The following is a 55,266-nucleotide window of genomic DNA, read 5'->3' as shown; positions in this document are numbered from 1 at the left end:
GTGTCGGCCGTACCGGAGATCTTGACGATGTTCCCGTCGGCGACCGTGGCGCTCACCCGGTCCTGCAGGTCGGTGCCGCTGACCCCGGCCCAGCCGAGCGCGGCGGCCGCCCGGTCGACCACCACCGAACTGGTCGCGATCTCCGCCTGGGTCATCAGCTCGCGCTCCTGCCACGCCCCCGGCAGCAGGACCGAGGCCGAGGTCGTGTAGCGCGGCGGGAACAGGAAGGAGGCGCCGTAGCCGACGAGCGCACCCACCACGGCGAGGACGGCGAGCAGCCGCCATCGCCGGCGCAGGATCCGACCGACCGTGACCAGGCGAATGGTGTCGTCGTTCAACGGCGCGGCCTTCTCCCCGCCCGGCCCGCCCGGCCCGCCGACACCGGAGCGCGGCCGGCGCAGGCGGCGGCGTAGGCGGCGAGCAGCGAGCGCTGGGAGTTGCGCCAGGAGAGCGGCCCGTTGATCCGCTCCTGGCCGATCTTGCCCATCAGGGCCCGCCGCTCCGGGTCGTCCAGCAGCTGCGCGATGAGCCGGGCGAACTCCGTCTCGTCGTCGGTGGACGCGTAGACGGCGGCGTCACCGGCGGAGACCCGTGCCTCCCGGAGGTCGAAGGAGACGATCGGGCGGCCCATCACCATGTACTCCAGGACCTTGTTCATCGTCGACACGTCGTTGAGCGGATTGCACGGGTCGGGGGAGAGGCACACGTCGGCGGTGGACAGGTAGCGCACCAGATCGGCGTCCGGGACGCGCCCGGTGAACTGCACCTGCTCGGAGAGTCCGAGCCGCCGGGACAGCTCCACCATCGCGTCGAAGGTGTCGCCGCCGCCGACGAACACCGCGTGCCAGTCGGTCCGTCCGAGCTCGTCGCGCAGCTTCGCGAGCGCCCGCAAGGCGTAGTCGACGCCGTCCTGCGGGCCCATGACGCCCAGGTAGCACAGCAGATGGGGCTTGCCGCGCTTCAACTCCGGCTCGGGCGGCACCGGTCGGAACCGGTCGGTGTCGGGTGCGCTGCGCACCACGAAGACGTCCTCGGGCCGCCGGCCGCCGCGGCGCAGCGCGACGTCCCGGTAGCTCTCGTTGGTGGCGAGCACGACGTCCGCGGCCCGGTAGGTGAAACGTTCCAGCGCGCACACGGCGCGGTAGAGCAGGTCCTTTCCGCGGTCGAACCGGGAGAGGTACAGCTCGGGCACCAGGTCGTGCTGGTCGAAGACGAACCGGGCGCCGCGCCGCTTCATCAGCAGGGCGGGCAGGAAGAGCAGGTCGGGCGGGTTGCAGGCGTGGACCACGTCCACCGGGCCGACCCTGCGGGCCAGCCGGGCGGTGTGCCACAGCGCCGATCCGTACTCCCGCAGGTAGCCGGCCGGTCCTCCGGTGGCCGCGCGCAAGGGGTAGCGGTGGATCCGCACCCCGTCGACCTCCGCTTCCGCCTCGGTGTCCCGCTTGCTCCCCTGCGGGCAGATGACGTGCACCTCCCAGCCCGCGTCGCGCAGCGTCGTGCACTCCTGCCACACCCGCCGGTCGAAGGGCACCGACAGGTTCTCCACCAGGACGAGCGCGCGACGGGCCGGCCTGCCGCCGACCGGGTCACCGAACGATGTGTCACCAAGCAAGGCCCACGTACCCCGGTTCGGCCCGGCGCGCCTCGGCGTCGGGAAGGCGGATGAGGTCGACGATCACCGGGCCGTCGCCCTTGGGCAGCGCCGACAGCACGGCCGGATCGCTGGTCCCGACCAGGCACACCTCGGCGTGTTCCAGCACCTCGCCCACGGACTCCGCGAGCAGCTGCGCGAGGTGTGGCAGCCGGGTCTCGATGTACTCGCGGTTCGCGCCGAGCAGCCGGGACAGGTTCACGTTGGGGTCGTAGATCCGCAGGTCGTAGCCCTTGCCGAAGAGCCGCTCCGCGAGCTCGACGAGCGGGCTCTCGCGCAGGTCGTCGGTGCCGGGCTTGAAGGACAGGCCGAACAGGCCCACCCGGCGCTTGCCGGTGTGCTCGACGAGGTCCACCGCGCGCTGCAGATGCGCGGAATTGGAGGGCAGCACGTGGGAGAGGATCGGCACCGAGACGTCGGCCCGCTGCGCCGCGTGGACCAGGCTGCGCAGGTCCTTGGGCAGGCAGGAGCCGCCGAAGGCGAAGCCGGGCCGCAGGTAGGCGGGGCTGATGTTCAGCTTGCGGTCGGCCAGGAACACGTCGATCACCTGGTGCGAGTCCACCCCGAGCGCCCGGCACACCGCGCCCAGCTCGTTCGCGAAGCCGATCTTGAGGCCGTGGAAGGCGTTGTCCGCGTACTTGATCGCCTCGGCGGTCGGGACGGGCACCCGGAACACCTCGCCGGGCAGTCCGTCGTACAGCGCCGCGACCACGTCGCCGCTCGCCCGGTCCAGCTCGCCGATGACGGTCTTCGGCGGGTCGAAGAAGTCCCGCACGCTCGTGCCCTCGCGCAGGAACTCCGGGTTGACCGCGACCCCGAAGTCCACTCCGGCCGTGCCGCCGGCGTACTTCTCCAGGATCGGCACCAGCAGGTTCAGGCAGGTGCCCGGGAGCATGGTGCTGCGGAACACGACGGTCTGCCGCCCGCCCCGCTCGGCCACCGCGGCACCGATCTGCTCGGTGACCCGCTCCAGGTACGTGGTGCACAGGCTGCCGTTGGGCTCCGAGGGCGTGCCCACGCAGACCAGCGACACCTCGCTGCCCGTGATCGCCTCGCGGACGTCGGCGGTGGCGCGCAACGCCCCGGTCCGCACGACCTCGGCGACGAGCTCGCCGATCCGCTCCTCGACCACCGGAGCCTTGCCGTCGTTGACCAGGTCGACCTTCACCTGGTTGACGTCCACCCCGATGACCTCGTGACCGAGGCTGGCCAGGCAGGCGGCCGACACGCAGCCCACGTAGCCGAGCCCCAGGACGCTGACCCTCATGACCCGTTCCTCCCCTCGGGCAGGCCCCTGCGGCCTGCCGTCCACGCGCCGACCGGGCGACGCCCCCCGCGCATCAGTACGCCCCCTGCCCGTGCAGCACCGCCCGCAGCGTCTTCCAGAGGATCACCGCGTCCAGGGCGAGCGACCAGTCCTCCACGTACCGCAGGTCCAGTCGGACCGCCTCCTCCCACGGCAGGTCGCTGCGCCCGCTGATCTGCCACAGGCCGGTCAGCCCGGGCTTGACGAGCAGCCGCCGCCGGATGTCCGGGCCGTACGCGGCGGACTCCTCCGGCAGCGGGGGCCGCGGACCGACGAGCGACATCGAGCCGGTGAGCACGTTGAGCAGCTGCGGGAGCTCGTCGAGCGAGTACCGGCGCAGTACCCCTCCGACCCGGGTCACCCGCGGATCCCGGCGGAGCTTGAACAGCAGGCCGGCGCCCTCGTTGCGGTCGGCCAGCTCGGCCCGCGCCCGGTCGGCCCCGACGACCATGGTGCGGAACTTGACGATCGTGAACTCGCGGCCGTCCTTGCCGACCCGGTGCTGGCGGTAGAACGCCCCGCCCCGGCTGTCCGCCAGCACGAGCAGCCCGACGAGCAGCATCAGCGGAGCGAACAGGACCAGCAGGACCGCGGCGCCCAGCCGGTCGACGACCTCCTTGACCGCCCGGGGGCCCCCGGTGAAGGTCGGCATGCTGACCCGCAGCAGCGGGATCCCGAGCACCGCGTCCACGTGCAGCCGCGGGCCGGCCACCTCCATCAGCACGGGGGCGACGACCATCTCGGCATCGCTGCCCTCCAGGTTCCAGGCCAGCCGCTGCAGCCGATCCGGCGACCAGTGCGGGTCCGGGGTGATCGCGACGACCCGGTAGCCGTCGCGGCGGACGTGGTTGGCGACGTCCGTCAGGCGGCCGACGACCGGTACGCCGTCCACCCGATCACCGTCCGGCCCGCGGCCGTCCGGCGTGCACACCGCCTCCACCCGCCAGCCGAGGTGCGGGAACTTGCGGGTCCGGGCGATCAGGTCGCGCACGGTGGCCACGCTCCCGGCGGCGAGCACCGGGCGCAGGCACCGTCCTTCGTAACGCCGTCTGTGCAGCCACAGACGCAGCAGGTACCGCTCGGTCATGGTGACGAGCGTGATCGCCGGAATCGCGACGAAGATCCAGAGCTTGATGTTGTGCGAGGTCAGGGCGATTCCGCCGAGCGCCAGCAGAACGGCCGCCGTGAACAGCGAGCGTCCGAGCCTGCGGAATTCCTCGGCGCCCTGACCGAGTACGGCCGAAGCCCACGCACGGGTCACCGCAAGCGCGCCCAGCACGAGCAGTTCGGTGCCGAAAGCGAGAATTCCCCATTTCTCGTGCCAGTTGGCCGCGTCCCGAACCCCGAAGAAGCCGCCGATTGCCGCTACCACGAAGCCGGTCGCCACGGTGTCGCTGATGATCACAGTACGGCGGTACTGCTGCTCCCAGTCGATCTCGGACCGGCTGATTCTCCCGTTCCCCGCACGCCCGTGCGCCGCCAGAAACGGGCTGACTAATTCTCCTTCCTCCTGTTCCACAGCTCCCGCCAGGTCACCGGTGGGTTCGACGTGCTCGCTCCACACGATTCCTCCCCCCGGGAGGCTCGCGCCTCCCGCACCTGTTCCTCCCTCGGGAGGCCCTGCCCCCCCGCGCCGCGCTGTTCGTCCCTCGGAGGTCCCCGCCCCCCCGCGCATGCCGAATCGGATGGTGCAGTGGTGCTCGAACAACCAGCCCCGGCGGCAAAGGGCTCCACGCCCTGCCGGAGTTTTCCGGGCAGGCGGGAAACCCGCCGGTGTTTGCTTCCCCCATGCCCGAAGCCCACGCTCGGGCCCCGAGAATTGATCTCCCCCACGCCTGACGCCCTGGACGCGAATGTCGGCAGTCGACAGCGACGGACCTGTGGATCACTTCCGTCGCCCGATGTCCGAACGGGCGGGGCTAAATCAATGTAGAGCATCGGAGCCGTCGGAAGAGGGGGATGTGTGAAACACGTGCTCGAGATTTGAAGCCGGATCCACCGGCGTGCACTGTGACCTGTGATGACAGCTCCGTGATGGCGGCGGTTTGACCAACTTCGGTCACCCGCAGGTCAGTTGCCGCCGAGGTCCTCGCGGCGGACGTGCTCGCCCGGTGTCGCCAGCTCGTCGACCGCCTCGGCGACGACGACCGCCCCGGTGGAGCGCTTGCCGCGCCGGAGCCGGCCCTCCAGCCAGCCCGCGAAGGACGTGAGCGCGAAGTTCAGCACGACGAAGACCACCGCGACGACGGTGAAGCTGGCGATCGTGTTCGCGCCGAAGTTCGCGCTCATCGGCCGCACCGACGCCAGCAGTTCGGAGAAGCCGAGCAGAGCGCCGCCCAGTGCGGTGTCCTTGACGATGACCACCAGCTGGCTGACGATCGCGGGCAGCATCGCCGTGACCGACTGCGGCAGCAGCACGTACCGCATCACCTGGTTCTTCCGCATGCCGATCGCCTTCGCCGCGTCGCTCTGGCCCCGGGGGAGGGCGAGGATCCCGGCCCGTACGATCTCGGCGAGCACGGAGGCGTTGTAGAGGACGAGGCCGGTGACGACGGCGTACAGCGGCCGGACATCGGGACCGACGTCCGTGTACTCGGAGTACGCCGCGTTGGCGAAGAGCATCAGGATGAGCACCGGGATGGCGCGGAAGAACTCCACCACCGTGCCGGAGGCCACCCGCACCCACCGGTGCTCGGAGAGCCGAGCGATGCCGAACAGCGCTCCGAGCGGCAGTGCGATGACCATGGCGAGCGCGGCGGCGATCAGGGTGTTCCGGAGCCCGGGCAGGAGGAAGGTGTCCCAGGCGCCCGAGTCCGTGAAGAACGGCTTCCACTTGGCCCATTCGAGCTGGTTCTTGTCGGCGAGGCTCTGCACCACCCACCAGACCACGCCGGCCAGGGCGACCAGGAACAGCGCCGTGAACAGCAGGTTGCGCCGTTTCGCCCGCGGCCCGGGCGGGTCGTACAGCACGGCCCGCGAGCTCATCGCTTCACCGACACCTTCCGGCTCACCCAGCCGAGGAACAGTCCGGTCGGAAGGGTGAGGCAGATGAAGCCGAACGCGAAGACGGCTGAGATCAGCAGGAGTTGGGCCTCGTTCTCGATCATGACCCGCATCAGCGCGGCGGCCTCGGCGACCCCGATCGCCGAGGCCACGGTGGTGTTCTTGGTCAGCGCGATCAGCACGTTCGCCAGCGGACCCACCACGGAGCGGAAGGCCTGGGGGAGCACGACGAGCCGCAGGACCTGGGAGAACCTCAGGCCGATGGCCCGGGCCGCCTCGGTCTGCCCGACGGGCACCGTGTTGATGCCGGAGCGCAGCGCCTCGCAGACGAACGCCGAGGTGTAGGCGATCAGACCGAACACGGCGAGCCGGAAGTTGATCACCTTGAAGGTGTCGGCGCCGAACGTGACGCCGAGCGTCTGGAACATGCCCAGCGAGGTGAAGACGATGATCACGGTGAGCGGGATGTTCCGGACCACGTTGACGTAGGCGGTGCCGAAGCCGCGCATCAGGGGCACCGGGCTGACCCGCATGGCGGCCAGCAGGGTGCCCCAGAGCAGTGAGCCGATGGCGGAGTAGAAGGTGAGCTGCACCGTCACCCAGAAGGCCCCCAGCAGGTCGTAACCCTGGAGAAAGTCGAACACGGTGTCTCTCCCGCCGCCTCAGGTGACGATGACGCCGATCGTCGGAGCGGGCTCGTTGTGGTAGTTCGCCGGGCCGAAGTTCTTCTTGACGGCCGCGTCCCAGGAGCCGTCGCTGACCATCTTCTGCAGCGCGGTGTTGATCTGCTCCTTGAGCGCGCTGCCCTTCTGGACGCCGATGCCGTAGTTCTCGTTGCTCATCTTGAAGCCGCCGAGCTTGAACTTGCCCTTGAACTGGGGCTGCGCGGCGTAGCCGGCGAGGATCGAGTCGTCGGTGGTCAGGGCGTCGATCACCTTGTTCTCCAGGCCGGTCAGGCACTCGGAGTAGCCGCCGTACTCCTGCAGTTGGGCGTTGGGCGCGATCTTCGTCTTGACGTTCTGCGCGGAGGTGGAACCGGTGACCGAGCAGAGCTTCTTGTTGTTGAGGTCCTGGGGCGTCTTGATGGAGTCGTCGTCGGCCCGGATCAGGACGTCCTGGTGCGCCAGCAGGTACGGGCCGGCGAAGTCGACCTTCTCCGAGCGCGCGGGAGTGATCGAGTACGAGGCGGCGATGAAGTCGACGTCCCCGCGCTGCAGCAGCGTCTCGCGGTCGGCGCTCTTGGCCTCCTTGAACTCGATGTCGCCGGGAGCGTGGCCGAGCTGCTTGGCGACGTACGTGGCCACGTCCACGTCGAAGCCGGTGTACTTGCCCTCCGGGGTCTTCAGGCCGATGCCGGGCTGGTCGAACTTGATGCCCACGACGATCTTCTTGCCGGAGGCGCTCGCGCTCCCGCTGGCACCGCCACCGCCGCCGCCGCTGGATCCGCATCCGGCGGCGATCGGCGACAGCACGAGCACGGCGGCGGCCGCGACGGTGGCCTTGCGAAGCTTCATGGTGATCATTCCTCGTCCTCGGAGGTCTGGGATACCGGCCTGGTCCGGCCCGACCAGGCCCGGTCAGTGGTGCAGGATCTTCGCGAGGAAGTCCTTGGCCCGCTCGCTGCTCGGGTTGCTGAAGAACCGATCGGGCGTCGTCTCCTCCACGATCCGGCCATCGGCCATGAACACCACCCGGTTCGCGGCCGAACGGGCGAATCCCATCTCGTGGGTGACGACGACCATGGTCATTCCGTCCCGGGCGAGCTGGCGCATCACCTCCAGCACCTCGTTGATCATCTCGGGGTCGAGCGCGGAGGTCGGCTCGTCGAAGAGCATGATCTTCGGGTCCATCGCCAGCGCCCTGGCGATCGCGACCCGCTGCTGCTGGCCCCCGGAGAGCTGCGCGGGGTACTTGTCGGCCTGCTCCGCAACCCCCACCCGCTCCAGCAGGCTGCGTGCCCGCTCGTCGGCCGCCTTCCTGTCCTTCCCGCGGACCTTGACCTGCCCGAGCGTCACGTTCTGCAGCACCGTCTTGTGCGCGAAGAGGTTGAAGGACTGGAAGACCATGCCCACATCGGCCCGCAGCGCGGCCAGCTCGCGGCCCTCGGCGGGCAACGGCCTGCCGTCGATGGCGATCTCGCCGGAGTCGATGGTCTCCAGCCGGTTGATGGCGCGGCACAGCGTGGACTTGCCGCCGCCGGACGGCCCGATCACGACGACCACCTCGCCGCGGGCGATCGTCAGGTCGATGTCCCGCAGGACGTGGAGCGCGCCGAAGTGCTTGTTGACGCCGCTCAGCACCACCAGATCACCCGCGGCCGGGGCGGGACCCTCTTCCTTCGCCACTGCGCCTCCGCTCGTCTGCTACATGCTCCGCCGACCGGAACGAAGCCGCATGCCGACAGCGGCGGCGCGAAGCCCCCATGGCTCGACGCGTCAGGGGATCCGGGCCTCGACCTGGGCGAGGTGGGCGGCGAGGATCTCCTCGAACGCGGCGCGGCGCTCCGCCCCGAGGGGGCGGATGTCGCGGGCGAAGTGGGCCAGGGCGGGGAAGCGTTCGGGGTCGGCGCCGAGCACCGCGACGCGGAACTGCTCCATGCCCTGCTCGTACTCCTCGGGGGCGATGGTGCTGATGCCGGCCTCGGAGGTGATCAGCGAGGCGAGGAGGATCACGAGGCGGTGGTACCGCACCGGGACCTCCTCGTCGGGCAGGCCGGACGCGCGCAGGGCCTGCAGCACCTCCTCCATGACCGACCGGGATCCGGTGCCGCCGGAGCCGTAGCGTCCCCACACCGCGGCGAGTTGGGGCTGCTCGCCGAAGGCGTCGCGCAGGTGCAGGGCCAGCGCGGTGATGCGCTGCTTCCAGTCGCACTCGGCGTGGTCGCCCACGGGGTAGTCGTCCATGGCGGCCAGCAGGACCCGGTCGGCGACCGCGCGCAGCAGCTCGGTCTTGTTGCGGAAGTGCCGGTAGAGGCTGGAGGAGTCGGTCCCGAGCGCCGCGGCGAGTCTGCGCACGCTGAACGACTCGGCGTCGCCCGTGCGCAGCAGTTCCGCCGCCGTGTCCAGGATCTCCTCGGTCGACCACCGCCGTCGGCCCGTCATCTCGCCCCTCTCCTCTCGCCCCTCCCGTCCGGGCTCAGCCTAACCTATGCACTTGCTGATGCACGCACTGCGTGCATAATAAGGGCAACGCACTGTCCGGTCACGACGACACCCGGCACCCGGCCGGGAGGGGGAGTAGGACACATGAGCGAGACCACCGGCGCCACCCGGCCGCCGGAGCCGGACTTCTCGGCCATCACGACCGCCGAACTGCTCGCCTACCGCGAGGCGGAGAACCGCTTCCGGGCCTCCGACGCGGCGCGCGCGTTCCTCGGAGAGCCGGACGCCGGCGCCGCGATCGACTGGCAGGAGATCGCACTGCCCGGCCGCGACCTGCCCGTCCGGGTCTACCGTCCGGCCCCGACGGGACACGGGGACGCCGTGGCCCGGACCGACCTGCCGCTCGTGGTCCACGTCCACGGAGGCGGCTTCGTGGGCACGGCGGTGCAGTGCGACTGGACCAGCAGCCACCTCGCCGCCCGGCTGCCCGCCGTCGTCGTCTCGGTCGAGCACCGCCTCCTCGCCCCCGACAGCCCACTCACCAACGCCGCCGACGACGGCTGGGACGTCCTGCGGCACGTGCTGCGCCACGCGGCGCAGTGGGGCGTCGACCCGGCGCGCGCGGCCGTCTTCGGTGAGAGCTGCGGCGCGCTGATCAGCGCGCTGACGGCCGTCCGGGCCAGGGAGGCCGGCCTGGAGCTCAAGGCACAGGTCCTGGTCAACCCCGCCGTCGACGTCACCGGGACGATGTTCGACCACCCCTCGATCACCGAGTACGCCCACACCCCGACCCGGGCCCTGCCGGTCCTGCAGCTCGTCCGGCGGCTCGCCGTCGAGCCGGGCGGCGACCCCCGCGCGGTCTCGCCGCTGCACGCGGACGACCTGGGCGGACTCGCCCCGGCGCTCGTGATCGTGCCCACCCGGGACGCGCTCGCCGACCACGGCCGCCGCTACGCCGAGCGACTGCACGCGGCCGGGACCCCGGTGCGGCTCACCGAGTACCCGGGCGCGCCCCACGCGTTCCTCACCCTGCCCGGCCTGGAACCCCAGGCCGAGGCCGCCCGGGCGGAGATCCTCGCCTTCCTCCGCACGGCCCTGGCGAACTGACGGAGCGACGACGCGCCCCGCCCCGGTCGGGCCGCTTCCTTAGCGGAACGTTAGATCCGGGCCGAGGTCCTTGCCGCCGGGCGGGACGCGGCTGCACGCTCTGGGGCACCCCACCCGCCGGAGAATCCGTGGAGCCGCCATGTCCCCGTCGCCGCTCGAGTCGCCCGAGCCGCCCCCTTCGCCCGAGGCCGAGTCGCAGTCGCCCGGCGCCCGTCCACAGCCGCCCGGCGGCCGTTCGCAGCCGCCCCGTCAGGAGCGGGCCCGGAGGCGGCTCGCGCTCGTCGGCGGGTCGCTCGGGAACCTGGTCGAGTGGTACGACTGGTTCGTCTACGCCAGCTTCGCGGTGTACTTCGCCGACGAGTTCTTCCCCGGGTCGAACTCCACGGCCAAGCTGATGAACACCGCCGGGATCTTCGCCGTCGGCTTCCTGATGCGGCCGGTCGGCGGGTGGGTCCTCGGGCGGGCCGCCGACCGGAACGGGCGCAAGAGCGCGCTGACGCTGACGGTCACGATGATGTCGGTGGCAGCCGTGCTCATCGCGATCGCGCCGACGTACGGGCAGGCCGGGTACCTCGGTGCCGTCGTCCTGCTGCTGGCGCGGCTGCTGCAGGGGATGAGCATCGGCGGGGAGTACGCCGCCAGCGCCACCTACCTGACCGAGGCGTCCGCGCCCGACCGGCGCGGGCTCGGGTCCTCCTTCCAGTACGTGTCGATGACCTGCGGCCAGCTGCTCGGCCTGGGCATCCTCATCGTCATGCAACACACGCTCAGCACCGAGCAGTTGCACTCCTGGGGGTGGCGCGTTCCGTTCCTGCTCGGTGCCGTGTTCGCGATCGTCGTGCTGTGGCTGCGCCGCCGCCTTCCGGAGACGGACGCGTTCACCTCGGAGAGCGGCAGCGGCACCGGTGCCCGGGGCACGCTGCGGACCCTGTGGGAACACCGCCGCCAGGCGGGCCTGGTGATGGCGCTCACCCTCGGCGGCACCGTCGCCTACTACACGTACACCACCTACCTGACCAAGTACCTGATCGGCAGCGCCGGGCTCCCCAAGAACACCGCGACGCTGGTCAGCTTCACCGCCCTCGCCGTGTTCGCCGGCGTCCAGCCGCTCGCCGGGCTGCTCTCCGACCGCATCGGACGGCGCCCGCTGCTCATCGCCTTCGCCGTCGGCTGCACGATCGGCACCTACCCGCTGATGTCCGCCCTCGGCTCGGCGTCCTCGTACTGGTCCGCCCTCGGCCTCTCCCTGGTGGCCCTGCTGATCGTCACCGGCTACACCTCGATCAACGCCGCCGTGAAGGCCGAGCTGTTCCCCACCCGCATCCGCGCCCTCGGCGTCGCCCTCCCGTACGCCCTCGCCAACGCGCTGTTCGGCGGGACGGCCGAGTACATCGCGCTCTGGTTCAAGAACAGCGGGCACGAGTCCGGGTTCTTCTGGTACGTCTCCGGCTGCGCCCTGGTGTCACTGGTCACGTACGTCCTCATGCCGGACACCCGCAAGGCCGTGCTCACCCCCGGCGAGGAAGCGGCTGCGCCCGCCGTGCCGGAGGCCGTACGGTAGGCACCCCGACGCTCGGAGGTCCGCATGCACATGCTGCTCGTCGAGGACGACGACCGCATGGCCCAGGCCCTCGGCACCGCCCTCACGCGGCGCGGGCACACCGTACGGCGGGTGGTCCGCGCCGCCGAGGCGCTCCGGCACGCCCGGGAGGCCGAGTTCGTCCTGCTCGACCTCGGCCTCCCCGACCTGGACGGCCTCGAACTGTTGCGCAGGCTGCGCACCGTGTGCGACCTGCCGCTGATCGTCGTCACCGCCCGCAGCGAGGAGCGCGACATCGTCCAGGGGCTGCGGGCGGGCGCCGACGACTACGTGGTCAAGCCGTTCCGGCTGGCCGAGCTCATCGCCCGCATCGACACCGTGCGCAGCCGTTCCGGGCGACAGCCCTCGGAGAGCGCCGAACCGCGGGTGCGCACCGGGGACGTCGGGATCGACCTCGCCGGGCGGAGCGTCACCGTCGACGGCGTCCCGGTCCGGCTCACCCGGCGCGAGTTCGACGTCCTCGCACTGCTCGCCGCCCGACCCGGGGAGGTCCGCTCGCGCGAGGAGATCCTCGACCGGATCTGGGGCGACGCGTTCCTCGCCTCCTCGCGCTCCCTCGACGTGCACATCGCCGGCATCCGGGCCAAGACCGGGCGCGCCGGGCTCGTGCGCACCATCCGCGGATACGGCTACCAGCTCGGCGACCTGGGCGCAGAACCGTGAGGCGCCGCCTGCTCGCCGTCCTCACCGCCCTGATCGGCGCGGCCGTGCTGCTCCTGTCCCTCCCCCTCGCCGAGTCCTACGCCCGCGGCCGCACCGAACACCTCCTGCTCCAACGCCGCGCCGACGGCGTCCGCTTCGCCGACCTCGCCAACCGGATCCGCACCGACGCCGACCGCCGCGAACTCGACGCCGAACTCACCCGCTACGCCCAGCTCTACGGCGCCGCCGTCACCGTCGTCGACGCGGCCGGACACACCGTCGGCCAGGCCGGGCGGGCCCCGAACGGCCCGGCGGCGGCCGATGCCCGAAGCCGCGCCCTCACCGGCCGCTCCACCGAGGCCCTGCCCACCATCCGCCCCTGGGGACCGGACACCGTCGTGCTCGCCGAACCCGTCGGACAGGACGAACGGGTCAGCGGCGCCGTCCTGCTCGCCGTCCCCGCCGACCCCGCGCGCCACGACGTCCTCGTCCGCTGGACGCTCATCGCCGCCGGCGCCGTCACGGCCTTCGCCGCCGCCGCCCTCGTCGCGGTCGGCATCGCCCGCTGGCTGCTGCGCCCGCTCGACGACCTGGACCGGGCGGTGGCGACCGTGGCGGGCGGCCGACCGGAGGTCCGGGTCGCCGCGGACACCGGACCGCCCGAACTGCGCCGACTGCGGCGGCACTTCGACAGCATGGCGCAGGCCGTCGCCGACTCGCTGCGCCGCCAGCGGGACTTCGTCGCCGACGCGTCCCACCAGCTGCGCAACCCGCTGGCGACCCTGGTGCTGCAACTGGAGAACGCCGAGCCGCACCTGCCGCCGGGCCCGGGGCGGGAGTCGCACGCGGCGGCCCTGGACGAGGCGGACCGGCTGGAGGAACTGCTCGACGGCCTGCTGGCACTGGCCCGGATGGAGTCGGCCACGGTGCCGCTGGGGGAGCACGACGTGTCCTCGGCCGTGACGGACCGGGTGGCGGCCTGGATGCCCGTGTTCGGCGCCGACGGGCAGGAGCTGACGGCGCGGGTCGCGCCCGGCCTGCGGGCGGTGGCGCTGCCGGACGCGGCGGGGCGGATCCTGGACGCGCTGCTCGACAACGCCAACAAGTTCGTGCCGGCGGGGGAGTGCGTGCGGGTGGTGGCGGAGGCCGCGCAGGACGGCAGTGCCGTGGTCCGGGTGGCCGACACCGGTCCGGGGGTGTCCGGCGAGCAACTCCCGCTGCTGTCGGGGAGGTTCGCGCGCGCTCCGGAGCACCAGAACCTGCCGGGAACGGGACTGGGCCTGGCCATCGCCGACGAACTCGCGCGGGCGTGCGGCGGCTCGTTGAGCGTCCGCCCGACGAGCCCGCACGGGCTGACCGTCGAGTTCCGGCTCCCGGGGGCCGCTCAGCCGTAGACGGACCGGTAGTAGGCCGCGGCTCCCGGGTGGAGGGGCACCGAGCCGGTGGAGACGGCGAAGCGGGGCTCCAGCCGGGCTCCGGCGGTCACGGCGCGCAGCACGGTGGCCCACTCGTCGAAGAGGATCCCGAGCAGCTCGCGCACCGCGTCGTCGGGGACGTCCGGTCGGGCGGTGAGGTAGTTGCCGACGCCGAGGGTGCCGATCGGGCTCCGCAGTCCGTAGGCGCCGGCGGGGAGCGTGACGGACGTGTAGACGGGGCCGTACCGGGCGCGCAGGGTCTCGGCGACGGCGTCCAGGGGCACGAAGCGGACCGGCAGCTCCTGCGAGAGGTCGGTGACGGCGGGGGTCGGCACGCCGCCGGACCAGAACGCGGCGTCCACGCTGCCCGCGCGCAGGGCGGCCAGCGAGTCGGCGAGCCCGAGCGTCTCCTGCTGGACCGGCGGTTGCCCGGACGCGGGGCCGCCGGTGAGCGCCGCCTGCCGGAGCAGCCGCTTCGCCGTCACCTGGAGTCCCGAGCCGACCGCGCCGGTGGCGACGCGTCGTCCGGCGAGGTCGGCGAGTTCGCGCACCGGGCCGTCGGCGGGGGCGATCAGGTGGATGTAGTTGACGTACACGCGGGCGAGCGCCGACACACCGAGCGGGCGGGCGAAGGTGTCGCGGCCCAGCACCGCGTCCTCGGCGACGTCCGCCGTGGTCAGGGCGAGGTCGACCGAACCGTCGTCGAGCCGCCGGAGGTTGTCGACGCTGGCCGCCGTGCCCACCGGGGTCAGCGTCAGCCGCCGGTGCCCGGCCGTCACGGTGTCGGCCAACGTCCGCCCGAAGGCGTTGTACGGCCCGCCCGCGGGCCCGGTCGCCAACCGCAGCGCCCGCTCCGGCCCGCCGCCCCCGGAGCACCCCGCCAGCACGGCGGCAGCGCCCGCGGCCAGCACCGTCCGACGGCGCGGCCGGGCCGGGGGCGTACGGGTCATGGCGGGAAGGGTAGCCGGTCCCGGCCGGGCGGGGGATCGCCCCCCGGCCGCCCGGTGCGCCGATCGGCTGGACCGCCCGGTGCGTCGGAGCGCCCGGGCGTCTCGGAGCGACGGCCGCCCCGTAGAACCGTCGGTGGGTGACAGACCGTCACCAGGATGCCGTTCTCAGGAGTCGCATGATGCGTCGCTTCACCACCACCAGCCTCGTCACGGCCGCCGCCCTGGCCGCCCTGCTCGGCCTCGCGCCCGCCGCTGTCGGTACCGCACCCGCCGCTGTCGGTACCGCACCCGCCGGTCACCACGGCGGCGAGCAGGTGCTCCAGCTCCACGAGACGACCACGGCCGAGACCTTCGTCGACGTGGACAAGGACGGCGGGCCCAGCGTCGGTGACGAGTTCATCTTCACCAGCGACCTGTTCCGGGACGGGACCAAGGCCGGCACCGATCAGGGCGTGTGCACCTTCACCTCGGTCACCGGCGGCGGCACCGCCCAGTGCGTGGTCACGCTGTCGCTGGCCGACGGTGACATCACCATCCAGGCCGCGCTCACCGACGCGCTGACCAACGGGCCCGCCGAGTTCCAGGCGGCCGTCACCGGCGGCACCGGCGCCTTCAGCACCGTCCGCGGCTCGGTCCACATCCACAACATCAGCGAGACCGAGGCCGACCTCACCCTGCACCTCGTTCGCTGATCCGACTCACACGACCGAGACCGCCGAGCCCGCCCGGCCCGAGGACGTCGGGCCGGGCGGGTTCGCGGTGTCAGTGTGACCAGTAGGGGTCGTCGACCGTCGCGCAGGTGGCGGCGTAGTTCCGGCCTGCCGGGCCGAACCTGTCGATCCAGGCAGGATCGCCGATGTCGGCGACCTTGAACACGGAGGCTTGCACCTCGGCGCAACCGTTCACACCCACGGCGAACCAGAGGCTGAACCCCGAGCCCTTCACCTCCACCGAGCCCTTGTTGCGAGTGACTGAGTAGCCCTTTCCGGTCCAGAGCGTCTGGACGACGTCGAGCGGCTCCTGGTCCCGCGTGGAGGTGATCCGCACCCGGGCCGCCTGGTGGGCGGACATCTTCGTCCGGCCCGTCTTCTTGCACCCGGACGTACCGCAGAATCCGGTCAGCTCGGGGTCGGTTTCGTACCTCGGCGTGGCCCACTGGAGCCCCGGGTGGAAGGCCCCGGCGACCTCGGCGAACCCGGCCTCGATCCGCTGCTGCGCCTGCTCGACCGGCACGGTGGGCTCCGCGGGCTCCGGCCAGGCGTACCAGCCGACCAGGAGCGCCAGCAGTACCCCTGGCACGGCCGTGCGCCATACCGCGGCCCTCACCTCGGATCCTCCCTGGTGATCGTGTTCCCGTGGCCGCTCACGATCCTCCCGATGTTGGAGAGCGAGTCGCCGCCCTTGTCGTCCTTGCCGAAGTAGTTGTCGTGGGAGTCGGTCATGGTCCCGTCGGCCACCGAGAAGCGCTGCCCGCCGAAGGTCTCGCTCGCCGGGTCCGTGCCGTGCCACGACCCGTCGGGATTCGTGATCGCCTCGACCGCGGCCCAACCGGGAACGAGCATCCCGGGAGCCGGCGCGGCCGCGACGGGGTCGTTCTTGGCCGTGCCGACGTACACGTGGTCCGCGCCGATCCCGAGCTGTGTCGCCTTGTCCACCCCGACACCCGGGCTGCCGACCAGGACGATGTCGTGTATGGACGCCGCCACCGTGGCCCAGTGGTCGGAGGCGGTGCCGGTCCAGTGCGAGTTGGTGAGCCGGTCGGCGACCTCGTGCTGCCAGGACTCGATGTGCCGGCCGAAGGCCGAGTAGAGCGTGTCGAAGGCGTTCTTCGCGATCGTGATGTTGTTGATGTTGGCGCCGTAGAGGGTCTTGATGTCCATCGGGCTACTCGGCCGCCTTCGCGCTCGAAGGCTTCACGGGGCCCGGGACGACCGCCGTGCCGAAGGGGTCCGGCTCGGCCGGCGCCGGGGCGGCCGGGTTCCGCATGCTCGTGTGGATGTCCTTCTCGACCTGGCGGTAGTAGGCGGCCGTCGTGGCGAGCTTGGAGCCGACGTCGCCCATGTCGCCGGCGAGCTTGTCCAGCAGCGTCTTCCAGTTGGCGCCGCAGTCGCGCACCGCGGCGGCCGTCAGCCAGCCCTGCAAGGTACCGGCGGCCTGGTTGCACGGCTCCGCGAGCTTCGACGTCTCACCCGGTATCAGGCCCCCGATGTGCTGCGCGCTCTGTCCGCAGCCGTCCAGTTCGGCCGGATTGACCTTGAATGCCAAGCCGGCGTCAGGATCTGCCATGCATGCCCCCCCGTGCGTCCGGGCCGCATACCGACCGGCTCGTATGTTCGAAAACCAAATGCGCATGCTAACGGATTCGATACGGAGGCAGCGTTGTCATGATCCCCGCTGCTCGGCTGCGGACGGTTCGCATCGCCGAACCGTGCGGTCGTCGAGCAGCCCGGTGCGTCAGTGGGTGGTGCCCTCCGGGGTGTGCAGGTCGGTGGGGAGGGTCGAGACGGTGAGCAGGGTGCGGAGGGCGTGGGCGGTCGTGGCGGCGGGGAGGGAGGGCTGGGCCCGGTCCAGGACCTGTTCGGGCAGGGCGGGCAGGTGGACGAAGCCGCCGCGGGTGGCGGGGCGTTCGGTGGCGAGCAGGTGCATCAGGGCGTAGAAGACGTGGTTGCAGACGAAGGTCCCGGCGCTGTGGGACAGGGAGGACGGCAGCCCGGCCTCCCGGACGGCGGCCACGCACGCCTTGACCGGCAGGGTGGCGAAGTAGGCGGCCGGGCCGCCGGGGACGACGGGCCGGTCCACCGGCTGCCGGCCCGAGTTGTCCGGGATGCGTGCGTCGTCGATGTTGACGGCGATGCGCTCGACGCTGATGTCGGGTCGGCCGGTCGCCTGGCCGAGGCAGACCACCACGTCCGGGTCGCTGCCGCGCACCGCCGCGCGCAGTTCTTCGGCTGCCCGCCCGAAGACGCAGCTCAGTCGGACGGGGGTGACCTCCAGCCCCTCGGGCGGCTGGTCGGCGACGAGGCGGGCGACCTCCCAGGACGGGTTGAGGACGGCACCGTCGAACGGTTCGAAGCCGGTGAGCAGGACCCGGGTCACGGGGGGAAGGGCCTTTCTGGTGAGGTGGTTCCGGGGGGCGTGGTCAGAACGCGAACAGCGACATGATGGCCATGTTGCACACCAACAGAAGTCCGGCGGTGGGCAGTTGGGCCTTGATCGGCCCGTACTGGTCCTTGAGTTCGAGCAGGGTGGCCGGGACCAGGTTGAAGTTGGCGGCCATCGGGGTGGCGAGGGTGCCGCAGAAGCCGGCCAGCATGCCCACCGCCAGGACGACCGCCGGGTTGCCGTGCAGCTGGGTGATCAGGACGGGCCAGCCGATGGCGGCGGTCATGACGGGGAAGGCGGCGAAGGCGTTGCCCATGACGACGGTGAACAGGGCCATGCCGAGGCAGTAGAGCGCCACCGCCGCGTACGGGCTGCCGTCGGGCAGGAAGTGGGTGGTGATCTTGCCGACCTGGGTGCCGACACCGGCGGCCTGGAAGATCGAGCCGAGCACGGCGAGGAGTTGGGGCAGCAGCAGCGTCCAGCCCATGGCCTCCACCAGCGTGCGGCCGGCGTGCAGAGCGGCGACGGGGTTGCGCTCGCGGGTGAGGACGAGGCCGACGGCCAGGGCGACGAGCGTGCCGATGCCGAGCCCGAGCAGGGCCTCGCTGCCGGACTGCAGCAGCAGCCCGCCGCCGAGGTGCACGTCCTTGAGGAGGGTGGCGCAGGTCAGCGCGACCAGCGGCAGGGTGAGCGCGGGTATGAACAGCCGGCTGCCGAGCCGGGCGGCGGAGGCGGCCCGCTGCTCGGGGGTGGTGGTCCTGGGCGTGCCGCGCCCGGTGAGGCCGAGTCCGCCCAGGCAGATCATGGCGAGGACGGCCGCCCCCAGGGGCGCGGCGGGCGCGCTCTTGTCGGCGACCCACGTGCCGTAGACGAAGCTCGCGCCGAACAGACCCCAGAAGGCGGCACTGCCGAACCGCTTGGGGTTGCTGCGGTCGGCCGCCATCTGCACGGCCATGGCGATGAAGACGGCACCGACGAGCCAGTACAGCCACTCGACCTTGATCACTTGCTGTCCTCCGTGGTGAGGGTGCCGGTGGTGCGGGAGCCGGTCGGGCGGGAGTCGGTGGGGGCGACAGCGGGTCGGCCGGACCCGGCGGGCAGGTCCCGGGCGAGGGTGGTGTCCAGCCGCAGCAGGCGCGCGCCGTGGATGAGGGTGGCGCAGACCGCCGTCGGGATGGCCCACAGGGCGAGCTGAACGGGCTCCAGGCTGGTGTGGTAGGTCGCGTTGACGAAACCGGTGATCAGGAGGATCGAGCCGATGGCGAGGAAGCAGTCCTCGCCGAAGAACAGCCCGACGGTGTCGGCGCTGGCGGCGAAGGAGCGCAGGCGTTCGCGGGTCCGCTCGGTCAGGGTGCCGTGGCGGCGCTCGGCGGCGGCCTCCGCCATCGGTACGATCATCGGCCGCACGGCCTGGGCCTGGCCGCCGAGCGCGGTGACCCCGAGCGCGGCGGCGAGCTGACGGATCACCAGGTAGCACGCGAGCAGGCGGCCGGCGCTGACCTTCGCGAGCCGGTTCATCAGGGTGCGGGCCTGGTCCTGCAGGCCGTGGCGCTCCAGGAGGCCGATGACCGGCAGGGTGACCGCGAAGAGGGTCACCGAGCGGCTGGAGGCGAAGCCCGTCCCGAACGACTCCAGGACCTTCACCGGGCTCAGTCCGCCCAGCAGTCCGGTGGCGACACCGGCGACGCCGACGACGAGGAGCGGATTTCGCCGGGTGGCGAATCCGGCCACCACGATGAGGATGCCGACAAGAACGATCATGTTCCTGGCCGCCTTTCGGACGGATCCGCGCCGTGTGCGCGGTCGTCTGTGACGCCGCACGGCGCGGGAGGTCCCGACCGGGTGGGCCGGGCCTCGCAGCGGGGTTGCCGAGAGGTTAGGGGATTGTGGAACAATCCGACAAGAGTCAGGGCAGCGTTCCGTACTGACGGGACGTAGGGCGGCAGGAGGCAGGACTTGACCGGGGTTTTCGACGCACTCGCGGCCGACCGGGGCCGCCTCGAACGCGCCAGCGCCGCCCAGCGGGTGGCCGAGGTGCTGCGCGAGCACATCACCGAGGGCCGGCTCGCCCCCGGAACCCGCCTGTCGGAGGAGGCGCTGGGCGAGGCGCTCGCGGTGTCGCGCAACACGCTCCGCGAGGCGTTCCGGCAGCTGGTCGACCAGCGCCTGGTCGTCCACGAGCTGAACCGCGGGGTGTTCGTCCGGATCCTCGAACCGGTGGACGTCGCCGACATCTACACCCTGCGCCTGGCCCTGGAGATGGCCGGCGTACGCGCGCTGCGCAGCGCCTCGCCGGAGCGCCTGGCCGCGGTGCGGGCCGCGCTCGTACGGGCGGAGGCCGCCGAACTGCTGGATGACTGGGCCGCGGTCGGCACCGCGGACCTGCACTTCCACCAGGCCGTCGCCGGGCTGGCCGGCAGCGCGCGGATCGACGAGTGCATGGCGCGGCTTATGGCGGAACTGCGCCTGGCCTTCGCCGCCGTCCCCTCCGCGCACGCGCTGCACGAGCCGTTCCTGCGCCGCAACCAGACGCTCGCCGGGCTGCTGGAATCCGGCGCGATCGACGACGCCGAGGTCGAGTTGACCGGGTACCTGGACGACGCGCGCGCGGTGATCGTCCGCGCCATGACGGAGCGCGGGCAGGCCCCGGGCGTCGAGGACGTCCTGGGGGACGGGCGGTGACCGCGGACGCACCCGAGCCGGTGATCGACCTGAACGCCGATCTCGGCGAGGGCTTCGGCCGCTGGACGCTCACCGACGACGCGGCCCTGCTGTCGGTGGTCACCAGCGCCAACGTGGCCTGCGGCTTCCACGCCGGAGACCCGTCCACCATGTGGCGGGTGTGCTCCCTCGCCGCCGAGCGCGGGGTGCGGATCGGCGCGCAGGTCTCGTACCGGGACCTGGCCGGCTTCGGGCGGCGGGCGATGGACGTCCCACCGGACGAGCTGGCCGACGAAATCGCCTACCAGACAGGGGTGTTGCAGGTGTTCGCGCAGGCAGCCGGCGCCGCGGTCGGCTACGTCAAACCGCACGGCGCGCTCTACAACCGCACCGTGCACGACGAGGAACAGGCCGCGGCTGTGGTCCGCGGCATCCGCCTGGCCCTGCCCGGAACGCCGGCGCCGCCGGTGCTGGGGCTGCCCGGATCGCGACTGTTCGAGGCGGCCCGCCGCGTCCGGACGGCGCGGAGAGCGGCCGGGGTGCGCGTCGAGGCCTTCGCATGAGAGTGCTGCGGGTCGGCCCGCACGCCCTGCTGGTCGAACTCGCCGACGCCGACCGGACCGCCGCCCTCCACGCCGAACTCCTGCGCAGGCGTACGGAATCCGGGCTGGCGCCGGTGGACGAGATCGTCCCGGCCGAACGGACCGTGCTGCTCGACGGGGTGGCGGACCCGGGCGCCCTGGCCGCCGAAATGGCCACCTGGCGGGTGCCGCCCGCCCCCGAGCGGGCCGGCCCGGTGGTGACCGTTCCGGTCCGCTACGACGGCGCGGACCTTGCGGAGGTCGCCGAGCTCTGGGGCGTCGCGCAGGACGCCGTCGCGCGCATCCACTCCGCGACCGAATTCCGCGTCGCCTTCAGCGGGTTCGCCCCCGGCTTCGGCTACCTCACCGGCCTCGCCGACCGGTACCACGTCCCGCGACGGGCGGTGCCCCGCAGCGCCGTGCCGGCCGGCTCGGTCGCCCTGGCCGGACCGTACACCGGCGTCTACCCGCGCTCGTCCCCGGGCGGCTGGCAGCTGATCGGCCGCACCGGGGCCGCGCTCTGGGACGCCGCGCGCGAGCCCGCGGCCCTGTTCGCTCCGGGGACGCGGGTGCGGTTCGTTATCGAGGAAGCATGATCAGGACGTGTGGACGAGGAAGTGCGAGCGAAGAAGCATGAACGAGCAAGCATGAACGGGCAAGCATGAACGAGCAAGCATGAACGGGCAAGCGTGAACGGGGGAGCCGTGACAGGAGAGGACGTGCCCGAGAGAGCCGCGACCGTCACCGTCGTCAGCACGGGCCTGCTGACGACCGTCCAGGACCTCGGCCGTCCGGGCCACGCCCACCTTGGCGTGCCGCGCTCCGGAGCGCTCGACCGGCCCGCCCACCGGCTGGCCAACCGGCTGGTCGGCAACCCCGCCGGGGCGGCCGCCCTGGAGACCACGGTGCTGGGCTGCGCAGTCCGGGTGCACCGCCCGGTGACGGTGGCCGTGACCGGGGCGCCCTGCGCCGTACGGGTCGACGGCCGGCCCGCCGCCTGGGGCGCCCCGGTCCGGGTCCCCGCCGGGGCGCGGCTGGACGTCGGGCCCGCGACCCAGGGGGTGCGCAGCTACCTCGCCTTCGCGGGCGGGATCGCCACCGACCCGGTCCTCGGCAGCCGTTCGACCGACCTGCTCTCCGGGCTCGGCCCCGCGCCGCTGTCAGCCGGGGACTGCCTGCCGCTCGGCGCCCCCGTCGGCCCGTCGGCCGGGGCGGACGTGCTGCCCTGGGCCGCCCCTCCCGCCCTGCTGGTCCTCCCACTCGTGCTCGGCCCGCGCGACGACTGGTTCACCGCCGGGGCCCTCGGTGCCCTCGCGCGCTGCGACTACCGCGTCTCGACGACCAGCAACCGGATCGGCCTCCGGATGGACGGCCCGCCGCTGGAGCGCGCCCGCGAGGGCGAACTGCCCAGTGAGGGCATGGTCCTGGGCGCCGTCCAGGTGCCGCCCGACGGCCGCCCGGTGGTCTTCCTCGCCGACCACCCGACCACCGGCGGCTATCCCGTCATCGGCGTGGTCCCCGCCACAGCCCTCCCCGCCGCCGCCCAGGCCACCCCCGGCACCCCGGTCCGCTTCGCCCCCGTCCGGCTGCGCTGACGGGCCCGCCGTCCGCGACGCGCCGCACCGGATTCCGGTGGCCGAGGACCGTTGACGGTGGACTGCCGAGCGGGCACCGTTGAGCCGGCACCGCTGATCATGCACCGACCCGACCCGTTCGAACTCCTCGAAGGATTCAGGACATGAACAGTTCTCCCCTCGACCGCCGTTCACTCCTGCGCTACGGCACCGGCGTCGTGGCCGCGGCCGGGCTCGCCGCGGTCGCCGAGGTCGGCCTCGCCCGGCCCGCGGCGGCCTACGGGTGGTCCGGCTCGCTCGGCCAGGGCTCCTCCGGTGCCGCCGTGGTCGAGCTGCAGATCCGCGTCGCGGGCTGGGCCGCCGACTCCGCCTCCCAGACCTACGTCGGCGTGGACGGCTCCTTCGGGCCCGGCACCGCCGCCGCGGTGCGCCGGTTCCAGGCCGCGTACGGGCTGAGCGCCGACGGCGTCGCCGGCCCGCAGACCTTCGCTGTGCTCAACTCGCTGGAGAAGTCGGACGGTTCCACCGCCCACTTCGACTGGTCGGAGTTCACCAGCCACGACGGCTCGGGCTTCGGCGGCGGCAACGTCGGCTCCGGCGAGGTGCGGGAGAACGTGCGCCGCACCATGTACAAGCTGGAGGCGCTGCGGAAGAAGTCGGGCGACCGCGCGATCACCGTCAACTCCGGTTTCCGCAGCACCGCGTACAACGCGCAGATCGGCGGTGCGTCGAACTCCATGCACACCTACGGGGTCGCCGCCGACATCGCGGTCTCCGGCCTGTCCACGCTCTCGGTCTACCGGATCGCCGAGACCTGCGGCTTCTCCGGCCTGGAGACCTACACCGTCTCGTGGCAGCACGTGGACAGCCGGATCGAGCACGGCAACTACGGCTCGGGCTTCTGGTGGTGGCAGGACGGCGTCGCGTAGCGGCGCTCGGGCCCGGCCCGTCCCACGGTCGCGCAAGCGCGCCGCGGGACGGGCCGGGCTCATCAGGCGTCCCGCCGCCGGAGCACCGCGCCGCCCAGCAGCAGTGCGGTGGCCGCCCACAGTGCCGGCACGCCCAGCCCCGGCCACGGGCCGATGGTCGGGGGCCCACCGGTCGTCACCACCGTGCCGACGGTCGGCAACCGGATCGCGGACGCGGAGGGCCGAGAACAGGTGTCGACCGGGTGAGCTGCCGTCGGACGGTCAACCCGCCAGCGGGAACTCGCACCAGACGTTCTTGCCGCTGCCGAGCGGCTCCACGCCCCAGCTCCCGGCGAGGGCGTCCACCAGCAGCAGGCCGCGGCCGGAGGTGGCGGTCTCGCCGGGGGTCCGTCGGCGCGGCAGGACGCTGGAGCGGTCGCGGATCTCCAGGCGGATGCAGGGGGCGGTCCCGGCCCGCAGCTCTATGGTGAGCAGCGCGCCTCCGTCGGTGTGGACCAGGGCGTTGGTGATCAGTTCGTCCGCGGTGAGTTCGACGTCCGGCAGGAGGTCGGTCGCACCCCACGCGGCCAGGGCCTGGCGGAGCATGGCCCGGGTCTCCGCCAACCCCTCCGGATCGGCCTGGTGGACGTGCTGGGTCATCTGCCGGGTGGCGTGGGCGCCGGGTACGGCTGCGCGGTGCAGCAGCAGGAGTGCCACGTCGTCGCTGCTGCCGAGGCGGCTCGGATCGCCGCCGCAGAGGTGGTCGGCGAGCGCTTCGGTGTCCCGAGGACCGTCGCGCAGGGCGGCGGCGAGGGCTTCGATGCCGTCCGCGATGTCCCGACCGGGGTGCTCGACCAGTCCGTCGGTGCACAGGAGCAGGGTGTCGGCGGGGTTGAGGTCGAGCCGGGTCTCGGGGTAGCCGTCCTGGCCGAACACCGTGGCCACGCCGAGCGGCAGGCCGCCGCGGACGCCGGCCCAGCCGGTGAGGCCGGTGCTGTGGCGCACGAGTGGTTCGAGGTGGCCGGCCCGTACCAGGCGCAGTGTTCCGGTCTCCAGGTCGGCGTCGACGTAGATGCAGGTCGCGGACCGCTCGGTGTCGAGATCGGCGAGGAACCTGGACGCGCGGGCCATGACCGTGGCGGGGGTGTGCCCTTCGGTGGCGTAGGCGCGCAGGGCGATCCTCAACTGGCCCATGATGGCGGCCGCGTGGCTGTCGTGCCCCTCCACGTCGCCGACCACCAGCCCCACCCGCCGACCCGGCAGGGGGATGACGTCGTACCAGTCCCCGCCCACCTCGCGTCCGCTGCGGCCGGCCCGGTAGCGCACGGCCACCTCGCCGCCGCTGATCTCGGGGATGCGGCGGGGCAGCATGGTGGTCTGGAGCGTGGTCGCGAACTCGCGTTCCTGGTCGAACAGCATGGCGCGTTGCAGGGACTGCGCGACCGCGCTGCTGAGCGCGATGCAGATGTTGCGGTCCTCGGTGCTGAAGTGGTGCCTGTCCCGGTAGAACAGGCCCAGCGCGCCGATGGACCGGGCCTGGGCGGCCAGCGGCAGGAAGGCCGCCGCCTCGATCCCCATCTCCTCGGCATAGGGCATCAGACGGGGGTAGCGGGTGGTGAGTTCCTCCCTGGTGCCGACGAACCGCGCGCGCCGGGTGAGCACGGCCTCGGACAGGGGCAGGCCGTCCCCCAGGTGGGTCAGCGACAGGTCGTCCCTGGCCCTGAGCTCCGCCGACGGCTGCTCGGTCGCGGCGACGAGGCGCATGACGTCCCCGTCCACCAGCCCGAGGGCCAGCCCGTCCGCCCCGAAGCGTCGCAGCCCTTCGCTGTCGGTCAGCACGTCGGTCACGTCGTGAACGGTGATGGCACGGGCGAGGGCCTCGGTGGTGGCGCGCACGGAGTCGGTCTGGCGGCGCCGGTCGGCGGCGAGCGCCCGCATCCCCTCGGCGTGGGCCAGCTCCTCCTCGGCGTTGCGGACGATGCCGACGATGCGGTACGGACGGGCCTGCGGGTCGCGCAGGATGCGCCCCTGCGTGTGGGCCCAGCGCAGGGTCCCGTCGCGGCAGACCAGGCGGAAGTAGGACGCGAAGGTCAGGTGGCCCTCTCGCAGCGCGCGCGACACCGCCTCGTCGAGCCGCTCACTGTCCGTCGACAGAACCCTCGCGGAGAGTGAGGCGGGATCTCCGTCGAACTCGTCGGCCCGCAGGTCGAACACGTCCAGGCCCACGTCGTCGAGGTGGTAGGTGCCCTCGTCGAGGTCCCAGTCGAAGCTGCCCATGCCGTTCAGCGCGAGCCGGTCGTTGGCCGCGGTCGGCTCGGTGTCGTCCCGGGGGGCCGACCACCGCGAAGAGGCGCGGGCGGACACGGGGCGGGCGATCTCGGGGTCGTAGCCGCCCGGAGACCTGGACGTGTTCGCCATGGCAGGGCTCCCGTCCGATCGATGGCCCGCTGCCGGATCATCCGCGACCGGCTCGCCCCCACCGCTGCGGTCACGGAGAGTGGCGAACGCGCGACTACGGGGCGCACTGAATGCTCCGTCGCCCGCGCCGGGTCCGTTCCTGGAACGCCTGGTCAGTCTATCCACGGGGCGAGGGCTCGGCATCGACGCGTGACCCGCAGCGGGCCGGCCCCCGAGATGCCGCGGGTACGGGGCGCACGGCTCTCGGAGGGGGCTCGGTGCGCCCGGGCGGCGCCCACGGCCGAGTGGGCCGGAGCCCAGGTGCTGCTCCGAGATTTTCCTCACCTGTTCGCGCTCGAGCGCTGCCAGGTCTGACGCGGGGGCGGGGCGGGCTGTCGGACCGGCGGTGGGGGACGCCCCCTGAACCGGTCCGACGGCCCGCCCCGCCCCGGGCACGGTGGTGCTACCGCGCCGCCGCGCGCCCGGCGGCCGGGACCGCGCCTTCGGGGTCCCGGCCGGGCAGGGCCCGCAGGATCGCCTCGACGCTCTGCTTGGCGTCGCCGAAGAGCATGGCGGTGTTGTCCCGGAAGAACAGCGGGTTCTGCACCCCCGCGTAGCCGGAGGCCATCGAGCGCTTGAAGACGACCACCTGCTCGGCCTCCCACACCCGCAGCACCGGCATCCCGGCGATCGGGCTGCTCGGGTCATCGGTCGCGGCCGGGTTGACGGTGTCGTTGGCGCCTATGACGAGGACGACCGAGGTCGCGGCGAGGTCGTCGTTGATCTCGTCCATCTCCAGGACGATGTCGTAGGGCACCTTCGCCTCGGCCAGCAGCACGTTCATGTGCCCGGGCAGGCGCCCGGCGACGGGGTGCACCCCGAAGCGGACCTCGACCCCGCGATCGCGCAGCCGCCGTGTCAACTCGGCCACCGGGTGCTGGGCCTGGGCCACGGCCATGCCGTAGCCGGGGGTGATCACCACCGACCGGGCCCGGTCGAGCAGCCCGGCGACCTCCTCGGCGTGGACCTCGCGGTGCTCGCCCTGCTCCTCGCTCCCACCGGACGGGACCTCGATGCCGAAACCACCGGCGATCACGGACAGGAAGGAGCGGTTCATGGCCTTGCACATGATGTACGAGAGGTAGGCGCCGGAGGAGCCGACCAGCGCCCCGGTGACGATGAGCAGGTTGTTGTCGAGCAGGAACCCCGAGGCGGCCGCGGCCCAGCCCGAGTAGCTGTTCAGCATGGAGACCACCACGGGCATGTCGCCGCCGCCGATCGAGGCGACCAGGTGCCAGCCCAGGGCGAGTGCCAGCACGGTGACCGCGACCATCAGGACCGGGCCCGGGCTGACGGTGAACCAGACCGTCAGGCCCACGAAGGCGGCCAGCGCGCCCAGGTTGAGGGCGTTCTTCCCGGGCAGCGTCAGCGGACGCGAGGCGATCCGGGCGGACAGCTTCAGGAAGGCCACGATGGAGCCGGTGAAGGTGACCGCGCCGATGAAGACGCCGATGAAGACCTCGGCGTGGTGGATGCCGAGCAGCTCACCGGCGATCCGGGTCTGGCCGGACCCGTGGGACTCGACCTCCAGGTAGCTGTTCCAGCCGACCAGGACGGCGGCGAGACCGACGAAGCTGTGCAGGACGGCGATCAGTTCGGGCATCTGCGTCATCTCGACCCGCCGCGCCCGCCACAGCCCGGCCGCACCGCCGAGTGCCATCGCGACCACGATCAGCGCGACCGCGCCGGCGGTGATGCTCTGCGCCGCCACCACGACGGTGGCGACCAGCGCGAGGGCCATGCCGGCGATGCCGTAGACGACGCCGGCCCGCGAGGTCCGGTGCTGGGAGAGCCCGGCGAGGCTGAGGATGAACAGCAGCGCGGCGACCAGGTCCGCGGCGTGCGAGGCCGTCGTGGAAGTCATCGGGCTCAACGCCTTTCGGGGGAGGTCGAGAACATCGACAGCATGCGGCGGGTGACGGCGAAGCCGCCGAAGATGTTCACACTGGTCAACAGCACGGCGATGAAGGACAGCCCGGTGACGAAGCGGCTCTCGTGGCCGATCTGCAGCAGGGCCCCGATCACCACGATCCCGGAGATCGCGTTGGTCACCGACATCAGCGGGGTGTGCAGGGCGTGGTGCACCTTGCCGATGACGTAGTAGCCGATCACCACGGCGAGTGCGAACACGGTGAGGTTCTGGGCGAGTTGGGCCGGTGCGAAGGCGGTCAGCAGGAAGGCCGCGAGCATCCCCGCGCCGATCAGGCCGAAGCGCGCCGCGGGGCCGAGGCGGGGCCGTCCCGGTTCCACGGCCGCGGAGGCCGGCGCGGTGGGTTGCGCGGCCGGAGCGGCCGACACCGCCACGGGCGGCGGCGGCCAGGTGATCTCGCCGTCGTGGACGACCGTCACAGCCCGCTGGATCACGTCCTCGAAGTCGAGGGCCAGCCGGCCGTCCCGCTCGGGTGTCAGCAGCTTCAACAGGTTGACCAGGTTGGTGCCGAACAACTGCGAGGCCTGTGCGGGCAGTCGGGCTGCCAGGTCGGTGTAGCCGATGATGGTGACGCCGTTGTCGGTGACCACCGTCCGGCCCGCCACGGTGCCCTCGACGTTCCCGCCCTGAGCGGCGGCCATGTCGACGATGACGCTGCCGGGCCGCATCGCCGCCACGTCCTCGGCCGTCACCAGCCTCGGGGCCCGGTGGCCGGGGATCAGCGCGGTCGTGACGATGATGTCCACGTCCATCGCCTGCTCGTGGTACAGCGCCGCGGCGGCGCGGTCGTACTCGGCGGAGGTCGCCTTGGCGTAGCCGTCGGTGCTCGCCTCCTGGGCTACCTCCACGGCCAGGTACTCACCTCCCAACGACTTGACCTGGTCGGCCACTTCGGGCCGCGGGTCGGTCGCCCGGACGATCGCGCCCAGACTGGACGCGGCGCCGATGGCGGCCAGGCCGGCCACGCCGGCACCCGCCACCAGGACCTTCGCCGGCGGGACCTTGCCCGCGGCGGTGACCTGGCCGGTGAAGAAGCGCCCGAACACGTGGGCCGCCTCGATCACCGCCCGGTACCCGGCGATGTTGGCCATCGAGCTGAGCACGTCCATCGACTGCGCCCGGGAGATCCGCGGGACGGCGTCCAGCGCCAGCGCGGTGACGCCGCGGGCGGAGAGCGCCTTGAGCAGCTCGGGGTGCTGGGCGGGCGCGATCAGGCCCGCCAGGGTGGTGCCCTCGCGCAGCCGGGCGATCTCGTCCTCCGTCGGCGCGTTGATCTTCAGGACCACCTCCGCCGCCCAGGCGTCGCCGATGCGCGCCCCGGCCTCGGTGTAGGCGGCGTCGGTGAAGCCGGAGGCGGCACCGGCCTCCGGCTCGACGACGACGTCGTAGCCGAGACCGAGCAACTGCCGCACGGTCGCCGGTGTCGCCGCGACGCGGGTCTCCCCGCCGGACGACTCGGCGACCACGCCGACGGACTGGGGCGGGGGCTGGGACGGGACAAGTGCAGACATGTCGGGTGTCTCTCTCGTCGGAAGCACTGCTGACCGGGGGATGCGCGGTCGGGGGAGTATCCCCGGCCGTTGGTCGAAGGAACGTACTCCTACCCAGTCTGCGAACCGAGGGCGCGAACCAGTGATGAGCCTCACTCACCCGTACGGAGGATGGCCGGATGCGACCGGGGGCCTCCCGCCGTCCGAACGGTGGTACGTCCCCTCGCGCCGGCTGCTCGTCGCCTGCCCTCACCAGGCCGCAACGTGATCACCGTGGGCCGTCGCCGCGGATTCGATCCCGTATTAGTCCCTCGGTGTCATGCCGTAGGCCGCACGGAAGGCGCGGCTGAAGTGGCTGGAGTTGGCGAAGCCCCAGCGGCGGGCGATACCCGCCACCCCGAGTTCCGCGGCGACCGGGCGGAGGAGGTCCCGGCTGCACCTCTCCAGCCGCTGGGCCCGGATTCCACCCGGGTACTGCCGACGAGCAAGAACGACTCCTGCGCATACCGAGAAGGGATCTCGACCGAGCGCGGCGGGATCCGGCGACATGGACCGACCTCGCCTTCTTCGCGGAGCACACCGACGAAGGGCACGTGACCGACCGCGACAGGGCCGCCCGCTTCGGAGTTCTGTGGGCACTTCAATACGACCGGCGCCCCCAGGATCTGCCGCTCCTTCGCTTCCTTCTCCAGCAGCAGACCACGTTCTACCAGGAGGCCATCTCCTGGGGACTGGCCCCTGACCTGACGCTGGCCGGATTCCTGCTCGCCGAGCACCGGCAGGTGGAGGATCTCTGGCTGCACTGGACCGCCAAGAACATCAGCTTCGACACGGCCCTGGGCTACCACCTCTACCATCTGCTCACGGGCGGCATCGCGGCCACCGCCGCAGCAGTGGAAGCCGGCGCCCACCCTGACCGCGACCGCATCCTGGGCGATATCGCCGCGGACCACCACACCGATGCCGCCGTCGAAGCGTGGCTGGACCAGCAACGGGAACAGTTCCCTGCCGACCCGGCCGACGAGAACCTCAAGACGTGGGCCTACCACGCCGCGCGTCTCGGAGAGTGCGAGGCATCCCGCCTGTTCATGACCGAGTGGGCAGCCGGAGAGCCTCAAACCGACGACACACTCAATACTCTGCAGTTCCACCTGGCCCAACTCGGTTACCTCACCGAGGCGGTGGCGGTGCAGAAGAAGGCCATCGCGATCTGTCAGAGCCCGCCCGAGTCGAGCCTCAAGGCCGACAAACTGCTGACGCTGGTCAAACTGGAACGACAGGCCGGCAACTTCACAGACGCGCGGCGATCCCTGCAGGCAGCCGAACAAGCTCTCTCAGTAGTCCCGGACTGGCCGTGGATGGGCATGTGGATCGCGTTCGTCAAGGAGTACTTCCTGCTCGTTCCGGTAGCGCCCGACGAGTACGCGGGCCGGCTGCTGATGGAGGAGGGAGACCAGCTACTTCGAGGCGTGCCGTCGCAGTGGGTGAGCGGAGTGCTCGACGCGGCGATCGCAGCAGCCGAGTACCTCAACGACACCGACAAGCGAGGCCGATACCGGACCCTCCAGGAGCAACGGCGCTCGCCTGGACCGGCGGAGACGTCATGAGCTGCCGACCCACGCCCGTGAGGTTCCACGTGCGACTCAAGACGATCCGCCGCCGGCAATCCCCATGGTGCGTAGAGGATTGGCCCGGAGCGGCATGCCTCGCCGACGCGCACCGGCTGCTCGACGGTGGTCACCTCCGGGGAAAGGTCGTCCTGATCGTCTGATCCCGTTGTGGGGCCCGCTGGGGACCTCGACGATCTCCGTGGCGACCGCGGCAGGAAGGTGCTCTTCCGCGAAGGCGACGGCGTCGGCGACCGCCCGTCCGCCGCGACGCCGTCTCAGGCGGGCAGCACCCACTTCTGGTTGGCGCCGCCGGTGCAGTCCCAGATCTGTACCTGGGTGCCCGCAGTGGTGGACCAGCCGGGGTCGTCCAGGCACTTGTCGGACTGCGGGTTGTACAGGGAACCGTCGGAGCGCGGGATCCAGACCTGGGAGCCGGTGTTGTTGCAGGCGTAGATGTCCACCGCTGTGCCGTTCGCGGTGCCGGCCGCGTACACGTCCAGGCACTTGCCCAGCACGTGCAGGGTGCTGCCGGCCCGGACGACCGTCCACTGCTGGGCGGGCGTGCTGTTGCAGGTGTAGATCTGCACCGGGTTGTAGTCGGCGGTGGAGGCGGCGCGGTCGTCCAGGCAGAGGCCGCCGTAGCCGGTGATCGCCGAACCGCCGCCGCCGCCGCTGCCGCCGGCGGTGGTGTACGCCGCGACGGATGCGACGCTCATCGTCGCCCCGGGGGTGGTGGCGGCCGTCGGGGTGGTGCACCCGCAGACGCCGTTGGGGAAGCCGCCGCCGATGGCCAGGTCGAAGATGATGGACAGCGGGTGGTCGAAGGCCTGCTGCCAGACGGCGGTGCCGACCTGGTTCTCCGTCACGGTGTAGTAGGGGGCGCCGTCGAGGTACCAGGTGATCGACTCGGCGGCGGTGTTGGTGCGGTCCAGGACCATCGCGTAGTCGTGGTAGCCGTTCTGGCAGCCCGGGCAGGCGCGCAGGCCGCTGCCGATCCCGTTGCCCTCGTTGCACACGCCGCCGGGGGAGGTGCCGCAGTGAACGGTACCGGCCACCTGCGAGCGGGCGTTGACGTCCTCCATGATGTCGATCTCGCCGTTCTCGGGCCACTGCCCCGGGCCCAGCATCCAGAACGCGGGCCAGTACCCCAGTCCGCCGGCGGGGGCGGGCTGCATGATCGAGGCCGTGACCTCCAGTTTGCCGCCGGCCGGCGCGCCGGCGACCGCGCTCGGTGTCCGGATCCGGCCCGAGGTCCAGGAGCCGCCGCTGCCGAGGGCGGTGATGTCCAGGTGGCCGTTGCCGTCGAGGTGGACGTTGGCGGTCGAGTCGGTCATGGTCTCGATCTCGCCGGTCCCGAAGTTCGAACCCGGGCCGGTGTCGTACGTCCAGTTCGCCCCGGACGGTCGTGAGCCGGCGGGGCCGGAGAAGTCGTCGCTGAAGACGGTCGTCCACCCCGGCGGCGGCCCGGCGGCCACCGGGGCCGCCGCCGTCACCGCGGTGGCGGTGGTCGGCGCCTGGCCGATCAGCGCGACGAGCATGCCGAGGGTGGCCAGGACCGCGAGTCGGCGGCCGGGTCGGGTGAGTTGGCGAGCGCGTCGGCCGGTGCGGCGGCGCGCGGGGTCACGGGTCATCTGAGGCTCCCAACAGAAGGGGCGCGGACCGGCCCGCGAGGTGGGGTGGGGGCCGGTTCCGCGGAGTGGAGCGGGGGGCTCCGGTCCGGCGGATCCTGCCGGACGAGCCCTGGAGTCGTCCCATCGTGTGTTGAGCTGAGGCGCATTCAACTCCTGTACCTGTCAAGGCGTCAAGAGGTCCGAAGGGTGCCTCGTGGCGTCAACTCGTGAAGGCCCCCGCACGGGAGCGGGGCCGGGGTGGTGGAGGACACCCGGGAACATGGGCACCGGCAGATCGCCGGCCGGGCTCCATTCCACGGCGAGGTGCTTGTCCGGTTCGGTGTTCGTCAGCTCGCAGCTCCAGGCAGTGGAGAGGAACACGGAGAGGCCGGTAACCCAGCGGCTCTCGTCGGAGACCAGGGTCGTGCCCGGAACGGGAACGCCCTGGCGCCCTCGCGACCGCCGAGGTTCGGTGCATCCTCGACATCGCCCGGATCGCGCGACTAGGCTCGCGCGCAGCAGATATTCAATTTGTTGACTATGGAGCCCGCCGTGCACCCCTTCCGCGCAGCCGTCGAGGCCGGCGACCACGATGCCATCGAGGCCCTCCTGGCCGAGGACGTCGTCTTCACCAGCCCCGTCGTCTTCAAGCCCTACCCGGGCAAGGCCATGACCGCCGCGATCCTGCGCGGTGCCGGACGGGTCTTCGAGGACTTCCACTACGTCCGCGAGATCGACGGCGCCGACGGCCGCGACCGCGCGTTCGTCTTCAAGGCCACCGTCGACGGCCGCGAGGTGCACGGCTGCGACTTCCTGCACTTCGACGAGGACGGCCTGATCGACGAGTTCACGGTGATGGTCCGCCCCCTCTCGGGCGCGCAGGCACTCGCCGCCGCGATGGGCGCGCAGTTCGAGCGGATCACCGCCGAGGCGCTGGGCGCGTCCGAGGCGTGAGCGCGACCATGGGCTTCCGCCGCTACGTGGCGGTCGGCGACAGCCAGACCGAGGGTCTGGGCGACGGCGACGGCGACGAGACGGCCGGCTGGCGAGGCTGGGCGGACCGATTGGCCGAGACGATCAGCGAGCACGAACCCGGCCTGCTCTACGCCAACCTCGCCGTCCGCGGCCGGCTCGCCGGCCAGGTTCGGGCCGAACAGCTCGCCCCTGCCCTCGCGCTGCGACCGGACCTGGTCACCGTGGTCGCCGGGATGAACGACCTGATGCGGCCGGGCTTCGACGCGGGCGCCGTCGTGGCGGAGCTGGACGCGATCTTCGCCGCCTTCACGGCCACCGGGGCGCGGGTGCTCACCTTCACCTTCCCCGACATCGGCCGGATCGCGCCGCTGGCCCGCAGGCTGCGGCCCCGGGTCCTGGATCTCAACGCGCGCATCCGGGCCACGGCCGACCACCGCGGCGTCGTGGTCGTCGACTTCTTCCCGCACCGGGTGACGACCGATCCGCGCATGTGGAGCGCGGACCGGCTGCACGCCAGCCCGCTCGGCCACGCCGGGATCGCCGACGCGGCGGCCGAAGCGCTCGCGCTGCCCGGCAGCGACAGCGGGTGGGCCGAGCCGCTGCCACCGCTCCCGGCAGCGGGGATCCGCCGGCGAGCCGCCCAGGAGGCCGCCTGGATCGGCACCTTCCTCGGACCGTGGCTGATGCGCCGCCTACGCGGCCGCTCCTCCGGCGACGGAAGGGTCGCGAAGCGCCCGGAACTGCGGCCCGTCGGGGCTCCCCGCCCGGCGCACTGAGCGGCCGCCCCCGAAGACCGTCAGACCGGCCCCTGCGCCGGCCCCCGCGCAGGGGCCCGCCGGTCCAGAACGGCGAGTGCCTGCTCGCACCAGCGCTGGTTCTCGCGCTCGAACGACAGTCCGCGCATCAGCGTCAGATACGGCCCGACCCGTTCCGCCGTGGCGAGGTACTCGTCCTCGAAACGCCCGTCCAGCAGCCGCGCCCGCAGGCGCTCGTAGCGGGCCACCTTGGCCTGCGCCCACACCAGCCGTTCGAGCAGCGCCGCGCGCACGGCCTCTTGGTCGCCCGCGTCCACGGCCTGCACCTGGACGAGCAACTCGTCCCGGATCGCGGACGGCCGCGGCGGCGAGGCCGTGAACGACCGCAGCGCGGCGCGGCCCGCCTCGGTGAGCGAGAACAGCCGCTTGTTCGGCCGCCGCTCCTGCTCGACGACCCGGGCGCTGACCAGCCCCTCGGCCTTCATCCGGTCCAGCTCCCGGTAGAGCTGCTGCGGTGTGGCCATCCAGAAGTTCGCCGCCGAGGCGTCGAACGCCTTCGTCAGGTCGTAACCGGACGCCTCGCCCTCCAGGAGGGTCGACATGATCGCGTTGCGCAGGGCCATGCCGCCAGCCTAGCGAGCGCCCCCGTGCACCGGCGACCGACGCGATTAATCAACAAGGCACCTATCTCTGAGACGCATTCCCGGCATGCTCCTGGAACGGGAACGCCGTCCTGGTCGTACGGGAACGGGTCGGCCTGGTCAATGAGGGCCAGGAGCTGCCGGCGTACGCCGCCATGCCGCCCGAGCAGGTGCGCGGCGAGATCACCCGGGCCGCCGAGTACGCGATCCGGCACCTCGTCGAGGTCCTGCGCACCGGTGAACTGCCGGGCCGGGAGCTGTTGGAGAAGATCAGCGAGTCCTCGGCCCAGCGGGCGGACGAGGGGATCCCGCTGGAGGCCGTGGTCGGCGCCTACCACCTGGGCGCCGAGGAGTGCACCACCCGGATCCTGGCCACGGCCGAGCCCGCCGACCTGCCGGACGTGCTGCGCGCCCAGCACCAGCTGCTCGGCTACCTGCGGCTGGTCAGCTGCGCGGTGGCCACCGGCTACGTGCGCGAGCGGCAGGCCGCGCTCGGCGAGGAGCAGGTGGCCCGGCAGGCGCTGCTCTCCCGGCTGCTGGAGGGCGGCAGCCCGCAGGCCGCGGCCGACCGGGCCGGCCTGCCGCTGCCGCCCAGCTACCTGGTGCTGAGCATCGCGGCCGGACCGCACCCCGACGAGCTGCTGCCCGGGGTCAACCGCTCGGTCGCAGCGCGCCGCAAGGTCCGCCGGCTGCGACACGAACTCGAGCGCCAGAGCCGCGGGGTGCCGCTGACCGCGCTGTCAGAAGAGGGTGGCCTGGCACTGCTCCCGCAGGAGACGCCGGCGGCCGGGCTCGACGACGCCGACTGGGTCCGGCTGGGAGCCGTGGTCGAGCAGCTCGGCCGGATCTGCGGAGCCGAACTGCTGGTGGCCGCGGCCGCCGCCGCGCCGGACGGGGTGGCCGAGGCCGTCCGGCTGGCCGGGGAGGTACGCCAGGTGGCGCAGGCGGCCGGACTCGGTACGGGCCTGTACCGGCTGGACGACGTGCTGCTGGAGTATCAGCTGAGCCGCCCGGGCCTGGCCCGGGCCGGATTGGCCGCGCTGCTCGCGCCGCTGGCCGGGCGCCCGGAGCTGCTGGAGACGCTGCGCGCGTTCCGGGCCGGCGGGTTCGACCGGCGCCAGGCGGCCACCCGGCTGCGGGTGCACCCGAACACCGTGGACTACCGGCTGCGCAAGGCCACCGCGCTCACCCGCCTGGACCCGGCCCGGGGCGGCGACCTGCCGATGCTGCGGGCAGCGCTGGCGGCCTTCGACGCGGCAGCGCGCGAGCGGCCGACCAGCAGCTGACGGACCATCGGACCCCGACCCGGCCCGCCGGCCGCGGTGCCCGACGCAGCCGGAACCGACATCATCCGCCTCGGCCAGCACCACGACGACGGCAGATCAACCGACCCCCGACTCCGTCACCGTCTCACGCGGTGGCCCGTCTGCATGGGGTGGTTTCTCCTCCGGGGAAGCGGGGGGTCAGCGTTCTTCGCGGAAGTCGACGTGCCGGCGGGCGACGGGGTCGTATTTGCGCAGGACCAGTCGGTCCGGGTCGTTGCGGCGGTTCTTGCGGGTCACGTACGTGTAGCCGGTTCCGGCGGTGGAGCGGAGCTTGATGATCGGGCGCAGCTCGTTGCGGGCCATGAGGTCCTCCTGTGGTCGGATGGGGATCGACCATAGCAAATGAAATCCATTTTCATCTAGGGGTGAGTGCCGCCCGGGCCGCCGTGCCTGGGGTGGCTTCTCGTCATGCCGGTGCGCGAGCTGTGGCGACGGGGCCTGCCCCGGTCAAGATTCGGCAATGATTTTCATATCTCCTTCCGGGTGGGATGGTGATGAAAACCGTTTCCATCTATCGTGGCGTCGTCTTCCCACCTCTCCCATCCGCGAGGAGCACCTCTGCCATGCGTACTGCCCTGCCCGCCCGCCTCGTCAGACTCTCCGCCGTCGCGGTCGCCGCGCTGGCCGCCACCAGTGCCTGCTCGACCGCGCCGGCCAAGAGCACCACGTCCCAGGACACCGCCGACGGCTCCGGCAAGGTCGTCCAGATCGCCGCCGGCGAGAGCTTCTGGGGCTCGCTGGCCGGCCAACTCGGCGGCGACCACGTCAAGGTGACCGACATCATCAGCAACCCCGATGCCGACCCGCACGACTACGAGCCCACCGCCGCCGACGGCCGCGCCGTCGCCGGCGCGCAGTACGTCATCACCAACGGCATCGGCTACGACGCCTGGTCCGACAAGCTGATAGCCGCCAACCCCGCCCCCGGTCGCGCCGCGCTCAAGGTGGGTGACCTGGTCAAGGTCAAGGAGGGCGGCAACCCGCACCAGCGGTACTCCCCGGAGAGCGTGCACAAGGTGGTCGAGCAGATCACCGCCGACCTCAAGAAGCTCGACCCGGCCGACGCGGCCTACTTCGACCAGCGCAAGGCCGGCTTCCTCGGCAAGACCCTCGCCCCGTACGACCGGCTCATCGCCGACATCAAGGCCAAGTACGCCGGCACCCCGATCGGCGCCTCCGAGTCGATCGTCACCCCGCTCGCCGAGGGCCTCGGCCTCAAACTGCTCACCCCCGAAAAGCTGTTGGACGCCGTCAGTGAGGGCACCGACCCGACCGCCGCCGACAAGGCGACAGCCGACGAGCAGATCAAGTCCAAGCAGATCAAGGTCTACGTCTACAACAGCCAGAACGACACCCCGGACATCAAGGCCCAGGTCGAGGCCGCCAAGGCCCAGGGCATCCCGGTCGCCACCGTCACCGAGACCCCGACCCCGGCCGGCGCCCCCTTCCAGGACTGGCAGACCGCCGAACTCCAGGGCCTCGCCGACGCGTTGAAGCAGGCGACCGGCAAGTGACCACCGCACCGGTCGAGCACGCCGTGGCCACCGAGGCCCCGGCCCCCACCCCCGCTCCGGTCCTGGAGCTGCACGGCGTGGCCGTGCGGGTGGGCGGCCGCACGCTCTGGTCGGACGTCGATCTCACCGTCGGAGCCGGGGAGTTCACCGCCATCCTCGGCCCCAACGGGGTCGGCAAGTCCACCCTCGTCAAGACTCTCCTCGGCGCCCACCCCGCCGCCGCGGGCCAGGTGAGCGTCCCGGCCCGCGCCGCCATCGGATACCTCCCGCAGCGCCGTAGCTTCGACGCCGGCGTGCGCATCCGGGGCATCGAAGTCGTGCGCCTCGGCCTGGACGGCCACCGCTGGGGCGTCCCACTGCCCGGAATCCACCGCGCCCGCCGCCGCGCCGAACGCCGACGCGTCGACGAGGCCATCGCGTCGGTCGGCGCCACCGGCTACGCGCACCGGCCGATCGGGCAGTGCTCCGGCGGCGAACAGCAGCGACTGCTGCTCGCCCAGGCCCTGGTCACCCGCCCGCGCCTGCTCCTGCTCGACGAGCCGCTCGACAGCCTCGACCTGCCCAACCAGAGCGCCATGGCCGCCCTGCTCGGCCGGATCTGCCGCGAGGACGGCGTCGCCGTCGTGATGGTCGCCCACGACGTCAACCCGATCGTCCACCACCTGGACCGCGTGGTGTACCTGGCCGAAGGGCAGGCCGTCGCCGGCCGGCCCGAGCAGGTGATCACCTCGGACACCCTCAGCCGCCTCTACGGCGCGCCCGTCGAGGTCCTGCGCACCGCCGACGGACGGCTGGTCGTGGTCGGCGTCCCGGAGGACTGCAGGAGCTGTGGCCCGTGCTGCTAGCCGACACCGCCTCACCGGCCTTCTCCTGGAACCTCGTGACCGACCTCCAGCAGATGTGGGCCTACGCCTTCATGGTCAACGCCTTCCGGACCGGCGCCGTCGTCGCCGTCGTCGCGGCCGCCGTGGGCTGGTTCATGGTGCTGCGCCGCCAGACCTTCGCCGGCCACACCCTGTCGGTGGTCGCCTTCCCCGGCGCCGCCCTCGCCACCCTGCTCGGGATCTCCACCACCTTCGGCTACCTCGGCGCCTGCCTGGGTGGCGCGCTCGTCATCGCGCTGCTGCGCGACCGGGGAAGGGCCGGCGTCGTCGAGGAGTCCGCCGGGACGGGCACCGTGCAGGCCTTCGCGCTGGCCTGCGGGTTCCTGTTCGTCACCCTGTACAAGGGGCTGCTCGGCGGGCCGCAGGCGCTGCTGTTCGGCACCTTCCTCGGCATCACCACCGACCAGGTCATCGTGCTGAGCGTCGTCGGCGCGGCCGTGCTGGCCCTGCTGGCGCTGATCGGGCGGCCGCTGCTGTTCGCCTCGCTCGACGGTGAAGTCGCCGCAGCGCGCGGCGTACCGGTCCGGCTGCTGGGCTTCGGCTTCCTGCTCCTGCTCGGCGCGGCCGCCGCCGAGGCCGGCCAGATCACCGGCAGCCTGCTCGTCTTCGCGCTGCTGGTCATCCCCGCCGCCACCGCACAGGTGCTCACCGCGCGTCCCGTCCTCGGCCTGCTGCTCGGGGCGCTGCTCGCGCTCGCCGCCTGCTGGCTCGGCCTGATCGCCGCCTTCTACCAGCCCTACCCGCTCGGCTTCTTCGTGACCACCTTCGCTTTCGCCGGGTACCTCCTCGCCCACCTCGCCCGCGCGGTGGCGGGCTTCCTCGGCCGCGCCCCGCTGCCGACAGGAGCACCGGCATGACCAGCGTCCTCCACCAGGCCTTCTTCCAGCACGCCCTGCTCGCCGGCACCGCGATCGCCCTCGCCTCCGGCCTGGTCGGCTACTTCCTCGTGCTGCGCGCCCAGACCTTCACCGGGGACACCCTCAGCCACGTCGCCTTCACCGGCGCGATGGCGGCCCTCGCCGGCGGCTACGACCTGCGGCTCGGCCTGTTCGCCGCCACCATCGGCGTCGCGCTGCTGCTCGGCCTGCTCGACCGGCGGGGCCGGCCCGACGACGTCGTCATCGGCACCCTGTTCTCCTGGATCCTCGGCCTCGGCACCTTCTTCCTCACCCTCTACACCACCCACCGCAGCACCACCCAGGGCAACGCGGGCATCAGCGTCCTGTTCGGCTCCATCTACGGCCTGAGCGGCGCCCAGACCGTGACGGCCGTTCTGGTCGCCGTGGCGGTCAGCGCGGCCGCGATGCTGATCGCCCGGCCGCTGCTGTTCGCCACCCTCGACGAGGCCGTCGCCACCGCGCGCGGGGTGCGGACGGGTGCGCTCGGCCTCGCCTTCCTCGCCCTGGTCGGCGCCTGCGCCGCCGAGGCCACCCAGGCGGTCGGCTCCCTGCTCCTGCTCGGCCTGCTGGCCGCGCCCGCCGGCACCGCCCTGCGCCTGACCGACCGCCCGTACCGCGCCCTCGCACTCTCCGCCGCCCTCGCCGTGCTGGAGCTGTGGGCCGGTCTCGCACTGAGTGCCGCCTCGCCGAGACTGCCGCCGAGCTTCGCCATCATGGCGATCGCGGCGGCCTGCTACGGCGCCTCCGCGCTGGTCCGCCCGGCCACCCGCCGGGTGCCTCGCCGGGCCACGGCCTGACCGGGACAGGGGTTGCGGCTGTGACGAGGACCCGACGGACACCGGTGCCTGCGTGGCGGGAGACCCCGCAGCAGGTGCTCGTCCGGCAGTCGCTCGCCGCCTGCCCCGGCTTCGTCAGCGCCCAGGCACTGCACCGGCGGATGGTCACGGAGGGTGGTGCGGTCGGTCTGAGCACCGTCTACCGCGCCCTTGCCGCCCTCACCGGAGCCGGTCTCACCGACGTCGCCGCCCTCGACACCATGGCCACCGTGGTCGACGCCGCCAACTTCCTGCCCGAGCTGGCGAACGGCGACGAACTCGCCGCGCGCGGCCTCGACCAGTACGAGGACGACGAACGCACCGTCAGCGACCTGCTGATCGACCAGGTCGAGTTCGCCGACGTCATCGTCCTCAACAAGCTCGACCTGGTCGGTGAGGAGGAGGCCGTACGGCTGCGGGCCGCCCTCACCCGGCTCAACCCCGCCGCCCGGATCGTCCCGGCCCGGCACGGCCGAGTGGACCCCGCCGAACTGCTCGGCACCGGCCGCTTCGACGTCGAACGCGCCCAGCAGGCCCCCGGTTGGGTCGCCGAACTCAACGGCGACCACATCCCCGAGACGGAGGAGTACGGCATCTCCAGCACCGTTTTCCGCGCCGAGCGACCCTTCCACCCCGGCCGGCTCTGGGAGTTCGCCACCGAGGACCTGGACGGCGGCGCCTACGGCACCGTCCTGCGCTCCAAGGGCTTCTTCCGCCTGGCCACCCGGCCGCACGTCACCGGTCTCTGGTCCCAGGCCGGCTCGGTTGCCCGCTTCGAACCGGCCGGCGTCCACACCGACGGGCAGGGCCAGGAACTGGTCTTCATCGGCACCGCACTGAACGCCGAAGCCCTGCACGACCGGCTCGCCGCCTGCCTACTGGCCGACGGCGAGCCGATCGTGCAGAGCCAGGACCCGTTCCCCGCCTGGGAGGCGCACGGCGACTGCCCCGTGTAGCGCCTACTGGTCCGAGGGCGGGATATCCCGATAGGGGGCGCGCGGCTGGGGGACGGCGTGCTGTTCGGAGACGTCGATCCGCGGCGCCGCGGTGGCGGGCGCGTCCGGGGTGGGCTTCCAGACACCGGTGAGATCCACCCAGCTGTCCGCGGCCGGGGTCGGGCCGGTGGCGTGCACCAGGACGCGCAGCCGTCGGGCGTCGGCCGCGCAGCAGCTGACGACCAGCCGGTTGAGGTACCACTCGCCGGGCTGCGTTCCGGGGGAGACGAAGCCGGTGAGCCGGACCTTGCGCTCCGCCAGGCTCTTCTGCGGGTCGCGGCTGCGGCCGATGAACTCGGTCAGCGACATCGGCGTCGGCACCGTGACGGAGGCACCGGAGGCACTGGAGGCACCGGCCGCGCTGCCCGGGGCGGCCGGCTGCTCGGACAGGTCGGCGTACTTCGCCGGTTCGACGACGGCGTCCGAGCCGTCCCGGGCAGCGGTGAACGAGCCGAGCGGAGGCGGGGCGAGGCACAGCAGCAGCACAGCGGGGACGGCCAGCAGCCAGGCCACGCGCGGGCCGTGGTCGTGATCGTGCCCGTGCCCGTGTCCGTCGTCCGTGGAGGGCCGGAGCCAGACCGCGTTGCCCTCGGCGTCCCGGCCGAACCGCATCACCGGCTCCTGCCGGTGGGCGGTCACGCGGCGTACCACGCCCGCGATCCCGAGCCCGAGCAGCACCAGCCCTGAGGCGATCAGCGGGATCCGCAGGCCCTCCTTGACGTACTGCAGGAACACGTCACTGCCGACGGTGATCCGCAGCAGGGCCGCGCCGACCAGCGCGACGAGCAGGGACGGGGCGAGCCCCCGGACGGCGGCCTTCACAGCGGTGGCCTTCAAAGCGCCCCTCCGATCACGGTGCTGGCGAGAACGGCGACCAGGAAGGTCGCGCTGGAGAACCGGAGCGCGAAGGCGCGTCCGAAGGCGCCCGACTGGAGGGCGATGAGTTTGAGGTCGACCATCGGGCCGACGACCATGAAGGCGAGCCGGGCGGTGGGGGAGAAGCCGGTGAGGGATGCGGCCACGAAGGCGTCCGCCTCGGAGCAGACGGCGAGGATCACCGCGAGGAAGGCGAGCACGGGCACGCCCAGCCACGGGGAGTCGGAGAAGATCCGCAGCACCGACGGCGGGACGAGCACGTTGAACGTCGCCGCGGCCGCCGCGCCGACCACCAGGAAGCCGCCGGCGTGCAGGAAGTCGTGCTGCAGGCCGCGCCGGAACTCCTCCAGCGGGTTGCGCGCGCCGCCCTCACCGTGACCGGTCGAGCTCTTCGGCAGCCGCAGCCACTCCGGTCGGCCGAACGCGACCCAGAGCCAGCCCATCACCACCGCGGTGGCGAGCGAGGCCAGCAGCCGGGCCAGTACCATCTCCGGCTTGCCGGGGAAGGCGATCGCGGTGGCGACCAGGACGACCGGGTTGATCGCGGGCGCGGAGAGCAGGAACGCCAGGGCGGCAGCCGGCGCGACCCCGCGCTTCATCAGGCTGCCGGCCACCGGGACGGACGCGCACTCGCAGCCCGGCAGGACGGCGCCGGCCACCCCGGCCACCGGTACGGCGAGCGCCGGGTTCTTCGGCAGCACCCGGGTGAACACCCGCTCCGGGACGAACGCCCCGATCGCGGCCGACACCACGGTGCCCAATACCAGGAACGGCACGCCCTGCACCACGATGGCGACCATGACCGTCCGCCAGGTCTGCGCACTGCCCGCGTCCCACACCCATGCGAGCGCGGCCGCCGCCACGACCGCCGGTACTCCGATCAGCAGCGCCGACCTCCAGCGTGGTGGCGGGGTTTCCGCCGGCGCCACTGGGAGGTGCCGGACGCTGCCGAGACTCGTCTCCACCAAGGTGACCGCTCCTCAGCCCGCTCGCCGCCGATGCGTCGGCGAGACCTGTCTGCTCACCGTCATGTTCGGGGAGCCGGGGACAGAGTAGCGGTGATAATCATATTCATCTAGGTCTTTCGCGCTGTTCCCGCGATCGGTAATCTGCGCGCACGGGCGACGTCCGGAGCCGCCGTGACCTCGGCGTTTTCGGTGCGGGTGCGAAGCACCTCAAGGGCGTCGTCGACGACGGCGTCCGCGAACGGCCCGGCCGGCAGCCCCATTGGAAGGTCGCGGTCCACATCGACCACGGTCTACTGCAGCCTGCTATGGCCACCGGGATCTCGCCGAGCGCGGAGCCATGGGTGGCGGCCCGTCCGGAAATCGGGTCAGCTGCCCGGGTGGGTGGCCGCCCAGCCGTGTTCGAGCAACGCGAAGGCCTCGTCGGCGGCGCGGCGCGGCTCGGCGTGCCGCAGGATGAGGCCGCGGGCCTCCAGGGCGAAACGGGCCAGGGCGGCGCAGCTGACGTCGTCCTCGGGGGCGCCGACAGCCTCGGCGATGGCCCGCGCCAGGGCCGCTTCGTGGCGCGTCCACATGCGGTGGGCGTAGTCGCGCAGCGCGGGGGTCTCCTGCACCATGCGCATGAACTCGGTGAACCGGGCGTCCGTGGCGTGGACGGCGAGTTGGGTCTGCTTCAGCAGGATGTGCTCGCGCAGCGCCTGCGGGATCGACGTGCCGGGGGTGCGGTCGTGCACGGCGGCGACGAGTGCTGCTTCCTCGTCGTCGTCCTGGTCGAAGACCAGGGCCTCCTTGCCGGAGAAGTGCTTGAAGAGGGTGGTCACCGAGACGTCGGCGGCGTCGGCGACGTCCTTGACGCCGACCTGGTCGTAGCCGCGCTCGAGGAAGAGCTCGAGTGCGGCGTCGGCCAGGGACTGGCGGGTCTGGGCCTTCTTGCGCTCGCGGCGCCCCGTCGGTTCGGTCACCCGCACAGCATACCCCGAAGTGAATCCGCTATGAAAGTTTAGTCATTGCACTTATGTAGCGAGTGTGCTTTCTTGGTTGTGCCGGGCCTTCCGGCGGCTCATCCACCTCCCGAGGGAGACCCCCATGAACTCTGCTCGTGATCCCCGCATCGCGGTTGTCGGCGCCGGCCTCGGTGGCCTCACCTGCGCCCGAGTCCTGCAGCAACACGGCCGCTCCGTCGCCGTTTTCGAACGCGAGGCTTCCGCCGACGCCCGCCCGCAGGGAGGCACCCTCGACCTGCACGCCGACACCGGTCAGGCCGCTCTGCGTGCGGCGGGGCTCCTCGACCGATTCCACGCCCTCGCCCGCCCCGAGGGCGACGAGTGGCGCGTGCTCGACTTCGCCACCGGCGCTCTGATTGCGCGGCAGGGGCCTACCCCCGGCGGCGGCCGGCCGGAGATCGACCGGGGCCAACTGCGCGGTCTGCTCCTGGACTCGCTCACAGAGGGCACGGTGCGGTGGGACCGCGCCGTCACCGGGGTCACCCCGTTGCCGGACGGCACCTGCCGGCTGCTCTTCGGTGACGGCGCCGCCGAGGACTTCGACCTGGTGGTCGGCGCCGACGGCGCCTGGTCACGCGTCCGCCCGGCCCTGTCGCACGCGGTACCCCGGTACACCGGTGTCACCTTCGTCGAGACCGGATTCGACCACTGCGACACCCGCCATCCGGACCTCGCCCGGCTGGTCGGCAACGGATCCATGCTGGCGAAGGGCACCGGCAGGTCCCTGGTCGCCCAGCGCAACAGCAACGGCCACATCCGCGCCTACATCGCGCTCCGCGCGCCGGAGGACTGGCACATGGCTGCCGGTATCGACCTCGGCGACCAGCGGGCCGTGCGGACGCACCTCCTGAGGATGTTCGACGGCTGGGACGAGAGCCTGCGCTACATCCTGCGCAACAGTGACAGCGGGTTCATCAACCGGTCCCTGTTCGTCCTGCCCGCCCCGCACACCTGGGAGCACGTTCCCGGCGTCACGCTGCTCGGCGATGCCGCACACCTGATGCCGCCGGTCGGGCTGGGCGCCAATCTCGCCATGCTCGACGGCTCCGACCTCGCCCATGCCCTCGTAGCCGAATCCGGCGTCGACGAGGCCGTCCGCGCCTACGAGAGCATCATGCTGCCGCGCTCGATCGAAGCCGCGACGGGCAGTGCGCAGGGACTCGACCACCTCGTTCCCGCACCGACCCCCTGAGCCGACTCCACCGCCCCGGGTACGCGGCCCTTCCCGCGTCGATCATGCGAACTCCCACGGCGGTCGCATCCACCCCAGGGCCGCGTGGGGGAAGTCGAGGCCTCGGGTGACCGATTTCATGACCGTTGGCCCACGACTGCTACACCACCACAGGGGACATGACCCAGGGCCGAGACAACACCTGACGGAGAGTTCATGCCTGACGCCCCTGGGTCGACGTCGACTCCGCCGCCGAGCCGGACAGTACATGCCGCGATCGTGTGCCACCGGGAACCCGTCCTGCCGCGCGCCGGCTCCGGCTGCCTCCAGCCGGCGCAGCTCGACAGTCAGCGGGCGATCGAGATCGCGAAGGGTGTGAATCCGCTGGAACGGATGACGTGCGGGACGAAGAGGATCGCGGCCTCCGTGGCGCGGGCGGTCTGGATCCCGCCGAGGTCGGTGATCCATTCCTTGTGCCAGCCGAGGTCGGTGAGCAGTTCGCGGACGGTCTGCTTGGCCTGGGGGTCCTCGCCGGAGAGGAACGCGGTCGGTGTCTGGGCGAGCGCGGCCGGTGCGGTCATCACCGGGAAGAGCATGGTGTTGAGGGTCTTGACGACGCGGGTTTCGGGGAGTGCTCCCTGGAGCTGCTCGGCGAGGCTCGAGCCGGGGTAGAGCAGGTCGGCGGGCAGTCCGTCCGGTCCGTCGGTGGTGGCGTTGGAGACGTCGACGAGGATCTTGCCGCGCAGTTCCTCGCGCAGGGCGGCGAGCCGGTCCAGCGAGCCGGCTCCCGGGGTGGCGTTGATGACGATCCGGGCTGTTCGGGCGGCGTCGGCGGCGGCGCCCGGCGTACGGTCCGCCACGGTCACCTCGTGCCCTGCCCGGGTGAGGGCCGTGGCCAGGTTGCCGCCGACGCGGCCGTTTCCGAGAACGGCGATCGTGGTCATGATGATGTGTCCTTCCGTGTGTGCGTGTGCATGCGGGGTCGTGGTGCGGGATCAGCGTGAGAGCGTGGCGACGGCGTCGGCGTGGACGCCGGGCGCGGCGGCCAGGAAGCTCTCGCTCTGCGGGGTCCAGGGGCGGCCCTCGGCGTCGGAGATCCATCCGCCGGCTTCGGTGACGAGCAGTGCTCCGGGGAGCAGGTCGGCGCGGGCGCCGGCGAACTGCCAGAAGGCGTCCGTCCGGCCTGCGGCCACGTTCACCAGGTGCAGGGTCGCGGGCACGGCGGTGCGGACGACGAGCGCGTCGAAGAGCATCGCGGTGATCGAGGAGCCGACGCGCCGCACGACCTTCTCGTCCTCGTCCGGCCGGGCCTGGCTGGTGGCCACGATGCTCAGGCCGAGGTCCGCGGTGGGGGAGACGTGCAGCGGCCGGCCGTCGAGGTGGGCGCCCGCGCCGGTGAGCGCGGTGTAGGTCTCGCCGGTCAACGGCAGGTGGACCACGGTGAGCACCGGCTGGTTGTCGCGCACGAGCGTGGCGGTCACCGCCCACTCCGGCAGGGCGTGCAGGTGGTTGACGTTGCCTTCGGCCGGATCCACGACCCACCACTCGCCGGGCGGCAGCGCCCCGCCGTCCAGCTCGTCCTCCACCCAGCCGGCGTCCGGGCGCAGGCTCGTGAGTCGGGGGCGCAGGATGTCGAGGGCCGTCTCGTCGTTGGCGGCGAGCGCGCGCATCAGTTCTTCGCGGCTCTGGTAGCGGACCACCTCGCCGAAGCGCTCACGCAGCGCCGAACCCGCCGCGCGCACGGCGGTCGCGGTCTGGCCGAGCAGGTCGGCGTCCAAGGCGGCGACGTCAGTGGTCTGAAGCGTTCCGGACATGGTGGTGCTCCCGTCTGAGGAGGGGGGTGAGGCCGGTCGAGGGCCGAACTGCGCGTTGTTTCTTGCGCTTTCGCCTCAACGGTAGATAGCCCGGTCATTGACTTCAAGTGCATGTCAAGCATGGCTAGGATTACTCGTATGCAATTGGATTTGAACCTGCTCGCCGCGCTCGACGCGCTGCTGGAGGAGGGCAGCGTGGCCGGGGCGGCCGCGCGCCTGCATGTCACCGCCCCCGCGATGAGCCGGAGTCTGGGCCGGATTCGGCGCACGACCGGGGATCAGATCCTGGTGCGCACCGGCCGCGCGATGACCCCGACGCCGTATGCGATCGCGGTGCGGGAACAGGTGCACGAGCTGCTGCACCAGGTCCAGGGGGTGCTGGCGCCGAGCCGTGAACTCGATCTGGCGACGTTGGAGCGCACGTTCACACTCCGCTGGCACGATTCCCTGGTCGCCTTGAGCGGCCCCGCACTGCTCGCGGCCGTGCGCGAACAGGCGCCGGGCGTGCGATTGCGCTTCGTCGCGGAATCGAGCGTCGACACCCCCGAGTTGCGGCGAGGCGAGGTCGACCTGGAGGCGAACGCCAATCGTCCGAGCGCACCGGACATCCGCGCCGAGAACGTGGGCGAGACCCGCCTCGTCATCGTCGTGAGGCAGGGGCACCCCCTCACCCGTGTCGGGACCCTCACTGCGGAGCAGTACGCCGCCGCCGAGCACGTCACCGTCTCGCGACGTGGAAACCTCGGCAACGCCCTCGACGACGCCCTCGCTCGGCTGGGCCTCACCCGCCGTGTGGTGGCGACCGCGCCCACGGAAGCGGCCGCGTTGGAGTTCGTGCGCGGCTCCGATCTCCTGATCACCGTCCCCGAAGCCACCACCCGGTCCGCAGCCGCCGACCTCGGCCTGGCCGTGCTCCCCCTCCCGCTCGAACTGCCGTCGGCACCGATATACCTGTCGTGGCATCAGCGCTACGACACCGACCACGCCCACGTCTGGCTGCGCGGGCTGGCGCGAACCGCGCTAGCCGTGTGCGGAGCGTCGTAGTCGGCGTCCTCCGACCGCTTCGGGCCGCCACACAGACCGGGGGCCGCGTCGCCGGGGGCGGACTCCGCCCGCCCCGGCGACGGCCCGATGGACCTGAACAGCGGTCCCAGCTCTGAAGAGCTGGAAATCATGTCGGCCTGGTGGAAACCAGGCACGTGCGGGTCGTCAGAGGCCGAGGATGCGGGCGGCGTTCTCCTTGAGGATCAGGGGGCGGACCTCCGGTTTGATGTCGAGGGCGTCGAAGTCAGCCAGCCAGCGGTCGGGCGTGACGACGGGGAAGTCCGAGCCGAACAGCACCTTGTGCCGGAGGAAGGAGCCGGCGGCCTTCACGAGCTGCGGCGGGAAGTACTTCGGCGACCGCCCCGACAGGTCGATGTACACGTTGGCCTTGTGCGTGGCGATGGAGATCGCCTCGTCCTGCCAGGGCACGGACGGGTGTGCCAGGACGATGGTCAGGCCGGGGAAGTCGGCGGCGACGTCGTCCAGGAGCATCGGGTCGGACCAGCGCAGCTTGATGCCGCGCCCACCGGGCAGGCCCGCGCCGATTCCGGTCTGCCCGGTGTGGAACAGGGCCGGGACGCCCAGTTCCTGGATCGCCTCGTAGAGCGGGTAGTGCTCACGCGCGTTCGGCGCGAACGCCTGGAGGCTTGGGTGGAACGTGAAGCCGCGGACGCCGTGGTCGAGGACGAGCGCGCGGGCCCGGGCGACGGCGTCCGGCCGGTGCGGGTCGACCGAGCCGAACGGGATGAGGACGTCGGGGTGGGCGGCCGCCGCCGCGGCGATCTCCTTGCTGGACAGGGCGGGATGGCCCAGGCCCGTGGTGGCGTCCACCGTGAAGATCACGGCGGCCATGCGGCGCTCGCACGGCGCTGTGGCTGATCGGGCAGCGCGGCGCGGCGCGGAGGTGCTCACCGTCCCGCGCCGGAGCTGTTGCTGGACGCCGCCGAGGTCCGGTTGGCGGCGGGGCGCTGAGCGCCGCCGCGCTCGGCGTGCCCGCCACCGGGCCTCGGCGGGGCGATCTCTTCGGGCGGCCCGGTGAGGATGTCGCGGTCGAGGACGACCAGGTCGGCGAGGTTCCCGACGGCGAGGGTGCGCTCCGGCCCCATGGGTTCGGCTCGTACTCCAGTGTCACTTCGTGATCTTGTTCCGAATTGCGACTGCGCAGGCTGCCGGTACTGGGCGCGGTTCGTCACTACGGGCAGCAGCAGGTGGCGTTACTCGCGGGCGTAGCCATAGCTGGTTAACGGCATGTCCATGCGCTGGTCGATCACCCAGCCCGGGCGGCGGGCGCTGGTGCGCTCGCCCACTCGTTTCCGCTGGTGAGGCGTTGTTTCAATCGCTGTATCGAGCTGTCGAGGACGGTGGTTGCACGCGGACCTGAACACAGAGGCCTCATTGTTGTGCCAGCCAGGTCGCGATCTCGTCGACCACCGCCGGGTCGACATGCCCCGGCCTGGCGTACTCGGCTGGGGTCGGATGGCCACTGCCGGGCAGGAAGAGGTGGTTGGCGTCCTGGTGGACCCGGATAGCTACCTTGGGACGGTGTGCCAGGGCTCGCTGCCAGAGTTCCAGATCGTCGGCGACGGTCACCTGATAGTCCCGCCCGCCCTGCAGGATCAGCATCGGGCAGGCCAGTGCGGCCGCGGTGGCCACTGGGTCGTAGGCGCGCAGGTCGAGCCAGTAGGCGGCGGAGAGTCCCAGAGGCAGAAGTTCCGGCGCTGTGTTGGGAGTGAGGGGTTCCTTGCCGCCAGACCCCGCGTCATGACCACCCAGCGGTTCACGGCAGGCGCCCTGCTCGGCGCCTTCGCGCTGCGCACGGCTCTGTCTCGCGCTCCTGTGTCCAGCTGAGCCAGGCCCGCGCGAGCCGGACCAGGACGCCGTTCTCGTCGAGGACTTCGGGTGCCAGGCGCTCGGGCGTTTCCTCCCCGGAGTCGGCAGCCGTGCCGCGGGTCGTCGTCACCGGCAAGCTCCGCTCCTACGGCGCCGTCCACCGCGAGGTGATGCCCTCGGTCGAGCACCGCTCACAGGACTCAACAACCAGCCGACCAGGCAACGCGAACGCGCGATGAAGCGCTTCCGCAGCGTCGGCGGAGCCCAGAGATTCCTGACCGCCTTCAGCGGCATCTCACCCCACTTCCGACCCGGCCGCCACAACCGCACCGCACCCGACCACCGCCTCGAGATGACCGTCCGCTCCACGATCTGGGACCAGATCACGGGCGCCGCCGGCCTGCCCGCCGCAGCCTGACCGAAACCGACAGCCGACTCCACCACCACGCCCTGACGCACCGCCAGACGCCTGCACCCCCAGCAACGTGACAATGCCCTACATAGCGCTACCACCGATGACGAAACAGAGTCGGTCGCCGTACAGATCCCATCACACCAGGAGGAGACCACCACACCGTTCCGCGCCGTCCTTCATCGCGATCAGGTTGGCCTGCACGTAGGAGATGTTGTTCCTGGAGTGCCAGTCGGTCGGGTAGTAGGTGACCAGCCGTGAGCTCTGGAACCTGGCCTGGATCTCCGGCACGAAGGCACGGTACTGGTTGTCGGTGTAGTACCAGAACGAGTTCTCGTTGTAGTAGGCGACATGTGTCGGGTCCTGGTACGCGCCCCGGCCGTCCGAGCTGGGCGTCAGGGTGAGGAGCATACCGCCCGGTGCCAGCAGGCGGTACAGCTCGTTGATCAGTGGGACCTTCGCGGACACGTGCTCCAGGAAGTCCACCGCGCGGAGCAGGCCGACCGAGTCGTCCGGGAGGTCCAGTTTCCCGGGCAGGGTCGCGACGATGTCGACGCCTTCCCCGGGGTGCTGGTCCACTCCCAGGTAACCGGGCGGCTTGCGATGCGCGGCGCCGAGGTCCAGCGCGAGCAGTCCGCGCCGCTTGGTCCAGGCGAGCGCGTTGGCCTCGATGTACTTGTCGTACAGGGCCACGGTCTCGCGCTGGATGTGCGCGTTGATCTCCGTGTCGCGCTGGGTGTTGTCGGCGTGCATCCGCTGGAGGTAGAGGCAGCGGGGGATCCGGTGGAAGTCGCCCGCCTGGAACAGACGGCACATCAGGTCCTGATCGTCCAGCACCACGCGCGTGGCGTCGTACCCGCCGACCTGGTGGTAGACGTCCCTGCGGAACGCGCGCACATGGTTGGGGGCGTACCAGATGTACGAGACATTGTGCGGCGTCGGCGCCATGGACACGGCCTGCAGAAGCCGCCGGCCGTCGACGTCCACCTCCTCGTACTGCCAGCCGTTCGCCTCGTTGAACCGCGTGTCGTCTCGGCCTCCGTCCTCGGTGACCTGAGCGGTGTGGCTGTAGACGAAGACGACGTCGGGGTTCTCGTCGAAGGCCCGCGCCAGTTCCGCCAGGCAGTCCTTCGTCAGCAGGTCGTCATGGTCGAGCTCCACGAGGATTTCTCCTCGAGCCAGTTCGCAAGCGCGCCGCTTGGCCGCGCCAACCCCCCGGATGTCGTCCGCGATCTCCACCCGGACACGGTCGTCGGGGTGTTCCGGCCGCCAGCGCGCGCCGCTGTTGAGGAGCACGATCCACTCCCAGTCGGAGTGCGTCTGCGCCTGCAGGGTCGCGAGGCAGTCGTCCAGGAAGCGCGGCCGGTGGCTGGGGGTGAAAACCGAGAACTTCGGCGTGCAGGGAGAAGTCATCTGCTGGTACCTGCCTGAGGGACTGTCGGTTGCGGTGTCGGTGCTGCGCTCGCGGCATCTCGGAAGCGTTCCGGCACGAGCGGTTGGAGCGACGGGTCGGCGTGGACGGCGCGCCCGAAGGCGTCCTTGGCTTCGCTGTCGCTGCCCTTCTTCGCCAGGGCCTGCCCAAGGTGCAGGTAGGCCGTGGATGCCTTCGGGTCGGCACTCACGATGTGCTGCAGGATCGCGATCGCCTGATCGGTGTCGTTCGATTCGAGCAGGAGCGCCTTGTTGTAGAGGGCCGACTCGAAATCCGCATCGATCTTCAGAGAATTGTCGTAATCCGAGAGGGCCTCGGCCGTCCTGTTGTCCTCCTGGGCGATGACGCCGAGGTTGTACCAGGCGAGTTTGTTGGCAGGATCCAGCTTCAGAACCTGCCTGAAGCTTTCCGTTGCCCCAAGGAAATCGTGGCTTTCCCCTTGCCTGATACCTGCTTGGAGCACCGCCCCCGCCTCGGAGGCGTTTGCGGCCGTGGACACCGTGGGCGCCGACGCGGGTCTGGCCGTGGGGTGCTCTCTGGACAGCTCGACCCAACCGGCCGCCATATTTGCCACTACGACCGTCACGGCGAGTCCCGTCCACAACCGCACTCGTTTCTTCACTGCGCTTTACCTCTTGGATCTGGTGAGAGCGAAGGAGACGGCCACCAACAGGAGGCGAGAACGTAGAGCCAAACGGACGCTATCGCTCACGGAGCGGGCTCTGTGGCACCGGCGCGCCGTAGCCGCGGGCCGACTGCCCGCGGCTACGGCGCCATGGGTACGGCGCGTACACCGCGACCAAGCCAGCGGCCCTCACGCCCTGCAGATCGCGTAAACGGTGGTAGTGGAGGTTACGCCAACGCCGCCTCCGATTTGTGCCTGATAGCCGGTGGGAGGCGAACCGATTGGATAGGCAGCACCCTGGATGGGGAAATACAGTCCGGTTAGTGTGCTGATGTTATAAGCGCCGCCACCGGTGGCAAATTTGCCGGCGGGACAGAAGACGGTGTTGAGAGTCGTGCCACTTTGAGGGCCGGCAAGCGTACTGGTCACGACGACGCTCTGCGTCCCAACGTCCCCTTGAGCACCCTGGAAGCCCTGGGGGCCCTGCGCGCCGGTGCTGCCTTGGGTGCCCTGGGTGCCCTGCGTCCCAGTGCTGCCCTGGGCGCCGGTGTTGCCTTGGAAGCCCTGGGTGCCCTGGGCGCCGGTACCGCCCTGAGCCCCCTGAGTCCCCGGGTTGCCCTGATTTCCCTGGACGCCTGTGCCGCCCTGGTTGCCCTGCGCGCCTTGCGCGCCGGTGTCGCCCTGGGTGCCCTGCGTGCCCTGCGTGCCCTGAGTGCCCTGGTTGCCTTGGCTGCCTTGGGCGCCCGCACCACCCTGGAAGCCTTGGGTTCCCTGGTTGCCTTGGCTGCCCTGCGCGCCCGGGCCGCCCTGGAGGCCCTGCGCGCCCTGAGCGCCGGTACCGCCCTGGAAACCCTGGACACCGGTGCTGCCCTGCGCTCCTTGCGCGCCGGTGCCGCCCTGAGCGCCGGTACCGCCCTGGGTGCCCTGGGCGCCGGTACCACCCTGAGTTCCCTGACTCCCCTGGACACCCTGCGTCCCCTGGGCGCCGGTACCGCCCTGCGCGCCCGTGCTGCCCTGAGGGCCAGCTCCACCCTGGTTGCCTTGGCTGCCGGTGCTCCCTTGGAAGCCCTGGACACCCTGCGTCCCCTGGAAGCCCTGGAACCCCTGAGCACCCGTGCCGCCCTGAGTGCCCTGAGCCCCGGGGCCACCCTGATTGCCCTGAGGGCCCTGGGTGCCGGTACTGCCCTGGGTGCCCTGGTTGCCCTGGGCACCCGTGCCGCCCTGGAAGCCCTGCGCTCCTTGAGCCCCGGCGCCCCCTTGGAAGCCCTGGTTACCCTGCGTGCCGACGCTGCCTTGCGCGCCGGTGCCACCCTGCGTGCCCTGCGCACCTTGGGTGCCAGTATCACCCTGGAAACCTTGGGCACCCTGCGTGCCGGCGCCGCCCTGGAAACCTTGGGCACCCTGCGTACCGGTATCGCCCTGGAACCCCTGCGTGCCCTGACTGCCCTGGCTTCCCTGGGCGCCGGTGCCACCCTGGCTCCCTTGGCTGCCCTGGCTTCCCTGGACGCCCGTGCCGCCCTGGAACCCCTGGACACCCTGAGCACCCGTGCCGCCCTGGAACCCCTGAACACCCTGCGTTCCCTGAGCGCCGGTGCCGCCCTGGCTGCCCTGGCTGCCGGTGCTCCCTTGGAAGCCCTGGACACCCTGCGTCCCCTGGGCGCCGGTGCCGCCCTGTGCCCCCGTGCCGCCCTGAGCGCCCTGCGCCCCGGGGCCACCCTGATTGCCCTGGGTCCCCTGAGCACCGGTGCTGCCCTGGGTGCCCTGGTTGCCCTGCGCGCCGGTGCCGCCCTGGAACCCCTGGACACCCTGAGCACCCGTGCCGCCCTGGAAACCCTGGAAACCCTGGAAACCCTGGAAACCCTGAGCGCCCTGAGCGCCCTGAGTACCCTGCGTCCCCGTGCCGCCCTGGGCCCCGGCGTTGCCCTGGAAGCCCTGGCTGCCCTGAGCGCCGGCGCCACCCTGGAAGCCCTGCGTGCCCTGGGCGCCCGTACCGCCCTGGAAGCCCTGGGCGCCGGTGCTGCCTTGGAAGCCCTGCGCCCCAGGGCCGCCCTGCGCGCCCTGCACGCCCTGCGTGCCGGTGCTGCCCTGGGCGCCCTGGGCGCCGGTGCCGCCCCCAACACCCTGGCTGCCCTGGCTACCCTGAGCGCCCTGGGCGCCCGTACCGCCCTGGAAGCCCTGGGCGCCGGTGCTGCCTTGGAAGCCCTGGGTGCCCTGGCCACCCTGACTGCCCTGCGCGCCCGTACCGCCCTGGCTGCCGGTGCTGCCCTGATTACCCTGCGTGCCCTGCGCTCCGGTGCTGCCCTGGAATCCCTGGATGCCTTGAGCGCCCTGGTCACCCTGACTGCCTTGTGCGCCGGTGCTGCCCTGAGTGCCTTGGCTCCCCGTACCACCTTGGGCGCCTTGGAAGCCTTGGCTGCCCTGAGCGCCGGTGCCGCCTTGCGTGCCCTGTGCGCCCTGAGCCCCGGTCTCGCCCTGGTTCCCCTGCGCGCCCTGGGCGCCGGTGCCTCCCTGGAAACCTTGAAAACCTTGCGCGCCCTGGTCGCCCTGGCTGCCCTGCGCACCCGTGCCACCCTGACTGCCCTGAGCACCGGT

At 72.0% G+C, this 55,266-nt stretch carries 53 protein-coding genes and 4 pseudogenes (1 of these 57 only partly in view); 23 read left to right on the top strand and 34 right to left on the bottom strand.

The features are described from left to right. The 9 genes from ACZ3TI_RS26515 to ACZ3TI_RS26475 form a co-directional block, all read right to left on the bottom strand. Positions 1–338, bottom strand: partial view of a Wzz/FepE/Etk N-terminal domain-containing protein gene (locus ACZ3TI_RS26515; RefSeq protein WP_465730314.1) — the beginning only. The gene continues 1,027 nt to the left of window position 1, outside the view; 338 of the gene's 1,365 nt are visible here — the first part of the coding sequence; it begins with the start codon at positions 336–338; the stop codon falls past the left edge of the window. Then, positions 335–1,612: a glycosyltransferase family 4 protein gene (locus ACZ3TI_RS26510; protein ID WP_465730312.1), complete on the bottom strand. Its 1,278-nt coding sequence runs from the start codon at positions 1,610–1,612 to the stop codon at positions 335–337. The genes ACZ3TI_RS26515 and ACZ3TI_RS26510 overlap by 4 nt, the downstream gene beginning before the upstream one ends. Beyond that, entirely contained in the window at positions 1,602–2,918 is a 1,317-nt protein-coding gene (locus ACZ3TI_RS26505; RefSeq protein WP_465730310.1) for a nucleotide sugar dehydrogenase, read from the bottom strand. The genes ACZ3TI_RS26510 and ACZ3TI_RS26505 overlap by 11 nt, the downstream gene beginning before the upstream one ends. Before the next feature lie 73 nt (positions 2,919–2,991). Beyond that, positions 2,992–4,476 carry a sugar transferase gene (locus ACZ3TI_RS26500; protein WP_465730514.1) on the bottom strand — a complete coding sequence of 495 codons (1,485 nt, stop codon included), beginning with the start codon at positions 4,474–4,476 and terminating at the stop codon, positions 2,992–2,994. 551 nt (positions 4,477–5,027) lie between these two features. Continuing rightward, a complete protein-coding gene (locus ACZ3TI_RS26495; RefSeq protein ID WP_465730308.1) occupies positions 5,028–5,942 on the bottom strand; it encodes an amino acid ABC transporter permease in 915 nt (304 codons plus the stop codon). Next, positions 5,939–6,604, bottom strand: coding sequence for an amino acid ABC transporter permease (locus tag ACZ3TI_RS26490; RefSeq protein ID WP_465730306.1), 666 nt, complete (start codon positions 6,602–6,604; stop codon positions 5,939–5,941). Before ACZ3TI_RS26490 ends, ACZ3TI_RS26495 begins: the two co-directional genes overlap by 4 nt. 18 nt (positions 6,605–6,622) lie before the next feature. Further along, on the bottom strand, positions 6,623–7,474 hold the full coding sequence (locus ACZ3TI_RS26485) for a glutamate ABC transporter substrate-binding protein (protein WP_465730304.1): 852 nt from the start codon (positions 7,472–7,474) through the stop codon (positions 6,623–6,625). Between the two features lie 63 nt (positions 7,475–7,537). Continuing rightward, the gene (locus ACZ3TI_RS26480; protein ID WP_465730302.1) at positions 7,538–8,305 is read right to left on the bottom strand and encodes an amino acid ABC transporter ATP-binding protein; all 768 of its coding nucleotides are present in this window, start codon (positions 8,303–8,305) and stop codon (positions 7,538–7,540) included. Positions 8,306–8,395: 90 nt separating this feature from the next. Next, positions 8,396–9,061, bottom strand: coding sequence for a TetR/AcrR family transcriptional regulator (locus ACZ3TI_RS26475; protein WP_465730300.1), 666 nt, complete (start codon positions 9,059–9,061; stop codon positions 8,396–8,398). A gap of 144 nt (positions 9,062–9,205) precedes the next feature. On the opposite strand from ACZ3TI_RS26475, the gene ACZ3TI_RS26470 reads away from it, so the two are divergent. From ACZ3TI_RS26470 to ACZ3TI_RS26455, 4 genes are all read left to right on the top strand, one after another. Further along, positions 9,206–10,168 carry an alpha/beta hydrolase gene (locus ACZ3TI_RS26470; RefSeq protein WP_465730298.1) on the top strand — a complete coding sequence of 321 codons (963 nt, stop codon included), beginning with the start codon at positions 9,206–9,208 and terminating at the stop codon, positions 10,166–10,168. Positions 10,169–10,307: 139 nt separating this feature from the next. Further along, positions 10,308–11,729, top strand: a complete 1,422-nt coding sequence (locus tag ACZ3TI_RS26465) for an MFS transporter (protein ID WP_465730296.1) — start codon at positions 10,308–10,310, stop codon at positions 11,727–11,729. Positions 11,730–11,753: 24 nt separating this feature from the next. Next, a complete protein-coding gene (locus ACZ3TI_RS26460; RefSeq protein WP_465730294.1) occupies positions 11,754–12,431 on the top strand; it encodes a response regulator transcription factor in 678 nt (225 codons plus the stop codon). Continuing rightward, a complete protein-coding gene (locus ACZ3TI_RS26455) occupies positions 12,428–13,804 on the top strand; it encodes a HAMP domain-containing sensor histidine kinase (RefSeq protein WP_465730292.1) in 1,377 nt (458 codons plus the stop codon). Before ACZ3TI_RS26460 ends, ACZ3TI_RS26455 begins: the two co-directional genes overlap by 4 nt. Here the strand turns inward: ACZ3TI_RS26455 and ACZ3TI_RS26450 are convergent. After that, complete coding sequence (locus tag ACZ3TI_RS26450) at positions 13,795–14,775, bottom strand: TAXI family TRAP transporter solute-binding subunit (RefSeq protein WP_465730290.1); 981 nt, start codon at positions 14,773–14,775, stop codon at positions 13,795–13,797. The two genes, ACZ3TI_RS26455 and ACZ3TI_RS26450, sit on opposite strands and share 10 nt — an antisense overlap. A gap of 176 nt (positions 14,776–14,951) precedes the next feature. Between ACZ3TI_RS26450 and ACZ3TI_RS26445 the strand changes: the two genes are divergently transcribed. Beyond that, positions 14,952–15,467, top strand: coding sequence for an allene oxide cyclase barrel-like domain-containing protein (locus ACZ3TI_RS26445; protein WP_465730288.1), 516 nt, complete (start codon positions 14,952–14,954; stop codon positions 15,465–15,467). Positions 15,468–15,537: 70 nt separating this feature from the next. On the opposite strand, the gene ACZ3TI_RS26440 is transcribed toward ACZ3TI_RS26445, so the two are convergent. The 6 genes from ACZ3TI_RS26440 to ACZ3TI_RS26415 form a co-directional block, all read right to left on the bottom strand. Further along, a complete protein-coding gene (locus tag ACZ3TI_RS26440; protein WP_465730286.1) occupies positions 15,538–16,101 on the bottom strand; it encodes a hypothetical protein in 564 nt (187 codons plus the stop codon). After that, positions 16,098–16,655 (bottom strand): alpha/beta hydrolase, encoded by a 558-nt coding sequence (locus tag ACZ3TI_RS26435; RefSeq protein WP_465730284.1) that lies wholly within the window; start codon positions 16,653–16,655, stop codon positions 16,098–16,100. Before ACZ3TI_RS26435 ends, ACZ3TI_RS26440 begins: the two co-directional genes overlap by 4 nt. A 4-nt stretch (positions 16,656–16,659) precedes the next feature. After that, positions 16,660–17,061, bottom strand: coding sequence for a WXG100 family type VII secretion target (locus ACZ3TI_RS26430; RefSeq protein ID WP_465730282.1), 402 nt, complete (start codon positions 17,059–17,061; stop codon positions 16,660–16,662). Positions 17,062–17,229: 168 nt separating this feature from the next. After that, positions 17,230–17,871, bottom strand: a complete 642-nt coding sequence (gene pcp / locus ACZ3TI_RS26425; protein WP_465730280.1) for a pyroglutamyl-peptidase I — start codon at positions 17,869–17,871, stop codon at positions 17,230–17,232. A gap of 43 nt (positions 17,872–17,914) precedes the next feature. Then, a complete protein-coding gene (locus ACZ3TI_RS26420) occupies positions 17,915–18,883 on the bottom strand; it encodes a DUF979 domain-containing protein (RefSeq protein WP_465730278.1) in 969 nt (322 codons plus the stop codon). Then, complete coding sequence (locus ACZ3TI_RS26415) at positions 18,880–19,638, bottom strand: DUF969 domain-containing protein (protein WP_465730276.1); 759 nt, start codon at positions 19,636–19,638, stop codon at positions 18,880–18,882. Before ACZ3TI_RS26415 ends, ACZ3TI_RS26420 begins: the two co-directional genes overlap by 4 nt. A gap of 195 nt (positions 19,639–19,833) precedes the next feature. Between ACZ3TI_RS26415 and ACZ3TI_RS26410 the strand changes: the two genes are divergently transcribed. The 5 genes and pseudogenes from ACZ3TI_RS26410 (at position 19,834) to ACZ3TI_RS26390 (ending at position 23,622) form a co-directional block, all read left to right on the top strand. After that, positions 19,834–20,559: a GntR family transcriptional regulator gene (locus ACZ3TI_RS26410; protein WP_465730274.1), complete on the top strand. Its 726-nt coding sequence runs from the start codon at positions 19,834–19,836 to the stop codon at positions 20,557–20,559. A 20-nt stretch (positions 20,560–20,579) separates the two neighbouring features. Further along, positions 20,580–21,044: pseudogene (locus ACZ3TI_RS26405) on the top strand (5-oxoprolinase subunit PxpA); the annotation flags it as partial. A 53-nt stretch (positions 21,045–21,097) separates the two neighbouring features. Continuing rightward, positions 21,098–21,715: a 5-oxoprolinase subunit B family protein gene (locus ACZ3TI_RS26400; protein WP_465730272.1), complete on the top strand. Its 618-nt coding sequence runs from the start codon at positions 21,098–21,100 to the stop codon at positions 21,713–21,715. A gap of 123 nt (positions 21,716–21,838) precedes the next feature. After that, positions 21,839–22,714 carry a 5-oxoprolinase subunit C family protein gene (locus ACZ3TI_RS26395; protein ID WP_465730270.1) on the top strand — a complete coding sequence of 292 codons (876 nt, stop codon included), beginning with the start codon at positions 21,839–21,841 and terminating at the stop codon, positions 22,712–22,714. Between the two features lie 143 nt (positions 22,715–22,857). Then, a complete protein-coding gene (locus tag ACZ3TI_RS26390; RefSeq protein ID WP_465730268.1) occupies positions 22,858–23,622 on the top strand; it encodes a D-Ala-D-Ala carboxypeptidase family metallohydrolase in 765 nt (254 codons plus the stop codon). A gap of 261 nt (positions 23,623–23,883) precedes the next feature. Here ACZ3TI_RS26390 and ACZ3TI_RS26385 read toward each other — a convergent pair whose 3' ends face one another. The 4 genes and pseudogenes from ACZ3TI_RS26385 to ACZ3TI_RS26370 all read right to left on the bottom strand — a co-directional run. Continuing rightward, the gene (locus ACZ3TI_RS26385; RefSeq protein ID WP_465730266.1) at positions 23,884–26,019 is read right to left on the bottom strand and encodes a SpoIIE family protein phosphatase; all 2,136 of its coding nucleotides are present in this window, start codon (positions 26,017–26,019) and stop codon (positions 23,884–23,886) included. A gap of 442 nt (positions 26,020–26,461) precedes the next feature. Then, on the bottom strand, positions 26,462–27,922 hold the full coding sequence (pntB, locus tag ACZ3TI_RS26380; protein WP_465730264.1) for a Re/Si-specific NAD(P)(+) transhydrogenase subunit beta: 1,461 nt from the start codon (positions 27,920–27,922) through the stop codon (positions 26,462–26,464). A 5-nt stretch (positions 27,923–27,927) separates the two neighbouring features. Next, positions 27,928–29,499 (bottom strand): Re/Si-specific NAD(P)(+) transhydrogenase subunit alpha, encoded by a 1,572-nt coding sequence (locus ACZ3TI_RS26375; RefSeq protein ID WP_465730262.1) that lies wholly within the window; start codon positions 29,497–29,499, stop codon positions 27,928–27,930. Positions 29,500–29,781: 282 nt separating this feature from the next. Further along, a pseudogene (locus ACZ3TI_RS26370) lies at positions 29,782–29,940 on the bottom strand (helix-turn-helix domain-containing protein); the annotation flags it as partial. 131 nt (positions 29,941–30,071) lie between these two features. Here ACZ3TI_RS26370 and ACZ3TI_RS26365 point away from each other — a divergent pair. Then, a complete protein-coding gene (locus tag ACZ3TI_RS26365) occupies positions 30,072–31,085 on the top strand; it encodes a hypothetical protein (RefSeq protein WP_465730260.1) in 1,014 nt (337 codons plus the stop codon). A gap of 278 nt (positions 31,086–31,363) precedes the next feature. On the opposite strand, the gene ACZ3TI_RS26360 is transcribed toward ACZ3TI_RS26365, so the two are convergent. Beyond that, complete coding sequence (locus ACZ3TI_RS26360) at positions 31,364–32,719, bottom strand: ricin-type beta-trefoil lectin domain protein (RefSeq protein ID WP_465730258.1); 1,356 nt, start codon at positions 32,717–32,719, stop codon at positions 31,364–31,366. A 531-nt stretch (positions 32,720–33,250) separates the two neighbouring features. On the opposite strand from ACZ3TI_RS26360, the gene ACZ3TI_RS26355 reads away from it, so the two are divergent. After that, positions 33,251–33,652, top strand: a complete 402-nt coding sequence (locus ACZ3TI_RS26355; protein WP_465730256.1) for a nuclear transport factor 2 family protein — start codon at positions 33,251–33,253, stop codon at positions 33,650–33,652. 8 nt (positions 33,653–33,660) lie between these two features. Next, positions 33,661–34,449, top strand: coding sequence for an SGNH/GDSL hydrolase family protein (locus ACZ3TI_RS26350; protein WP_465730512.1), 789 nt, complete (start codon positions 33,661–33,663; stop codon positions 34,447–34,449). Positions 34,450–34,469: 20 nt separating this feature from the next. Here ACZ3TI_RS26350 and ACZ3TI_RS26345 read toward each other — a convergent pair whose 3' ends face one another. Next, complete coding sequence (locus ACZ3TI_RS26345; protein ID WP_465730254.1) at positions 34,470–35,051, bottom strand: PadR family transcriptional regulator; 582 nt, start codon at positions 35,049–35,051, stop codon at positions 34,470–34,472. Positions 35,052–35,161: 110 nt separating this feature from the next. Between ACZ3TI_RS26345 and ACZ3TI_RS26340 the strand changes: the two genes are divergently transcribed. Beyond that, the gene (locus ACZ3TI_RS26340) at positions 35,162–36,355 is read left to right on the top strand and encodes a PucR family transcriptional regulator (RefSeq protein WP_465730510.1); all 1,194 of its coding nucleotides are present in this window, start codon (positions 35,162–35,164) and stop codon (positions 36,353–36,355) included. A gap of 177 nt (positions 36,356–36,532) precedes the next feature. Here the strand turns inward: ACZ3TI_RS26340 and rpmG are convergent, their stop codons facing one another. Beyond that, positions 36,533–36,697 carry a 50S ribosomal protein L33 gene (gene rpmG, locus ACZ3TI_RS26335; RefSeq protein WP_350741047.1) on the bottom strand — a complete coding sequence of 55 codons (165 nt, stop codon included), beginning with the start codon at positions 36,695–36,697 and terminating at the stop codon, positions 36,533–36,535. Positions 36,698–36,957: 260 nt separating this feature from the next. On the opposite strand from rpmG, the gene ACZ3TI_RS26330 reads away from it, so the two are divergent. From ACZ3TI_RS26330 to ACZ3TI_RS26310, 5 genes are read left to right on the top strand one after another with little or no spacing between them, the layout of a single operon-like run. After that, a complete protein-coding gene (locus ACZ3TI_RS26330) occupies positions 36,958–37,908 on the top strand; it encodes a metal ABC transporter solute-binding protein, Zn/Mn family (protein WP_465730252.1) in 951 nt (316 codons plus the stop codon). Beyond that, entirely contained in the window at positions 37,905–38,753 is an 849-nt protein-coding gene (locus tag ACZ3TI_RS26325) for a metal ABC transporter ATP-binding protein (protein WP_465730250.1), read from the top strand. The genes ACZ3TI_RS26330 and ACZ3TI_RS26325 overlap by 4 nt, the downstream gene beginning before the upstream one ends. After that, entirely contained in the window at positions 38,744–39,649 is a 906-nt protein-coding gene (locus ACZ3TI_RS26320) for a metal ABC transporter permease (RefSeq protein ID WP_465730248.1), read from the top strand. Before ACZ3TI_RS26325 ends, ACZ3TI_RS26320 begins: the two co-directional genes overlap by 10 nt. Continuing rightward, positions 39,646–40,488, top strand: a complete 843-nt coding sequence (locus tag ACZ3TI_RS26315) for a metal ABC transporter permease (RefSeq protein WP_465730246.1) — start codon at positions 39,646–39,648, stop codon at positions 40,486–40,488. The genes ACZ3TI_RS26320 and ACZ3TI_RS26315 overlap by 4 nt, the downstream gene beginning before the upstream one ends. A 44-nt stretch (positions 40,489–40,532) precedes the next feature. Then, complete coding sequence (locus ACZ3TI_RS26310) at positions 40,533–41,462, top strand: GTP-binding protein (RefSeq protein WP_465730244.1); 930 nt, start codon at positions 40,533–40,535, stop codon at positions 41,460–41,462. Positions 41,463–41,465: 3 nt separating this feature from the next. On the opposite strand, the gene ACZ3TI_RS26305 is transcribed toward ACZ3TI_RS26310, so the two are convergent. From ACZ3TI_RS26305 to ACZ3TI_RS26290, 4 genes are all read right to left on the bottom strand, one after another. Further along, the gene (locus ACZ3TI_RS26305; protein ID WP_465730242.1) at positions 41,466–42,338 is read right to left on the bottom strand and encodes a TIGR03943 family putative permease subunit; all 873 of its coding nucleotides are present in this window, start codon (positions 42,336–42,338) and stop codon (positions 41,466–41,468) included. Then, positions 42,335–43,345 (bottom strand): permease, encoded by a 1,011-nt coding sequence (locus tag ACZ3TI_RS26300; protein ID WP_465730241.1) that lies wholly within the window; start codon positions 43,343–43,345, stop codon positions 42,335–42,337. The genes ACZ3TI_RS26305 and ACZ3TI_RS26300 overlap by 4 nt, the downstream gene beginning before the upstream one ends. A gap of 107 nt (positions 43,346–43,452) precedes the next feature. Further along, positions 43,453–43,632 (bottom strand): hypothetical protein, encoded by a 180-nt coding sequence (locus ACZ3TI_RS26295; protein WP_465730240.1) that lies wholly within the window; start codon positions 43,630–43,632, stop codon positions 43,453–43,455. 78 nt (positions 43,633–43,710) lie between these two features. Then, complete coding sequence (locus ACZ3TI_RS26290; RefSeq protein ID WP_465730239.1) at positions 43,711–44,304, bottom strand: TetR/AcrR family transcriptional regulator; 594 nt, start codon at positions 44,302–44,304, stop codon at positions 43,711–43,713. A 124-nt stretch (positions 44,305–44,428) separates the two neighbouring features. Here ACZ3TI_RS26290 and ACZ3TI_RS26285 point away from each other — a divergent pair, with 124 nt between their 5' ends. After that, positions 44,429–45,538, top strand: coding sequence for an FAD-dependent oxidoreductase (locus ACZ3TI_RS26285; RefSeq protein ID WP_465730237.1), 1,110 nt, complete (start codon positions 44,429–44,431; stop codon positions 45,536–45,538). A gap of 326 nt (positions 45,539–45,864) precedes the next feature. Here the strand turns inward: ACZ3TI_RS26285 and ACZ3TI_RS26280 are convergent, their stop codons facing one another. Both ACZ3TI_RS26280 and ACZ3TI_RS26275 read right to left on the bottom strand, forming a co-directional pair. Continuing rightward, on the bottom strand, positions 45,865–46,461 hold the full coding sequence (locus tag ACZ3TI_RS26280) for an NADPH-dependent F420 reductase (RefSeq protein ID WP_465730235.1): 597 nt from the start codon (positions 46,459–46,461) through the stop codon (positions 45,865–45,867). A 51-nt stretch (positions 46,462–46,512) separates the two neighbouring features. After that, complete coding sequence (locus tag ACZ3TI_RS26275; protein WP_465730233.1) at positions 46,513–47,331, bottom strand: inositol monophosphatase family protein; 819 nt, start codon at positions 47,329–47,331, stop codon at positions 46,513–46,515. Positions 47,332–47,469: 138 nt separating this feature from the next. Here ACZ3TI_RS26275 and ACZ3TI_RS26270 point away from each other — a divergent pair, with 138 nt between their 5' ends. Continuing rightward, entirely contained in the window at positions 47,470–48,375 is a 906-nt protein-coding gene (locus tag ACZ3TI_RS26270; protein ID WP_465730231.1) for a LysR family transcriptional regulator, read from the top strand. Positions 48,376–48,540: 165 nt separating this feature from the next. Here the strand turns inward: ACZ3TI_RS26270 and ACZ3TI_RS26265 are convergent. The 3 genes and pseudogenes from ACZ3TI_RS26265 to ACZ3TI_RS26255 form a co-directional block, all read right to left on the bottom strand. Next, positions 48,541–49,233: pseudogene (locus ACZ3TI_RS26265) on the bottom strand (amidohydrolase family protein); the annotation flags it as partial. 50 nt (positions 49,234–49,283) lie between these two features. Beyond that, positions 49,284–49,481, bottom strand: coding sequence for a hypothetical protein (locus ACZ3TI_RS26260; protein ID WP_465730229.1), 198 nt, complete (start codon positions 49,479–49,481; stop codon positions 49,284–49,286). A gap of 286 nt (positions 49,482–49,767) precedes the next feature. Beyond that, the gene (locus ACZ3TI_RS26255; RefSeq protein WP_465730227.1) at positions 49,768–50,028 is read right to left on the bottom strand and encodes an alpha/beta hydrolase family protein; all 261 of its coding nucleotides are present in this window, start codon (positions 50,026–50,028) and stop codon (positions 49,768–49,770) included. Positions 50,029–50,306: 278 nt separating this feature from the next. On the opposite strand from ACZ3TI_RS26255, the pseudogene ACZ3TI_RS26250 reads away from it, so the two are divergent. Continuing rightward, a pseudogene (locus ACZ3TI_RS26250) lies at positions 50,307–50,623 on the top strand (IS6 family transposase); the annotation flags it as partial. A gap of 132 nt (positions 50,624–50,755) precedes the next feature. On the opposite strand, the gene ACZ3TI_RS26245 reads toward ACZ3TI_RS26250, so the two are convergent. Together ACZ3TI_RS26245 and ACZ3TI_RS26240 are read right to left on the bottom strand one after the other, a co-directional pair. Then, on the bottom strand, positions 50,756–52,030 hold the full coding sequence (locus ACZ3TI_RS26245; RefSeq protein WP_465730225.1) for a glycosyltransferase: 1,275 nt from the start codon (positions 52,028–52,030) through the stop codon (positions 50,756–50,758). Beyond that, positions 52,027–52,671 (bottom strand): tetratricopeptide repeat protein, encoded by a 645-nt coding sequence (locus tag ACZ3TI_RS26240; protein ID WP_465730223.1) that lies wholly within the window; start codon positions 52,669–52,671, stop codon positions 52,027–52,029. The genes ACZ3TI_RS26245 and ACZ3TI_RS26240 overlap by 4 nt, the downstream gene beginning before the upstream one ends. 459 nt (positions 52,672–53,130) lie before the next feature. Between ACZ3TI_RS26240 and ACZ3TI_RS26235 the strand changes: the two genes are divergently transcribed. Continuing rightward, on the top strand, positions 53,131–55,266 hold a 2,136-nt coding region (locus ACZ3TI_RS26235), incomplete at its 3' end, for a hypothetical protein (protein ID WP_465730221.1).

It is taken from the genome of Kitasatospora sp. NPDC023120 (genome assembly GCF_055560835.1).
This window is presented reverse-complemented; position numbering and strand designations above follow the sequence as displayed.

Bases quoted from the DNA above. Each gene is read 5' to 3' on its own strand.
- ACZ3TI_RS26270 (WP_465730231.1), top strand. From the start codon at position 47,470: ATGCAATTGGATTTGAACCTGCTCGCCGCGCTCGACGCGCTGCTGGAG.
- ACZ3TI_RS26465 (WP_465730296.1), top strand. From the start codon at position 10,308: ATGTCCCCGTCGCCGCTCGAGTCGCCCGAGCCGCCCCCTTCGCCCGAG.
- ACZ3TI_RS26330 (WP_465730252.1), top strand. From the start codon at position 36,958: ATGCGTACTGCCCTGCCCGCCCGCCTCGTCAGACTCTCCGCCGTCGCG.
- ACZ3TI_RS26375 (WP_465730262.1), bottom strand. From the start codon at position 29,499: ATGTCTGCACTTGTCCCGTCCCAGCCCCCGCCCCAGTCCGTCGGCGTG.
- ACZ3TI_RS26430 (WP_465730282.1), bottom strand. From the start codon at position 17,061: ATGGCAGATCCTGACGCCGGCTTGGCATTCAAGGTCAATCCGGCCGAA.
- ACZ3TI_RS26345 (WP_465730254.1), bottom strand. From the start codon at position 35,051: ATGGCCCTGCGCAACGCGATCATGTCGACCCTCCTGGAGGGCGAGGCG.
- ACZ3TI_RS26275 (WP_465730233.1), bottom strand. From the start codon at position 47,331: ATGTCCGGAACGCTTCAGACCACTGACGTCGCCGCCTTGGACGCCGAC.
- ACZ3TI_RS26415 (WP_465730276.1), bottom strand. From the start codon at position 19,638: ATGATCGTTCTTGTCGGCATCCTCATCGTGGTGGCCGGATTCGCCACC.
- ACZ3TI_RS26495 (WP_465730308.1), bottom strand. From the start codon at position 5,942: ATGAGCTCGCGGGCCGTGCTGTACGACCCGCCCGGGCCGCGGGCGAAA.
- ACZ3TI_RS26445 (WP_465730288.1), top strand. From the start codon at position 14,952: ATGATGCGTCGCTTCACCACCACCAGCCTCGTCACGGCCGCCGCCCTG.
- ACZ3TI_RS26260 (WP_465730229.1), bottom strand. From the start codon at position 49,481: ATGGGGCCGGAGCGCACCCTCGCCGTCGGGAACCTCGCCGACCTGGTC.
- ACZ3TI_RS26460 (WP_465730294.1), top strand. From the start codon at position 11,754: ATGCACATGCTGCTCGTCGAGGACGACGACCGCATGGCCCAGGCCCTC.
- ACZ3TI_RS26245 (WP_465730225.1), bottom strand. From the start codon at position 52,030: ATGACTTCTCCCTGCACGCCGAAGTTCTCGGTTTTCACCCCCAGCCAC.
- ACZ3TI_RS26385 (WP_465730266.1), bottom strand. From the start codon at position 26,019: ATGGCGAACACGTCCAGGTCTCCGGGCGGCTACGACCCCGAGATCGCC.
- ACZ3TI_RS26475 (WP_465730300.1), bottom strand. From the start codon at position 9,061: ATGACGGGCCGACGGCGGTGGTCGACCGAGGAGATCCTGGACACGGCG.
- ACZ3TI_RS26485 (WP_465730304.1), bottom strand. From the start codon at position 7,474: ATGAAGCTTCGCAAGGCCACCGTCGCGGCCGCCGCCGTGCTCGTGCTG.
- rpmG (WP_350741047.1), bottom strand. From the start codon at position 36,697: ATGGCCCGCAACGAGCTGCGCCCGATCATCAAGCTCCGCTCCACCGCC.
- ACZ3TI_RS26360 (WP_465730258.1), bottom strand. From the start codon at position 32,719: ATGACCCGTGACCCCGCGCGCCGCCGCACCGGCCGACGCGCTCGCCAA.
- ACZ3TI_RS26315 (WP_465730246.1), top strand. From the start codon at position 39,646: ATGACCAGCGTCCTCCACCAGGCCTTCTTCCAGCACGCCCTGCTCGCC.
- ACZ3TI_RS26450 (WP_465730290.1), bottom strand. From the start codon at position 14,775: ATGACCCGTACGCCCCCGGCCCGGCCGCGCCGTCGGACGGTGCTGGCC.
- ACZ3TI_RS26285 (WP_465730237.1), top strand. From the start codon at position 44,429: ATGAACTCTGCTCGTGATCCCCGCATCGCGGTTGTCGGCGCCGGCCTC.
- ACZ3TI_RS26435 (WP_465730284.1), bottom strand. From the start codon at position 16,655: ATGGACATCAAGACCCTCTACGGCGCCAACATCAACAACATCACGATC.
- ACZ3TI_RS26505 (WP_465730310.1), bottom strand. From the start codon at position 2,918: ATGAGGGTCAGCGTCCTGGGGCTCGGCTACGTGGGCTGCGTGTCGGCC.
- ACZ3TI_RS26350 (WP_465730512.1), top strand. From the start codon at position 33,661: ATGGGCTTCCGCCGCTACGTGGCGGTCGGCGACAGCCAGACCGAGGGT.
- ACZ3TI_RS26280 (WP_465730235.1), bottom strand. From the start codon at position 46,461: ATGACCACGATCGCCGTTCTCGGAAACGGCCGCGTCGGCGGCAACCTG.
- ACZ3TI_RS26400 (WP_465730272.1), top strand. From the start codon at position 21,098: ATGAGAGTGCTGCGGGTCGGCCCGCACGCCCTGCTGGTCGAACTCGCC.
- ACZ3TI_RS26390 (WP_465730268.1), top strand. From the start codon at position 22,858: ATGAACAGTTCTCCCCTCGACCGCCGTTCACTCCTGCGCTACGGCACC.
- pntB (WP_465730264.1), bottom strand. From the start codon at position 27,922: ATGACTTCCACGACGGCCTCGCACGCCGCGGACCTGGTCGCCGCGCTG.
- ACZ3TI_RS26470 (WP_465730298.1), top strand. From the start codon at position 9,206: ATGAGCGAGACCACCGGCGCCACCCGGCCGCCGGAGCCGGACTTCTCG.